Origin of the sequence: Bradyrhizobium sp. KB893862 SZCCT0404 (assembly GCF_018130885.1) — a bacterium.
Classification (GTDB): domain Bacteria; phylum Pseudomonadota; class Alphaproteobacteria; order Rhizobiales; family Xanthobacteraceae; genus Bradyrhizobium; species Bradyrhizobium stylosanthis.
On sequence record NZ_JAFCLT010000003.1, the window covers coordinates 341,908 to 399,578 of the forward strand.

Here is a 57,671-nt window from a genome sequence, read left to right on the forward strand (position 1 = left end):
GGCATCGCGACCTCGCGGCCGGCGCGTGCTGGCTGATCGATGCTGCACGACTGGCTGAAGATCTGGGGAGAGGCCATCGAGCCGGAGGACCTATCCGGCTCGATGGCGATCCGCTTCCGCGATTTTCCCGCCAACGAGGCCGAGGGGTTCGCGACAATCACCGGCGCTCGACGCAGCGGATCGAACGCGGAAGGCGAGTTGCTGATTATCCAAGTGCGGACCAACCGCCCGCAGCGACCGGCATATCCTCTTCGGCGCGAAGAGCCCGTCGGTATCCTGTTTACGACCGACGGCAGTTTCGCGCCTTCGGTGCTAGCCCTCCGGCCGGACTTCCCGGACACGCCGCATCAGAACTGGGTGCCAGAGGGAATTCCATCCTCGCTTTGCGTTGACGACCGGCCTTGGCAGGAGGCGCGCCCGCTCTACACGCCAGCCGAGCTCTTGCACCGCATCATCAAATGGTTTGAGCGCGCAGGCCGGGGCGGCCTCCACGACCTGAGTCAACCGCCTGATCCGTTCTTCATGCGCGAAGGCTACCACCTGATCATCCCGCGCAATGCCTTCGATGGGGGCACCAAGGAGCTGATTGCCTTCACTCACGATCCCCAGAACCCGGTCGTCGTGACGCTGCGCGAACCGCGCCCGCACGAGCTGCAACAGTTGCAGACCGGCACCTTCATGGTGATCGCGCTGGCTCTGGAACCACGCGCCATGAGCCGGATGCGCCGTGCGCCGGGAAATCTGCACTCGCTTATGCAAGAACTGACCGCTCGTGGCGTCGATCTCGCTGAAGTGCTGAAGGCGCGCATCTCCGCGTGGAGCACAGCCGGCAACCACACCAACTTCGAGACGCGAATTGGTCTGCTTCTGCGCATGCCAATCATCGGCGCGGACGGCAACCCGACGAGCGAGAGCGACGACGTCGCGTTCCTCACCGTGGCGACGCTAGGTGAGATCGGTGTCGCCCTTGGGCTCTTGGGGCGTTCGCCCGAAGGCCACGGGGCTCGTTATGCCCGGTTGTTTGCGCCGGCCGAACTCGATGAGCAGGCGCTGGCAGGGATGATCGTGCTCGTGACCGCGGGACACCTGGAGTTTGACCAACGCAGGGCCCTTGATCTTGCCGGAAGCTTCATCGACGCCCCGCGCCGCATCGTGCAGATCGGCGCTGGCGCGATCGGCTCAATGGTAGCGGATACCCTCGCGCGACAGGGTTTCGGCCTGCACTGGACCTTCATCGATCCTGATTACCTGCTGCCTCACAACCTGGCCCGCCATGAACTTACCATCACAGATATCGGGATGCCGAAAGCGCAGTCGCTTGCGCGACGATTGACGCAATTGCGGACCGATTTGCGAGCCGATGCCATCATCGCGAATGTGCTCAAGCCGGGCGACCGGGCGGACGACGTCGCCACCGTGCTGCAAGCCGCCGATTTGGTGATCGATGCCGCGGCGTCGGTCCCCGTGGCAAGATGGCTGTCTGACCAGACGACCTCGGCACGGCGTACCAGCGTCTTCTTCAACCCCGCCGGCACCGCCGTGGTGATGCTGATGGAAGGCCAGGATCGGGCGATCGATTTGCGGCACCTCGAAGCAAGCTATTACGGCGACGTCCTGAACGTTCCAGAATTGGACGATCACCTGTCGCAGTCGGTCGATGCGGTGCCCTATGCTGGCGCCTGCCGGGCCGTGACCAACCGTATCCCGGCTGCTCGCGCGCAGATCCTTGCCGGCCTCGCTTCGGCCGCAGTGATGGAGGCCGTGGGCAAGCCCGAAAGCGACCTTCAGGTCTGGTCGCTGTCGAAGGAGGGAAGCGTCGCCGTTCACCAAGGCCACGTCGGCGACGTGCGCACACAACCCATCCTGGGTTGGACCATCACGCTTCCCAGCAGCCTCGAGGCTAAAATCCTGAAAATGAGAACAGCAGGCCTCCCCGCAGAGACCGGCGGCGTTCTGTTCGGGGTCGTAGATCTGGTCGTCTCTCGTATCGACATCATCGACGCTTGGCCCGCCCCGCCTGACAGCGCGGCATCCGGGACCGAGTTCAAGCGGGGGACGAAAGGCCTGCGTCAGGGCGTCGAAGCTGCCATTGCACAGACCCTTGATCAGGTGCGCTACGTGGGCGAGTGGCATTCGCATCCGCGCCGAGCCCGTACTGATCCGAGCGGAAAGGATCTCTTACAGCTTGGTTGGCTTGCTGCAACACTCTCGATGGACGGCTGTCCGGGCGTCATGCTCATTGCAGGCGATGCCGGCATCCGGATTTGTCTTGGCGCCACTGTCGACGACGAAGGGGACAGCACGTGAGCGATGCGCCGCCTCACGGCGTACCGCTGGAGACCGCCGCCACGGCGTTGCCCGACTTTCTTGGTGGTCAAAAGCTTGAGAATGGTATCGGACTTTGCCTGTCCGGCGGCGGCTTCCGCGCGATGCTGTTTCATCTCGGAGCCTTCGTGCGCATGAATGAACTTGGCTTGTTGGCCAAGTTGGACCGAGTCGCCAGCGTGTCCGGAGGCTCCATCGCAGCAGGCGCGCTCGCCGTCGCGTGGAACCAACTGACTTTCGACCAGACTGGCGTCGCCACCAACCTTATCGAGCGTGTCGCCGATCCGATCTTGAATCTTTCGCGAAAGTACGTCGATGTTCCGGCTATTGCTCTCGGTCTGTTGCCCTTCGTCCACGCTTCGAAAGTCGCAGCCCTGGCCTATGATCACTGGCTGTTTCGTGGCAAGACGTTGCGGTATCTCCCGCAGACCCCTCGCTTTTCGTTCACAGCGACCAGCCTTCAAAGCGGCGTGCTGTGGCGGTTCGCCCGCGACTACGCAGCGGACTGGCGCGTGGGCATGTGGCGCAATCCCGATCTGCGGATTGCTTCGGTCGTTGCCGCTTCGGCTGCGTTTCCGCCTTACCTTTCACCCGCATACATCGACGTCCCGCCTGGTGCGGTTAAGCCGGAAAAAGGCGCTGACCTTCATCGCGAACCCTACACCAGACGGCTCTGCCTGACCGACGGCGGCGTGTACGACAACCTCGGGCTTGAGCCGATCTGGAAACGCTACAAGACCATTCTGGTGAGCGATGGAGGCGCGATAACACCGCCTGCCATCGCGCCCCGAACCAACTGGCTTTCGCTAGCTGTGCGCGCAAGCAGCATCGCCTTGCAGCAGGGCGTTAACATGCGTCGGCGCGTTCTGTTCGGGCTGGAACGCACGGGCGAGCGGCGGATCGCTTACTGGGGCATCGGAGAACCCGTTGGCTCCTATGGCGTCGGTGACGAGCTTGGCTTCACGGCCGAAAAGACAAAGCGGGCAGCCGAGATTCCGACCCGGTTGACGAGGTACCCACTCGATACGCGGGTGAACATCGTTCGTGCCGGCTACGCGCACGCCGACGCCGCCCTACGGGCAAGTCGGATTCCGCTGCCCAACGCCAGCAAGCCGGATTTTTCAGGGCTACCAATGATCCGGTAGCTCAGCCCCGATGGATTTGACCTAGTGCAGTAGCGCGAGCAGGAGAGAAGGAGTCAAAGAAGTGGGCAATTCGCAAAATCACGCGCAAAGAAATAGTCTCGGCTCAACGCTGTCATCGCGGCATTGATTTGCGCTAAGTTCTGCTCCGTGATCATTCCATCTAGAGAAGAATGAACGAGCGCCAGCCGCGGTGTGAGAGGCATGATTTGATGCCAAGGGACATCGGGCACAACGAATTCACCGGACTGCGCAACAATGACGCCCCACCGCTGCACATGAGTGGAGAGGTGGTGCGCGTACCAGTCCATCCGCATTTGTAGGACTACACCGTTGAGCTGGCGCGCCGGCATGGTCCCCCGCTCTCTGGTAAATATATAGCCATTTCTTTCGAGATTCTCTTCCTGCTCAAGCGTAAGATGGCTGCCGGTGATACCATTCAATTGGATTTCCTGGGCTTCGAGTTCTCTGTAGCGCGCGCGCATGTACCAAAGCGCATACATCCGATCGATCGAATGCTTGTCTTCCTCCAATACGACCGAGCTCCTTCCTTCAACGATCGGATCCACTACCCGCTGAAAATCGTCCTCGATTCTCTTCATATACCCAGTCTCGGCCCGATGATCCCAGGCACGGCTCGCGCAAAAGACTGCACCGTTTGGTCGCGCTTGGATCACTTTGTCCCGCGTCAGTAAGCGCACCGATACGCGTCCAGATTGGCCGACAAAACGCTTAATGCTTTTCAGCGGAAAGACATGCTGATCGATCGTCAGTCTGTTTGGATTCCGCGGGCGCGTTCTCTCCGCTTTTACGCGTTTACGCGGCCCAACGTTCGCTGGCTCGGGCTCCGTAGCCTTCGCAAGCGTGACAGCCATCGCCGCTGCGGCAGCGTAGCCCTGATTTGACGCCCCGGCCGTTTGGTCGAAGACTTTGATAATAGGCATGCCGGTTCCCCGAAACTGGTCAGAGCGCCGCGACTAAAGACAACCCGCTGTTTCTTCAACGTGCAATAGCGTTCCTTTGCAGCCTCGTATAAGAGGATCAAGGTTTTTGAAACGCTATGGAACACCTTGACATTAGCTTGGGGAATTTTTGAGGCCGACGGAGCGACGTTCGATCTCAGCCACCTTGATCAGGCAATCACCTCCATCGAGATCGGCGGCGAAGAGCATGCCATTTTGGTGGAGTTCTCAGACCATTGTTTTACCGAGGAAGCGGTTGCGGATGACCCGCGCCCGAAATTCACGCCTTCGACGAGGACCGACGGTCGATTTTGCGAGAAACGCTACCAAGCTTCCCTGGACATCTGGGAGCATATCGAGCGCGCCATGAAGGGCCCGGTATGGCTTGGCGAAGACGATCGGTGCCTTATTGTAAAGGTCGGCGAGGGAGAAAATCCCATGCACTACGTCATTCCCTTCACGCTCCAGCGCTGGAAGGGAGACGAGCGGGCAAAACTGAAAATGCGGGTTAGAAGCGCCTTTATCCGGGATTCAGGCGACCGTGTTGCGACCTTCGGCCAAGTCAGATTTGCGACGCTGGTTCAGCTCACGCTGAAGGGCAAATCACCGACCCGAAATTACGATCGCATCCGCAAGCGGCCATGGTAAAATAGAAACAGGCCCTTTCGGGCCTGTGCGACATCCGAAGATGTCTCGGGGCGAACCTCTTGACCCTTTGCGGGGCTGCCCATCTCATAGAGACGGCCCTGATGTCTCCATCAGGAGGGGCTGGTTGTGCACACGCCCTATGTCCAGCGATCTGCTACGGAATGTAGTATATCCGCAGTCCTTATGCAACGATCTTCGGCGGCCCCTGTTCCGTACGGGTACAGCAGCACCCGTACGGAGAGCCAAATTGGCCTATCTATGACCTTGAGATTCAAGCGATAATTCGCCCCACCTCAATGTCACACAAATTTAGCAACCCTGCCCGATGGAACCGTACGGCCGCGTAGACCGTCCGTAGAAATGCGGCAAAGTCTCTCAGACATGATTACGGCTCCCGATAAGGCGGGCAAGCGCAGGGGTTAACCGACCTTAACGGCGTGCGGTCGGAACCCTCGTCGAGCCAATATCAACGGCAAAAATTCGTATTTTCAGAACCGCACATCAATCAAAGCTAAAGCATCGATCAACCCTGCCAAACCAACTAATCACCATCCCTCCTCGATCAAGTAGGCACTTTTCAGTGCGCTAAGCCCTCACGACAATTCGGTCGTTGCTTGATTCTTCGCTATATCGCTGCCTTCATCCGTTTCGTTCTTGATCCTCTCCCCGAAGTCCGTTGCCTGGAAAGACCGAGCTAACTTCGTAGTCCTCCCCGCTGTCAAATGTCCGGGGGACCCGTCCCCGCACTTAGGCACTTCGATGGCAATCACGGGAGAACATCTGATGGCAACCAAGCCAAAGAAGCCGAGTCACGAAGCCTTCGTCTTCAGGCGAAGGTGACAACGCATTCAGGACGAAGATCGGTGGCGTCTGCCGCATACCGACGGCAGAGGATTCAACGTCGAACTCCTTAGTCCTTCCATTAGGGACCCATCACCCGTGTTAGGTGTTAGTCCGCAAAGCCAGGGTTTAGAGCTGAACGACGGCAATCGAATTTTCGTCGCCGTCACGCGCAAGTATTTTTACTCCGCTTGGCTTAGCAAATCTGCGCCCGCCTACGATCGCAATCGCACGAATGCGCTCACGCCCTATACGCATCATGAGATACTCGAAGAATCTCATTTTCATTCACCGCTTCTACAGTCAACATGAATGCACTTACAGCTACGCAGATCGCGACTTTCACGAGCGCACAAAAGGCAAACGTCATGTGTGGTCCTGCCGGGATTCTTGTCGGGTTGTGGTCACGTCCGAAGGGCACTGCAGCCGAAGGACGATCTGAATTCCACCAGTGCGGCGACGACCATTGTAGAACTACCGAGAAGACTTGGCCGGGGAGAACGCGATCTAACCACCGAACGGTGATAGCAAGCGCCGCAAGTGATCACTGCTGCCCGGCCGTAGCGTGGGGCGGAATTTTACGCTAACCTCTGCTGGCCAGCCTGCAATGCGTACCCGAATCCGATCGCGTCGGGGGCAAAACGCGATCATTCGACCGCTTGACCCTTCCCACCCTCAAAGTTGGGACAATCCCGCCAATGAGGAAGTTTGGCTTGAGCTGGCGCGTGCCATCGGACGCCAGATTGCGCGGGATGAAGAAGACGGTTTGAAGCCAGCCGACAGAGGAACCGCATGACGACAGCTTCACCCAAAAAGAGGGCCGTGGCATATGCTCGCTATTCCAGCGATATGCAAAAGGCCACGTCGATTGACGGTCAGCTATTGCTCTGTCGAAGGGTCGCCGCACGCAGTGATCTAGACGTTATCGGTGAATTTGTGGATGCCGCCAAGTCTGGTCTTACTGAAGATGCGCGGGAGGGCTATCAGCGATTGCTCCACGGGGTGCGAAACCATGACTTTGACGTGGTCATCGTTGAGCATTTCGACCGCTTGTCGCGCGATCCCGCGACTATACAGCGTCTCAAGCAGGTATTTGAGTTCAACGGCGTTGAGCTGATGGATCAGAAAGGCGTTTATGCGACCGCCACTGACATCAGTATCGCAAGTCTCTACAACACGATCTATAAGCCACAACTCGCTGACAAAGTTCGACGCGGCCATGATAACGCTGTCGCGAACGGAAGAATTCCTGGTTCATACGCTTATGGTTATCGGCCTACGCCGGGCGCGCCCGGCGCGCGCGTGATCGATGACAATGAAGCGAAGATCGTACTGCGCATCTTTATCGAATATGCGTCGGGCCGATCAACCCGAGAAATCGCTGCTGAGCTCACCCGCGAAGGCGTGCCCTCGCCCGGTGCCACCCGTCACAAGAATAAGGCTGGTCGTACCACCTGGAATCATCAGTGCATCACAGGCGGTCGCCACGGTCGCGGCATTATTGGGAACGAACTGTATATCGGAGAGATACATTGGAACGTTCGCTCAACAATTCTCAACCCGGAAACGCAGAAGAAACAGAAGCGTCGTAATCCGGAAGAACGCCACACCATCGTCAAGAAACCCGAGCTGCGGATCATTCCACAAGGGCTCTGGGATAGGGCGCAGAAGGTTCGCAGTGAACGCGCTATCCATATGTTCGGGCCGACCGGCAAGCCGCGGCGCCGGCCCGTGGTCCCGCGCAACAATGAACACCCGCTTGCGGGAGTTCTTCGGTGCGGCGTCTGTAACGGCCGTATGCGGATCGCTCAATCCTCCCGGAACGGCGGTCCGCGCGCCGCATGCGCCAACGCGCATCAACGAGGCACCTGCGAGCATACTCGCAGCTTTGATATGGATGTTCTGCTGAACGATCTTGCCGAAAAAATGGAAGTAAGATTGCTTTCGCCGAAAGCCATTGAAGAGGCAATGCGCGCATGGAAGGAGGAGCGGAAGAGCGATCAGCGGAAGGACAGCGAACGCTCTAACCTGGAGCGTCGACGCAGTGTGCTGAATGCCGAGATCGAACGCTTGTCATATGCGATCGCAAATAGCCGTCGCAAACCGGATGAGTTGGTCAAGCGGATAGATGAATGCGACGTGGAACGGGAAGCTGTCGAGGAGCGCTTGCGGTTACTCGGCAATGGCGGCGAAAACGTGATCCCGTTCGATCACCCGAAGTTCGGTGATCGATACCGTTCGGAGGCCAAGAGACTGGTCACCGGGCTCAAGATAAATCCGAAGGCGATCGAAACTCGCATCGCTTTTCGTAACTTGGTCGACTGCATTATCGTGCACCCGGTGCGCAAGCGGATGCCCTACGAATACACACCGTACCTGAACGCCGCTGCGCTTTTCAGCACGAAACTCTTCTCGGAAGGTCACGACAAAACAGGAACGATCAGCACTGCCTACTACGACAACGTCCAGTCAGGGAAATCCGTGTCCTCGTAATAGACGCGGACCTGCATGTGGTGGCGGCCGTCGCGGATCTCGCCGTCCAGATGGGCAGTCACGTCGTGAGCCTCTTCGCTTGTCGCTGTCGGCCCGTTTTGCGCAAAAACCGCGGCCCGCGCAAGCGTGTTAGGACACAACCGGTGCCCGCCCCAGCGTCACCTCGACGATCTCGGGCGGCACGCCGACGCGGATCGGCATGAGGCTGCAGCCGAGGCCGCCGGAGACGATGAGGTCGCATTTCAGCCGGAAGTGACCATAGGCGAGCCGGAGGCCATGCTGCCGCGAAACGGCCGGCGACCAGCCGAGCAGGCGAACCTGGCCGCCATGGGTGTGGCCGGACAATTGCAGCGCGACGCGCGCGGGCACGCGCGGCGCGATGTTGGGTTCATGCGCGAGCAGGATCACGGGCGCATCGTCGGTGACCTTGGCGAGCGTCGCGGTGAGATCGTCGGCGCCGAAGCGCCCCGCGCTGCGGAAGCGGCGCGCCGGCAGGAAAGCGAGCTGATCGCCGAGACCTGCGAGCCAGAAGGCGCGGCCATCCTTGGTAAGGCGCACGGCATCGTTCTCGTAGACGGGAATACCGGCCGTCTCCAGCGCGCGGTGCGCGACCGTCGGTCCATGTCCCGCCTGCTGCACGGCTTTGTCGACCCAGTAGTCGTGATTGCCCATGACGGCGTGAACACCGAGCGGCGCCTTCAGCCCCGCCAGCACCCTCGCCCATTCGCTCGACGGAATGAAGCGCGTGACGTGGTGAAGACCGGCGACATAGTCGCCGAGCAGCACGATGAGGTCGGGCTTGAGCGCGTTGGTGCGATCGACGATGTCTTCGATCCGCTCCAGCGACATCCAGGGATCGCAGGCATGGACGTCGGCGATCGCGGCGATCTTCAGCGGAAAATCCGCCGGCCATTGCCGCGGCGTCGGATGATAACGGGTGACGCGGAGCCGCAGCACCGGCTCGATGCCGACGCCGTAGGCCGCAGTCGAGACGCCGAGGGCGGACAGGCCGCCGACGGAACGGATGAAAAGACGCCGTGTGATCATGGAAGCCCGGTGGTCATGCAGCTTCTTGATGCGGTCCGATTGGAGCGGAATTGGGGTACGCTCGTGCAGGCCGTCTGCAGCTGCGTGCAGACACCTGCACAAACCTTACCAGCGGCCTTCACCGACCAGCGCGTCCAGCCGCGTTTTCAGCTCGTCGGACGCCCGATAGTACCAGACGCCGCCGAGCAGATCACGAAACCGTTGGTTGCTGCGCGCCTCGCGCTCGATGCGGTCGATCGTGCCCGCACTGATCACGTCCTCGAGGGGTCCCGCGGCCAGCAGCGCCAGCAGCACCGGATTGGACTCGATCTTCAGGATCGCCAGGATCAGGTCGATCATCCGGTCGGGATCGTCCTCACGCAGGTCGCGCTCGAAATCCATGATCGCGAACAGATTGTCGTCCTGGTCGCGCTCGGACCTGGAATATTGCTCGACCCAGGCGCGCGCGAGCGCGGCAACGGACATGCTGGCGCAATCGAGCGGCTCGCGCGGCGTGCGCTGCGCCAGATGATCGGCCTCCCACCTCTCGCTGTCGGCGATGAGCGCGATGCGCGCCGTCAGGGGGCCGTCGGGTGCCGCATGCACGCCGCCGAGCAGCCAGCGCAGCCGATCATTGTGCGCCGCTTCGCGCTCGATCCGCGCGATCACCTCCGGGCCGTGCGCATAGAGCAGCGAGAGCAGGAACTTGTCGTTGAGCTGCATCATTGTCGGCTTGTCGCCTTCCGTCCTCAGCACCTCCAGCACGAGATCGAGTGCGCCTTGCGGCAGGCGATGCGGCAGATGGTCGAAATAGAGCTTGATGGCCCAGATGCTGCCCACCTGGTCGCGCCGGCTGACACGCTGAAGCGCGCACCACATCGATGCCAGTTCGCCGAGCGGAAGGGAATCCAGGAATGCCTCGGTCTCGTCGGGCGTACGGAGTTGCGGTGCCGCCGCGACGGCCTCGAGCAATCCGGTATTGTCCGCTGGCGCCATTCCTTCCCACTCCGATCGATGAGCGGCGATCCCGCCGCGCGTTCGGATTAGTGATGGAAGGAAACCGTCGGGTTCATCCGCTGCGGCGATCAGTCGTCGCTTTCGTCGGTGCCGAACAGGCCGAACTGCGATGCGACATCGCGCGAGGGCTCGGCGAGGCCGAGATGGCGGAAGGCGTGCGAAGTCAGCAGGCGGCCGCGCGGGGTACGCTGGAGATAGCCGCACTGGATCAGATAGGGCTCGATGATGTCCTCGATCGCATCGCGCGGCTCGGAGAGCGCCGCGGCCATCGTCTCGACCCCGACGGGGCCGCCGCCATAGTTGAGCGCGATGGTCGAGAGATAACGGCGGTCCATGGCATCCAGTCCCGCGGCGTCGACCTCGAGCGCGCTGAGCGCATGGTCGGCGATCTTGCGATCAATCGTGTCGGCATTCGCCGCCGAGGCAAAATCGCGCACGCGCCGCAGCAGGCGCCCGGCGATGCGCGGGGTGCCGCGGGCGCGGCGAGCAATCTCGTTGGCGCCATCGGCACTCATGCCGACATTGAGCACGCGCGCGCCGCGGCTGACGATGCTTTCGAGCTCGTCGATCGTATAGAAGTTCAGCCGCACCGGAATGCCGAAGCGGTCGCGCAGGGGATTGGTGAGCAGGCCCGCGCGCGTGGTGGCGCCGACGAGGGTGAATTTCGACAGCTCGATCTTCACCGAGCGCGCCGCCGGGCCTTCGCCGATGATCAGGTCGAGCTGGAAGTCCTCCATCGCGGGATAGAGCACCTCTTCCACGGCCGGGCTGAGGCGATGAATCTCGTCGATGAAGAGCACGTCGCGCTCTTCGAGATTGGTCAGCAGCGCGGCGAGGTCGCCGGCCTTGGCGATGACAGGACCCGACGTGGCACGAAAGCCGACGCCGAGCTCCTTCGCGACGATCTGCGCCAGCGTGGTCTTGCCGAGGCCGGGGGGACCGACGAACAGCACGTGATCCAGCGCCTCGCCGCGCTTGCGCGCCGCCTCAATGAAGATCGACAGGTTCTTGCGCGCCTGCTGCTGGCCCACGAAATCGGACAGCGATTGCGGGCGCAGCGCGGTGTCGCCGACGTCATCGCTGCGGCGCTCGGGCGAGACCATGCGGTTGGCCTTGGGATCGCTCACTTCGAGAGCTCCTTCAGGCCGAGGCGAATGAGCTGCGCGGTCTCGGCACCCTCACCCGCGCTGCGCGAGGCCGATGCGATGGCCGCAGCCGCCTGCGGCTGGCCGTAGCCGAGATTGACCAGTGCGGAGATCGCGTCAGCGACGGGCCGCGGCGCGCGCTGGTCGTCGACGGCACCGGCGAGATGGACCACGGCGGGATCGACATTGGCGAAGGCCGGCGCCTTGTCCTTCAATTCGGTGACGATGCGCTCGGCGACCTTGGGGCCGACACCGGGCGTGCGCGACACCGCGGCCTTGTCGCGCAGCGCAATGGCGTTGGCGAGATCGGCCGGCGCCAGCGTGCCGAGCACGGCGAGCGCGACCTTGGCGCCGACGCCCTGCACGGTCTGCAACAGGCGAAACCATTCGCGCTCCTGATCGGTGCGGAAGCCGAACAGCTTTATCGCGTCCTCGCGGACATAGGTCTCGATCGACAGCACGGCCGCTTCACCGGGCGACGGCAGGTGTTGCAAGGTACGCGTGGAACAATGCACCTGGTAACCGACGCCGCCGACGTCGAGGATCACAAAATCCTCGCCGTAGGAATCGATCAGGCCCTTGAGCTTGCCGATCATCGTAGGACCTCGGTCGCGGCAGACTCTTCTCTTTCGTCATGGCCGGGCTTGTCCCGGCCATCCACGTCTTGGATTTCGGCAAGAAACAACGTGGATGTCCGGGACAAGCCCGGGCATGACGGCGGCGATACCTGCCGATTGATCATAGTCCCGCCACCTTCAGCCTGAGCGCCGTGCTCTGGCGGTGATGGGCGTGGGTGATGGCGATCGCGAGCGCGTCGGCGGCATCGGCTGACGGCGGATCGGCTTTCGGCAGCAGAATCTTCAGCATCATCGCGATCTGGGCCTTCTCGGCGTGGCCGGCGCCGACAACGGTCTTCTTGACCTGATTGGGCGCGTATTCGGCGACCGAGATACCGAACATCGCGGGCGCGAGCATGGCAACGCCGCGCGCCTGGCCGAGCTTGAGGGTCGCGACGCCGTCCTTGTTGACGAAGGTCTGCTCGACCGCGGCCTCGACCGGCTGATGGTTCGACAGCACGGCCGCAAGCCCTTCATGGATGGCCAGCAGCCGATTGGACAGCGGCAGATCGTTCGGCGGTTCCACCGAGCCGCAGGCGACGTAGATCAGGCGATTGCCCTCGGCCTCGATCACGCCCCAGCCGGTGCGGCGCAGGCCGGGGTCGATGCCGATGATGCGAACGGGGCCACGAATCGGGAGCGCAGTCATGGGCCAGTGATAGCGGCTGGCCGCGATGGGGGAAACAGAAACAGAACGGAAGTAACAAGGGAAAGAAGGTCTCGTGCCCCGGGCGCGACGCAGCGCGAAGCGGTGCGTCGCTGAACCGGGGCCCATTTTGCCAATGATGCGTCGAGAACGATGGGTCCCGGCTCCACGCAGCAGCGCTTCACGCTGCAGCGCGTCCGAGACACGAGAGCGGCTCAGCCGCCCATCTTCGCCATCAGCGCGTCCGACACCTCGAAATTGGCGTAGACATGCTGGACGTCGTCGTGCTCGTTGAGCAGATCCATCAGCTTGAGCAGCTTCTCGCCGGTCTCGTCGTCGACGGCGACCGTGTTCTGCGGCTTCCAGATCAGCGCGGCCTTGCGCGGCTCGCCGAACTTGGCTTCGAGTGCCTTGGCGACGTCGCGATAGCCTTCGGTCGAGGCGTAGATCTCGTGGCCGCCTTCGCCGGAGACCACGTCGTCGGCACCGGCCTCGATCGCGGCATCGAGCACTGAATCGTCATCGGCAACGCTGCGGTCATATTCGATGACGCCGGTGCGATCGAACATGAAGGAGACCGAGCCGGTTTCGCCGAGATTGCCGCCCGACTTGGTGAAGAAGGAGCGGATGTCGGAGGCGGCGCGGTTGCGGTTGTCGGTCAGCGCTTCGACGATGACGGCGACGCCGCCCGGGCCATAGCCCTCGTAGCGGATCTCGTCATAGTTCTCGCCCTCATTGCCGAGCGCCTTCTTGACGGCGCGCTCGATATTGTCCTTCGGCATGTTCTCCTGGCGCGCCGCGATGATGGCCGCGCGCAGGCGCGGGTTCATGTTGGGGTCGGGCGTGCCGAGCTTGGCTGCGACGGTGATTTCCCGCGCCAGCTTGCCGAACAGCTTCGACTTCTGCGCATCCTGCCGCCCCTTGCGGTGCATGATGTTCTTGAATTGGGAATGTCCGGCCATGCGTGGTCTCGTAAAGGAATCGTGCGCCAAGAGTGAGCGAGGGAAGCGCGGCCTTATAGGCCGTCCACCCCCAGGAATGAAAGAGGCTCTACGACTTTAAGGTAACACCGTACTGGCCCGTGCCTAGAGGTCAGGCATCGTTAACCCTGATTTCATTCCGGACTGCGAAAATAGCGACCGACCATTCCCCGACAAGAGAGACCCGATGGCGTTCGGACTATTTCGGAAGCCTCTGCCGGACACGGCCGGGCCTGCGGCCGCCCCGCAGGCTGCCCAGCCGGCGACCCATGCCGAGCCCGCCCCGGCCAGCGAGGGGGATTCGGCCCGGGAGATCCTGGAACTGCTGGAACTCGAGCTCGGGGCGATGATTCGCCAGCTCGAGCGCGCCGCCAATTCGGTCGCCGGCGGCGCCGAGGCGACCGCGACGACGCTGGCCGCCATCCGCGACCGGACCGACGCCCTGACCGGCCGCACCAACGCCGCCCAGTCGACCGCCTCCACCTTCGCCCATGCCGCCGACAAGTTCACCCAGTCCGCGCAAGGCATCGGCGCGCAGGTGCGCGAGGCCGGCAAGCTCGCCGACGCGGCCAGCGCCGCCGCGCAGGAGGCGCGCGCCAATGTCGACCGCCTGCGCGAGTCCTCCGCCGCGATCGGCAACGTCGTCAACCTGATCGCGCAGATCGCGCGGCAGACCACGCTGCTCGCGCTGAACTCGACCATCGAGGCCGCCCGCGCCGGCGCCGCCGGCAAGGGCTTTGCGGTCGTCGCCACCGAGGTCAAGGCGCTCGCGGTGCAGACCCAAGGCGCGACCGAGGAGATCACAAGGAAGATCGACGCGCTGCAGCGCGATGCCGCCGGCTCCGCCGATGCCGTGCATCGCATCTCGCAGGCGATCGAGGCGATCCGTCCGGTGTTCGACACAGTCAACGGCGCGGTGGCCGAGCAGAACGCCACTACCAGCGAAGTCTCGGGCAATGCCGCGAGCGCTTCCGAGTTCATCATCTCGGTCGGCGAAAGCGCGGCCGAGATCGATGCCGCGACCAAGGCGGCCGAAACCCATGGCGAGAGCGTCGCCAGCGCCGGCAAGGCCGTCACCACCTTTGCCCAGAAGCTGAAGTCGCGCTGCGCGGTGCTGCTGCGCCAGAGTGAGCACGACGACCGCCGCAAGACCGAGCGGCTGCCCTGCCACCTCAAATTCGAAACCGCGCGCGGCGTGATGCCAGTCTATGAGATTGCGATGGACGGCGTGCTGATCGGCGGCGTGGACGCAAGCCGGCTCGCGCCGCAGGCGATGGTCGAAGGCACGCTCGAAGGCGTCGGCAGCTGCCGCCTGCGCGTGGTCGAGCAGTCCAAGGCCGGCGCCCGCGCACAATTCGTCAGCCCCAATGCCGAGCTCTGCGAGAAGATCGAGGACCGACTGTGGTCGATCCACGAGGAGAACACGGAGTTCGTCACCCGCGCCATGGAAGCGGGCAATTCACTGACTGCGATCTTCGAAAAGGCGGTCGCGCGCGGCGAGGTCAAGATCGACGATCTCTTCGACACTGATTATGCGGAGATCGCGGGAACCAATCCGCAGCAATACCGCACCCGCTACCTCGACTGGGCCGATCGCGCGCTGCCGCCGTTCCAGGAGGCCTTCCTCGCCAAGGAACCGCGCATGGCGTTCTGTGCCATGGTCGACCGTAATGGCTTCCTGCCGGTGCACAACAAGATCTATTCGCACCCGCAGCGTCCGGGCGACGCCGCCTGGAACACCGCCAACAGCCGCAACCGCCGCATCTTCAACGATCCGGCGGGGTTGGCGGCCGCTCACAACTTGCGCTCGTACCTCGTCCAGAGCTATGCGCGCGACATGGGCAACGGAAACACGGTGATGATGCGCGAGATCGACGTCCCGATCCGCGTGCAGGGCCGGCACTGGGGTGGATTTCGCACAGCTTACAAGCTGTAATGCCCGCTCTCGTGCACTCCTGGGCAAGACGCCGGGCGCGAATCATCCTCTAAGGTCGAAACTGGAATGGGAATGCCGCCGAGAGCCGATCAACGGCTCTGACTGGAGAAAGCCCGTACATGTCTCTGGCACAACTTGCAGTTATGGACACCGGCTCCAACCGGACGCTGGCCGAACGCCTGATCGACCAGCTTGCCGACCGCATCGGCGGTCTCGGCGTCGAGCTCGCCGACATCGCCGGCAACGTCCAGGAGGTCGCCAACCGCGTCGCCAATCAGTCCGAACGGTTCCATCATCTCCAGGAGACGGCGGAGACGATGGTCTCGGCCAACCACGACATCGCCAACGCCTCGCAGGCGGTGCAGACGACGACATCCGCAGCAGTCGGCGAGATCGCGCAGTCACGCAGCGCGGTCGATACCGCCGTCAACCACATCTCCGAGCTGGTCGCGGCCGTGGAGCGGATCGAAGCGCGCCTGAGCGCCGTCGGCTCCGCGCTGGCGCAGGTGGCAAAGGTGTCCGGCTCGATCGAGGCGATCGCCAAGCAGACCAATCTGCTCGCGCTGAACGCAACCATCGAAGCCGCGCGCGCCGGCAATGCCGGCCGCGGCTTTGCGGTGGTCGCGAGCGAAGTGAAGAACCTCGCGGAAGCCACCCGCCAGGCCACGCACCAGATCTCCGACACCGTGCGCGATCTCGACGGCCAGATCGAAGGCCTGATCGGCGAGAGCAGCGACGCCTCACAGCGCGCCAAGACCGCGGGCGAAGGCGCCCAGCAGATCTCCGGCATCATCTCGCGCGTCCAGCAGGGTTTTGCTTCGGTCGAAGCGGAGATCGACAGCGTCACGCGCGCGGCGACCTCCAATCTCGGCCATTGCGACACCGTGATCAGCGAGCTGAACGAACTCGCCAAGGGCGTCGACCTGTCCTCGCGCGATCTCAAGAACGCCGACCAGCGCGTGACAAAACTGCTCGACACCTCCGAAGCGCTGATCGCGCTGATCGCCGACAGCGGCGTCGAGACATCCGACGCGCCGCTGATCCGAATCGTCGTCGAGACCGCCAAGCGGATCTCGGCCGAGTTCGAGGCCGCGATCGACCGCGGCGAGATCACGCTCGACCAGCTCATGGACGAGAACTACCGCGAAATCCCCGGCACCGATCCGAAGCAGTACAACACGGGCTATGTCGAGTTCACCGACCGCGTGCTGCCCGGGATCCAGGACCCGATCCAGAAGTCCGATCCCCGCATCGTGTTCTGCGTCGCCTGGGCCAAGGGCGGGTATCTTCCGACCCACAATCCGAACTACCGCCTGCCGCAGGGCAAGGACCCCGTCTGGAACAACGCCAACTGTCGCAACCGCCGCCTGTTCACCGACCGCGCGGTGAAGAAGGTCGCAGCCAACACAAAACCCTTCCTGCTCCAGACCTATCGGCGCGACATGGGCGGCGGGCAGTTCGTGCTGATGAAGGACCTGTCCTCCCCGATCGTGGTGCGCGGCAAGCACTGGGGCGCCTTCCGGATGGGCTTTCGCCAGAGCTGACGCCCGGCGCGGCGGCATTCCGACGCTCCCAAGACAAAAGTTCGAAAACAACCCCATGCACAGTAGCCGGGGTGTCCGAAATCAATGGCTTATGCGGGAAGGCCGCGGCGGGCTTTGACTTGTCGGGCAAAACAGGGGCATAATGCTATTATTCCGAAATAGCGATGACCTCCGCTCCCTTCTCCCCTTGCGGGAGAAGGTGGCGCGCAGCGCCGGATGAGGGGTTTGTCTCCGCGGATAGAACTCATCAACAGTGAGAGGCTCACTCGCGGAGAGAACCCCTCACCCTAGTGCGTCCGTGTTGACCGACGTCGACGCCCTCTCCCGCAAGGGGAGAGGGCACAGCAATGCGCCCTTGCGATTGATCCCGGAGGACGCCTTGGCGCGCCCCGCCTTTCCCAATCGCACGAATTTCGACATCGCACGCGTTTGCGCATTCGCACGGTCATCTGCGGCGTTTGGCGGTGCACACGACGGAAATGCGTCAAAACATGACGGTTATCATATCAATTAGCCCGGAATGCCTGCCGCAATCGCCGCACAAATTCGTGAACGTCATGGCCTAAGGCTTCGTTCGCGCAAATATGCATTGCCGGAATTTTCGATGCTTCATCGCTTCGCAGCGATATGATTATGGTCGCGCGCAAATCGCCGACGCCGTAAGCGCTCGTCGAGCAAGGGGATGCACATGGCAACAACACTCACCATCAACGGCGAGACCAAATCGTTCGACGCGCCACCGGAGATGCCGCTGCTGTGGGTGCTGCGCGACATCCTCGGCATGACCGGCACCAAGTTCGGCTGCGGCATCGCGCAATGCGGCGCCTGCACGGTGCATGTCGACGGCAAGGCCGTGCGCTCCTGCGTGCTGCCGGTGAGCGCGGTCGCGAACCGCGCCGTGACCACCATCGAGCATGTCGGCAGCACGCCCGCGGGCGCGAAGGTGCAGAAGGCCTGGCTGGATGCCGAAGTGATCCAGTGCGGCTATTGCCAGTCCGGCCAGATCATGGCGGCCGCGGCGCTGCTGGCATCGACGCCCAACCCCGACGATTCCGACATCGACGCCGCGATGGCCGGCAACATCTGCCGCTGCGGCACCTATGTGCGCATCCGCGAGGCCATCAAGCACGCGGCCAACGGCCGGCAGTCGTGAGGTCCGCCATGAACGCACCCAACAGCGTCTCCCGCCGCGCAGTTCTGACCGGCGGCCTCGCCACCGGCTTCCTGCTTGCTTTCCATCTGCCGCTGCGCGCCGCCGGTAACGAGCCGGTGCAACGCGACGTGACCGAAGGCAAGTTCGCGCCCAACGCCTTCATCCGGATCGACCAGACCGGCCGCACCGTGCTGATGATGCCGCAGGTCGAGATGGGCCAGGGCACCTACACCTCGATCTCGGCAATCATCGCCGAGGAGCTCGATGCCGACTGGAGCAAGGTCGAGGTCCAGCACGCCCCGCCCAACGACAAGCTCTACGGCAATCCGACCTTCGGTCTGCAGGTCACCGGCAACTCCAACTCGATCCGCGCCTGGTGGCTGCCCCTGCGCAAGGCCGGCGCCACCGCGCGCGCCATGCTGGTGCAGGCCGCGGCCAGCCAATGGGGCGTCGAGCCCGCAAGCTGCACGGCGTCGAAGGGCGAGGTGGTGCATGCCGCAAGCAGCCGCAAGCTCGGCTACGGCGAGCTGGCGCTTGTCGCGCAGGGCCAGACGCCGCCGAAGGACGTCGCCATCAAGAATCCCCGGGATTTCGTCCTGATCGGCCAGCCGCTGAAGCGGCTCGATACGCCTGACAAGGTCAACGGCAAGGCGCTCTACGGCATCGACGCGATCCTGCCCGGCATGAAGATCGCCGTGATCGCCAATTGCCCGGTGTTCGGCGGCAAGGTCGGCAAGGTCGACGACAGCGCGGCGACGAAGGTCGCCGGCGTGCGCAAGGTTGTCGTGCTCGACGACGCGGTCGCGGTGATCGGCGATCACATGTGGGCGGCCAAGAAAGGTCTCGAAGCGCTCAAGATCGAGTGGAACGAGGGGCCGAACGCCAAGATATCCACCAAGGACGTCTGGGACGATCTGCGCAAGGCCAGCCAGAAGGACGGCGCGGTCGCAAAATCCGACGGCGACATCGCGAAGGCGCTCGCCAGCGGCGACAAGTTCGAAGCCGCCTACGAGCTGCCGTTCCTCGCGCATGCCTCGATGGAGCCGATCAACGCCACCGTCCATGTCAGGCCGGATGCCTGCGAGATCTGGACCGGCACGCAGATCATGACGCGCGTGCAGTCCGAGGCGGCGAAGGCGGCGGGCGTTCCCGTCGACAAGGTGATCGTCAACCAGCATCTGCTCGGCGGCGGGTTCGGCCGCAAGCTCGAGCCGGACATGGTGGTCGCCGCGGTGAAAATCGCAAAACAGGTCGACTACCCCGTCAAGGTGATCTGGACCCGCGAGGAGGACATCCAGCACGACGTTTACCGCCCGGTCTATCGCGACCAGATCACGGCATCGCTGGTGGACGGCAAGGTCGCGGGCTGGAAATACAAGGTCGCCGGCTCCGCCGTGCTGGCGCGCTGGCTGCCACCGGCGTTCCAGAAGGGCATCGACATCGACGCGATCGATGCCGCGGTCGATGCGCCCTACGACTTCGCCAATTTCCACGTCGAATATGTCCGCGCCGAGCCGCTGTCGGTGCCGACAGGCTTCTGGCGCGGCGTCGGCCCGAACAACAACGTGTTCGCGGTCGAATGTGCGATGGACGAACTGGCGCGCAAGGCCGGCAAGGATCCGATCGAATTCCGGAAGTCCATGCTGACCAAGAACCCGCGCATGCTCGCGGTGCTCAACCAGGTCGCGGAGAAATCCGGCTGGGGCCAGCCCCTACCCGCGCGCGTCGGCCGTGGCGTCTGCGTGCAGCCGTCCTTCGCAAGCTTCATCGCGACCGTGGTGGAGGCCGAGATCGACGATTACGGCGAGATCGCGCTGCGCCGCATCACCTCGGTGGTGGACACCGGCATCGCGGTCAACCCCGACACGGTGAAGGCGCAGATCGAGGGCGGCCTGATCTTCGGCCTTACCGCTGCGCTCTATGGCGAGATCACCATCGACAAGGGCCGCGTGCAGCAGTCGAATTTCCACGACTACCGCATGATGCGCATCAACGAGACACCGAAGATCGAGGTCACGGTCGTCAAGAGCGGCGAAGCCCCCGGCGGCATCGGCGAGGCCGGCGTCAATGCCGGACCGCCAGCGCTGCGCAACGCAATCTACGCCGCAACCGGCGTGGCGCTGCGGCGCCTGCCGATCGATCGGAAACTGCTGGCTGCGGGGAAGAAGGCATGAGCGGCAAGATGCGTATCCTCACAAGCGTCGCTGCGATCGCCATCGTCGCGGCAGGGCTCGGCGTCGTCATCATCCGCGGGCCCGGCCCGCTCGATTTCGCCGGCGGCCCCAAGGTGGCGCTGGCGGATTACCGCGCCGGCAAGCCGACCGGCGTGCCTGCCAAGCTTGAGAAAGCGAGCCTGGTCGAGCGCGGCGAATATCTCGCCAAGGCCGCCGACTGCATGGTCTGCCACACCAAGCCGGGCGAGAAGGATTATGCCGGCGGCCTCGCCTTCAAGCTGCCGTTCGGCACGCTCTATTCGACCAACATCACTGCGGACAAGGACACCGGCATCGGCAATTACACCGACCAAGACTTCCTGAACGCGGTCCAGCACGGCAAGCGCCGCGACGGCGCCCGGCTCTACCCGGCGATGCCGTACACGTCCTACACGTTCATGACCGACGACGACGTGCTGGCGGTGAAGGCCTATCTGTTCAGCCTGCCGGCGGTGCGCACCAAGGCGCCCGACAACACGCTGGCGTTCCCGTTCAACCAGCGCTGGGCCATGATTGCCTGGTCGGCCGTGTTCAATCCGGACACGCGATATATGCCTGACACGTCGAAGAGCCCGGAGTGGAATCGTGGCGCATATCTCGCCGAAGCGCTGGCGCATTGCGGCGAGTGCCACACGCCGCGCAATCTCGGCTTCGCGCTGGACAACCGCAGGAAGTTCGCCGGCGCCATCACCGCGGGCTGGCGCGCCTTCAACATCTCCTCCGACAAGGCAACGGGTCTCGGCAACTGGAGCGATGCGGATCTGATCTCGTATCTGTCGCTCGGTCACGCGCCGGGGCACGGCTCGGCCTCGGGCCCGATGGGCGAAGCGGTCGACCACAGTTTCAGCCAGTTCGCGCCGGAGGACATCAGCAGCATCGTTGCGTACCTGCGGAGCGTGCCGCCGCAGCCGTCGCCGGACCTGCCCGCCACCACGGCGCCGGTCGCGCCCGCCTCGCACAAGGAAGGCTTCACCGCCGACGCGCGCGGCAAGAAGGTGTTCGCCAGCGCCTGCGCCAGCTGTCACGGCTGGAGCGGCGAGAGCCCGGTCTCGCCGATGGCGACGCTCACCGGCACCTGGGCCGTCAACGACCCCGCCGCCACCAACGTCGCGCAGATCGTGATCTCCGGCACCAAGCGCCACACGCCCGACGGCGCGCTGTCGATGCCCGCGTTCGGCAACGCCTATACCGACGACGAGATCGCGGCCGTCGCGAACTACGTCACGGCGCGGTTCGGGACCAAGGGCTCGAAGCTGACGGCGAAGGACGTCGCGGAGCTGCGGGAGCAGACGGCGGAGTAGGTGTTGCGCCAACCACCGCTGCACCCTCTCCCCTTGCGGGAGAGGGTCGCTTCGCGGAACGCGAAGCCGGGTGAGGGGTTCTCTCCGCGAGTCTCACTCTCGGTTGAGTGCGCTGATAGAACCCCTCATCCGGCGCTTCGCGCCACCTTCTCCCGCAAGGGGAGAAGGTGCAGCGGAGCTTTCCGCTCTCAGCTCAACCAGAATCTCGGCGTCGCCGGCTCCAGCCTTCCGCCGACGCGCACCGGCGCGATCTTCAGCGCGAGGCCCGTCGCGTCGTCCGTCTCCACCGCGACGCCGCTGAGCGTCGCTGCGCCTGCGGCCGGCTCGAAGCGGCCTGAGGGAATTCCCGACGTGAACCGGCGCAGCGGTTCTTCCTTCTGCATGCCGATGATGGAATCGTAGTCGCCGGTCATGCCGGCGTCAGTCATGTAGGCGGTGCCGCCACTGAGGATCTGGTGGTCGGCGGTCGGCACATGGGTATGCGTGCCGACGACGAGGCTGGCGCGGCCGTCGCAAAAGAAGCCGATGCCCTGCTTCTCGCTGCTCGCCTCGCAATGGAAATCGACGACGATGGCATCCGCGGCGACGCCGAGCGGACAGGCCCCGAGCTCGCGCTCGAGCGCGGCGAACGGATCGTCGAACGGGGTCATGAAGACGCGACCAAGTGCGTTGACGACGAGGGCGTGCTTGCCGTTCTTGGTCTCGACCAAAGCGGCACCGCGGCCGGGCGTGCCGCGCGGATAATTGGCCGGACGCACCAGGCGGTCGGCGCGCTCGATGAAGACGAGCGCCTCGCGCTGGTCCCAGGAGTGGTTGCCGAGCGTCACCGCGTCGGCGCCGGCCTCGATGAACTCCTGGTAGATCGCTTCCGTGATGCCGAAGCCGCCCGCCGAATTCTCGCCGTTGACCACGACGAAATCGAGCGACCAATCCTTGACCATGCCGGGGAGATATTCTGCGATGGCCTCGCGCCCGCTTCGGCCGACGACATCACCCACGAAGAGAATGCGCAACTTCAGAACTCCGGAAATCAAACACGTCGGATTCCGTTAGCACATAATCCAGCGCCACGTCGTGGGATAGTGCCGGAACCGCCTCGATCTCCTGCGCTGCAAACGCAAGCCCGATGCCGACGATCTGCTTGGCTTTCCGCAAATGCGCGAAGGTGAAATCGTAATGGCCCGCGCCATAGCCGATGCGATGGCCGAGGCGGTCGAAGGCCGCGAGCGGCGTCAGCATGACGTCGGGGATGACCTCGGCCGCCGCCGGCGACGGCTCGGGAATGCCGAGCGGACCGAGCATCAGGCGGTCGTTGGGATGGAAGAGGCGGAAGATCAGCGCCTTGCCGCGCGTGGTGACGCAAGGCAGCGCCAGCCTGGCGCCCTGTTCGGCGAGCTTCTTCAGAAGCGGCATCGGATCGATCTCGCTGCGGATCGGCGAATAGCCGGAGACGATGCTGCCGGGCAGCAGCTCGAACGGCAGCCCGCGCTTGGCGAGCTTAGCGGCGGCCGCAGTGCGCTTCTTCTCGCTCAGCGCATCGCGCTTGGCGAGGGCCTTGGCACGGAGCTCGGCTTTGGTGTTGGACATGCGCGTTGGTCCCCACGTCATCACCCCCTGGGCGCCCTTGCGCACTGCGGCGGGTGATCCAGTATTCCAGAGGCGGTCGTGATTCACACAAGGGCCGCGGCGTACTGGATGCCCCGGCCCTCCGTGCGCAATGGCGCACTCGGCGGAGCATGACACCTGTTGAATTGGCCGCAGTCATTTCGACAGGCACAAACCAAGCAGACAATAGTGCGAAGCCGCGTACGCCGTTGAAGCACTCGATCCCGGAGTTCCCTACGAAAGTAGGTGGGCACCATATGTCCGGGCCCACGGGCCCGGCCAGGGACAGTTCCCTAAAGGATCGATAAGGCCCCGGGGATATATGGCTCCTGACGCACGTCGCAGCCTCGCGGGGCCAATGTAACAACGATGCTGACGAATCGCCAGCCCGGCGAGCAGGTGCCCGCTTGCTCGCCAAGTTCACCGGTGAGCTCCCTCTCCCGCCTGCGGGAGAGGGTTGGGGTGAGGGCTCTCTCCTCTGGGGGAATGTCCCGTTGCGGAGATACCCTCTCCCCGCCCCTCCCCCGCAAGCGGGGGAGGGAGCGCACTGCCTGCGTGACCACTATCGAGCTTCGTCCCTACCCGATCGCAATCCCGTTGCCGACGGTCCGGTTCAGGACCTGGGTCGACTTCTCGATGCGTTCGGCGGCGGCGTTCAGGGCGTTCACCACCGCGGTCTGGGTCATGCGGGCGCGCTCGACCGCGGCGTTCCGGAAATCCCGAAGCTCGGTCAGCTCCTGCTCGAGGGTGCGGACACGGTTGGTGGTGTCGACCAGCTCGTCGCAGACGGTCAGCGCGGCCATCACGGTCAGCCGTGCATCGCCGATCTCGCCGAATTTTCCGCGCAGCGACTGGATGCGTGTCTCCAGGGTCTCGGCGAGCTTGAGCAGCCGCACCTCCTGCCCCTCCTCGCAGGCCATGCGGTACTGCCGGCCGTTGATGGTGACGTTGATGTGGCTCATCCGTCCTCTCCGGTATCGAGCACCGAGCGTATCGTGACGATCGCGGAATCCAGCCGATCGGAGATCTCGCGATTGGTACGCTCGAGCTTGCGCGCCTTCACCAGCGCACCGTCGAGCTCGTCGGCGAGCCGCGAACGATCCGCGCCAAGCGCCTGGATTCGCGCCGCAAGCTCGTTCTCGTCGCGATCGGCATCGCGCCGCCGCTCCACCGCGCTTTCGAGCGAGTCGAGCGCCGCCATGAGCCTGCGGGTCGCGATCTCGATCTCGACGGCGGAGGACTCCGTCATGGCAGAGCTGTTGGACACGCGATCGTTCATGCAGTCAGCGGCGGAACCTATGGGCCTATCCGGTGCCAGTTACCCCAGAGCTTGCCGTCCGGCAAAAGACTCGGTTCGGCAAGCGCTTAGAAGCAGAAATTTACGTGGCAAGCTAGCGGAGCGCAACGCCGCCTCGAAACTATGCACCGATCAATCGGAGGACCTCGTCCGGAGCCCTCAATTCCTCCCGGCGCAATCCCGGCGCAAAACGCTCTCCACAGAGGCAACTTTTACGGCCAAACCGGCGTTTGATTGCCTTGGACTCCCGGAACTGAGGTGCTATCCCAGCCCCGACCTTCAGCGGCCGAAAGGCTCCTTCCCGCGCGGGCGTGCACGCCAAGCGCCTCATTTCAGACGGATTTCAGACATGACGCAGGTCGACCACAACCGCATGGCCAACGCCATCCGCGGCCTTTCGATGGACGCTGTCGAGAAGGCGAAATCGGGCCATCCCGGCCTGCCGATGGGCGCCGCCGACATCGCCACGGTGCTGTTCACCCAGTTCCTGAAATTCGACGCCGCCGCCATCGACTGGCCCGACCGCGACCGCTTCGTGCTCTCGGCCGGCCACGGCTCGATGCTGCTCTATTCGCTGCTGTTCCTGACCGGCAACGCCGCGATGACGCTGGACCAGCTCAAGAACTTCCGCCAGCTCGGCTCGCTGACCCCGGGCCACCCCGAGAATTTCCACACCAAGGGCATCGAGACCACCACCGGCCCGCTCGGCCAGGGCATCTCGACCGCGGTCGGCATGGCGCTCGCCGAGAAGATGCTCGCCGCCGAGTTCGGCAAGAAGATCGTCGACCACCACACCTATGTGCTCGCCTCCGACGGCGACCTGATGGAAGGCGTGTCGCAGGAAGCGATCGCGATGGCCGGGCACTGGAAGCTCAACAAGCTGATCGTGCTGTACGACGACAACGGCATCTCGATCGACGGCCCGACCTCGATCTCCGACTCCGTCGACCAGGTGAAGCGTTTCAAGTCGGCGGGCTGGGCCGCCGAGAAGATCGACGGCCATGACCAGGCCGCGATCGCCGCCGCCATCACCCGCGCGAAGAAGTCGAACAAACCGACGATGATCGCCTGCCGCACCACCATCGGTTTCGGCGCGCCCCACAAGGCCGGCACCTCGAAGGTGCACGGCGAGGCGCTCGGCGCCGAGGAGCTGAAGGCCGCCAAGGAAAATCTCGGCATCTCGCTCGAGCCGTTCTCGGTGCCCGACGACGTGCTGAAGGCATGGCGCGCGGCCGGCAGCCGCGGCGCCTCCGCGCGGCAGGAATGGGAAGCACGGCTCGGCGAGCTCGGCAGCCGCAAGCGCGCCGAGTTCGAGCGCCGCCTGCGCCACGAGCGTCCGGCCTCGCTCGCCAAGGCAGTGCGCGCCTACAAGAAGGAGCTGCTTGAAAAGCCGATGACGGCGGCGACCCGCAAGTCCTCGGAAGCGGTGATCGAGGTGATCGCCGGCGCGATGCCGATGGAATTCCTCGCGGGCTCGGCCGACCTCACCGGCTCCAACAACAACAAGGCGAAGTCGGCGACCGCGTTCTCGGCGAAGACGCCGAAGGGCCGCTTCATCCATTACGGCATCCGCGAGCACGGCATGGCGGCTGCGATGAACGGCATCTTCCTGCATGGCGGTTTCGCGCCGAACGGCGCGACCTTCCTGGTGTTCACCGATTACGCGCGGCCCGCGATGCGCCTCGCCGCGCTGATGGGCACCGGCGTGGTCTACGTGATGACGCACGATTCCATCGGCCTCGGCGAAGACGGACCGACCCACCAGCCGGTCGAGCATCTCGCCGCGCTCCGCGCCATTCCGAACATGCGCGTGTTCCGTCCGTGCGATGCGATAGAGGTCGCCGAGTGCTGGGAGCTCGCGCTCAACCGCGTCGACGGCCCGACCGTGCTGGCGCTGACGCGGCAGAACCTGCCGCAGCTCCGCACCACCGCGCCGAACGACAGTCCCTGCCAGCACGGCGGCTACGAGCTGGTCGCAGCGCAGGGCGAAGCCAAGGCGACGCTGTTCGCGTCGGGTTCCGAAGTCGAGATCGCCGTTGCCGCCCAGAAGCAGCTCGCCGAGCGCGGCATTCCGACACGGGTGGTCTCGGTGCCGTCGCTCGAGCTCTTGTTAGCGCAACCAAAAGAACGCCGTGACGCGATCATCGGCAACGCGCCGGTGAAGGTCGCGATCGAGGCCGCGGTGCGCTGGGGCTGGGACGCCGTGATCGGACAAGATGGCGAATTCGTGGGCATGCATTCGTTCGGGGCCAGCGCGCCGGCCAAGGATCTCTACAAGCATTTCGGCATCACCGCCGAGGCTGCAGTTAACGCTGTGCTGAAGCGCGTTAGCTGAGAGTTGAGCTTGTCAAAAAAAAGGACTACGTAACGTCTCATATGATCAAGCACCCGCCCGGCCGAACCGGGCGTCCGCCCCTAAAAAACCCTCGCAGGCGCGCAAAGCGCGTTGTGCGGGATGACAACGGTCATTGAAGGAGACGAAACATGGCAGTCCGCGTGGCAATTAACGGTTTTGGCCGCATCGGTCGCAACGTGCTGCGGGCGATCGCAGAGTCCGGCCGCAAGGACATCGAGGTCGTCGGCATCAACGATCTCGGCCCGGTCGAGACCAACGCCCATCTGCTCCGCTTCGACTCCGTCCATGGCCGCTTCCCCGGCACCGTCACCGTCGACGGCGACTCGATCAACCTCGGCGGCGGCAAGATCAAGGTGAGCGCGGAGCGCGATCCTTCGAAGCTGCCCTGGAAGGATCTCGGCGTCGACATCGCGCTCGAGTGCACCGGCATCTTCACCTCGAAGGACAAGGCCAGCGCACATCTGACCGCCGGCGCCAAGCGCGTGCTGGTCTCCGCGCCCGCCGACGGCGCCGACGCCACCATCGTCTACGGCGTCAACCACGAGACGCTGACCAAGGATCACCTCGTCGTTTCCAACGGAAGCTGCACGACGAACTGCCTCGCGCCGGTCGCCAAGGTGCTGAACGACCTCGTCGGCATCGAGACCGGCTTCATGACCACGATCCATGCCTATACCGGCGACCAGCCGACGCTGGACACGCTGCACAAGGATCTCTACCGCGGCCGCGCGGCTGCGATGTCGATGATCCCGACCTCGACCGGCGCCGCCAAGGCCATCGGTCTCGTGCTGCCCGAGCTGAAGGGCAAGCTCGACGGCGTCGCGATCCGCGTGCCGACCCCGAACGTCTCGGTCGTCGACCTCAAGATCGTCGCCAAGCGCGCCACCGACGCCAAGGAAATCAACGCGGCGATGAAGCGCGCCTCAGAGCAGCAGCTCAAGGGCATCCTCGGCTACACCAGCGCGCCGAACGTCTCGATCGACTTCAATCACGACCCGCACTCCTCGACCTTCCACGAGGACCAGACCAAGGTGCAGAACGGCACGCTGGTGCGCGTGATGTCCTGGTACGACAACGAGTGGGGCTTCTCGAACCGCATGGCGGACACCGCCGTCGCGCTGGCGAAGGTGATCTAACGCCGCTCCCGTCCCGGACGCGATGCAGCGTGAAACGCTGCGTCGCAGATCCGGGATCCATTTCACCGCGGGACTCGCTGCAACGTGGGTCCCGGTTCTGCACAGCGGCGCCTTGCGCCGCAATGCGCCCGGGACAAGGAAGCGTCCGATGACCAACAAATTCCGCACCCTCGACGACGTCGACGTGAAGGGCAAGCGCGTGCTGCTGCGCGTCGACCTGAACGTGCCCATGGAGAACGGGCGCGTCACCGACGCCACCCGCCTCGAGCGCGTCGCGCCGACCATCACCGAAATCTCGGACAAGGGCGGCAAGGTCATCCTGCTCGCGCATTTCGGCCGGCCGAAGGGGCGCGACGCCAAGGACTCGCTGAAGCCGGTCGCCGAAGCGCTGTCCAAGGTCGTGAAGAAGCCGGTCGCGTTCGCCGACGACTGCATCGGCGAGCCCGCGGCCAAGGCCGTGGCGGCTCTCAGCGACGGCGACATCCTGTGTCTCGAAAACACCCGCTTCCACAAGGAAGAGGAAAAGAACGATCCCGCCTTCGTCGCGGAGCTGGCAAAGCTCGGCGACATCTGGGTCAGTGACGCGTTCTCGGCCGCGCACCGCGCCCATGCCTCGACCGAAGGCCTCGGCCACAAGCTGCCGGCCTATGCCGGCCGCACCATGCAGGCCGAGCTCGATGCGCTGGAGAAGGCGCTGGGCTCGCCGACCAAGCCGGTCATCGCCATCATCGGCGGCGCCAAGGTCTCGACCAAGATCGACCTGCTCGAAAATCTCGTGACCAAGGTCGACGCGCTCGTGATCGGCGGCGGCATGGCCAACACCTTCCTGCACGCCCAGGGCGTCGGCGTCGGCAAGTCGCTGGCCGAGAAGGACCTGGCGCCGACCGCGCTGCGCATCATGGAGAAGGCGGAGGCCGCCAATTGCGCGATCATCCTGCCCGTGGACGCCACCGTCGCCTATCACTTCGCGGCCAACGCGCCCTCGCATGCCTACGGTCTCGACGCGATCCCGGCCGACGGCATGATCCTCGACGTCGGCCCGCAATCGATCGCGCGCGTCCATGCCGCGATCGACGATGCCGCGACGCTGGTCTGGAACGGACCGCTCGGGGCCTTCGAGATGCAGCCGTTCGACCGCGGCACCGTCTCGGCGGCCAAGCACGCCGCCGAGCGCACCAAGGCGAAGAAGCTGATCTCGATTGCAGGCGGCGGCGACACCGTCGCGGCGCTCAACCAGGCCCATGTGGCCGGTGACTTCAGCTATGTCTCGACCGCCGGTGGCGCGTTCCTTGAATGGATGGAAGGCAAGCCCCTGCCCGGCGTCGAAGTGCTGCGCACCAAGTAATCGTCGGCGAGAAAGACACGGCCCAATCGGCCCAAACGGAGAGAAAGACACATGGCTCGGATCACGTTGCGTCAATTGCTCGACCATGCGGCTGAGAACGATTACGGCGTACCGGCCTTCAATATCAACAACATGGAGCAGGCGCTGGCGATCATGGACGCGGCCAACCAGGTCGACGCGCCCGTCATCATCCAGGCCTCGCGCGGTGCGCGCTCCTACGCCAACGATGTCATGCTCAAGCACATGATGGACGCGGTGACCGAAATCTATCCGCACATCCCGGTCTGCGTGCATCTCGACCACGGCAACGAAGCTGCCACCTGCATGACCGCGATCCAGGCCGGCTTCACCTCCGTCATGATGGACGGCTCGCTCAAGGCCGACGGCAAGACCCCCGGCGACTGGAACTACAATGTCGGCGTCACCAAGACCGTGACCGACATGGCCCATCTCGGCGGCATCTCGGTCGAGGGTGAGCTCGGCGTGCTCGGCTCGCTCGAAACCGGCATGGGCGACATGGAAGACGGCCACGGCGCCGAGGGCAAGCTCAGCCACGACCAGCTCCTGACCAATCCGGACGAGGCCGTGAAGTTCGTGCAGGAGACCAAGGTCGACGCGCTCGCGATCGCGATGGGCACTTCGCATGGAGCCTACAAGTTCACCCGCAAGCCCGACGGCGACATCCTCGCCATGAACGTGATCGAGGAGATCCACCGCAAGCTGCCGAACACGCATCTGGTGATGCACGGCTCCTCCTCGGTGCCGCAGGACCTGCAGGACATCATCAACGCCTATGGCGGCAAGATGAAGCCGACCTGGGGCGTGCCGGTGGCCGAGATCCAGCGCGGGATCAAGAACGGCGTGCGCAAGATCAACATCGACACCGACAACCGCATGGCCATGACCGGCCAGATCCGGAAGGTGCTGAAGGACAATCCGGAAGAGTTCGATCCGCGCAAGTACCTGAAGCCCGCGATGGAAGCGATGACCAAGCTGTGCAAGCAGCGGCTCCAGGAGTTCAATACCGCCGGCCAGGCCTCCAAGTTCAAGAAGATCCTGACCCCCGCCGACATGGCCAAGCGCTACGCCAAGGGCGAGCTCGATCCGAAGGTGGCGTAAAAGCCGACACCGCCCGAGCCCCACTTGCAAAGGGCTGTCATACCTTGAGATCCACGAGAGGTCGTCATGCCCGGGCTTGTCCCGGGCATCCACGTTTCTTGGGTGCCCGAGGCAAGGCGTGGATGGCCTGGACAAGCCCGGCCATGACGCCGTGGAAGCGGCGGTGCCCCCATGGCTCCGACCTCAGACGTGACTGCCTGCCGCCGGCGGGGAGTGCGCAGGCCCGCCCCCTCACCCTGCGACCAACGTTAACTCGGAATTTGCCCGAGAACGGTCTATTTTCACAGGCAAGGGCAGAATCGTTTTGGGAGGACCTCTCGATGAATCTGACTGAGCTCAACAAGGTCGCGACCGCCATGGTCGTGCCGGGCAAGGGCATCCTTGCCGCCGACGAATCCTCCGGCACCATCAAGAAGCGGTTCGACGCGATCGGCGTGGAATCGACCGAAACCAACCGCCGCGACTATCGCGAGATGCTGTTCCGATCGAAGGAGGCCATGAGCCAGCACATCTCCGGCGTGATCCTCTATGACGAGACGATCTGGCAGGATGCCAAGGACGGCACGCCGCTGGTGAAGCTGATCGAGCAGAGCGGCGCCATTCCAGGCATCAAGGTCGACGAGGGCACGCAGGCCCTGCCGATGTGCCCGGGTGAACTGGTCACGGTCGGGCTCGACAAGCTCGCCGAGCGGCTGAAGAAATATTACGAGCGCGGCGCGCGCTTCGCCAAATGGCGCGCGGTGATCGACATCGCCGGCGGCATCCCCTCGATGACCGCGATCAGCGTCAACGCCCATGCGCTGGCGCGCTATGCCGCGCTGTGCCAGGCCGCGCAGATCGTGCCGATCGTCGAGCCGGAGGTGCTGATGGACGGCGACCACGACATCGACCGCTGCTATGAGGTCACCCAGCGCGTGCTCAACAAGACGTTCCAGGAATTGCGCGTCCAGCGCGTCGCGCTCGAAGGCATGGTGCTGAAGCCGAACATGGCGATCTCAGGCAAGAAGTGTGCGAAGCAGGCCTCGGTCGAGGAAGTCGCTGAGAAGACGATCCGGCTGCTCAAGGCCTGCGTGCCCGCGGCCGTACCCGGCATCGCCTTCCTCTCCGGCGGACAGTCGGATGAAGAAGCGACCGCGCATCTCAACGCCATGCACAAGCTGGGGCCGCTGCCCTGGGGCCTGACCTTCTCCTACGGCCGCGCGCTGCAAGCCGCGCCGCAGAAGGCCTGGTCCGGCAAGGCCGAGAACGTCGCGGCCGGACAGCGCGCCTTCAGCCATCGCGCACGCATGAACGGCCTCGCCTCAAAGGGCGAATGGCAAAGCAGCCTGGAACAGAAGGCAGCCTAGATCTTGTCGAACAAACCGCTTCCGCCGCGCCCGGCGCCGCGCCTCTACCTCGCGACGCCCGTCGTCGATGATCCCGCTGCGCTTCAAGCCGACCTGCCGGGCCTGCTCGCCTCCGCCGATGTCGCGGCCGTGCTGCTGCGTCTGAAGGAGACCGACCAGCGCACCATGACGTCGCGCATCAAGGCCTTTGCGCCGCCGGTGCAAAAGGCGGGCGCCGCGCTGCTGGTCGAGGGGCATGCCGAGCTGGTCGCGCGCGGCGGCGCCGACGGCGCGCACCTGCCCGGCATCGCCGCGCTGAAAGAGGCGCTGCCATCGCTCAAGCCCGATCGTATCGCCGGCGTCGGCGGGCTGACGACGCGGCACCATTCCATGGATGCGGGCGAGATGGGCGCCGACTATGTGCTGTTCGGCGAGCCCGATGCGAAGGGGCAGCGGCCGTCGGCGCAGGCGATTGCCGAGCGGCTGGACTGGTGGGCCGAGCTGTTCGAGCCGCCTTGCGTCGGCTATGCGACCTCGCTGGAAGAGGCCCGCGATTTCGCCGCCAGCGGCGCCGATTTCGTGCTGGTCGGCGAGTTCATCTGGGCCGATCCGCGCGGCCCCAAGGCTGCGCTGATGGAGGCCGATGCCGCGATCAAGCAGGCGCATGCGACGGCGCTTGCCGGCCAGGATCCTGCCGGTCAGGGGCACGGCTAGCACCCGACATGAACCTTCCGCGCATCACCATTCTGGCCACGCTGCTGCTCACTGGGCCCGCGGCGGCGCAGCTCCAGATCACGCCGCCGGCCACGACGCCGAGCCCTCCGGCCGAGAAGCAAAAGCCCAAGGCGCCTCCACCCGCCAAGAAAAAGGAGGCCGCGCCGGCGCCGAAACCTTCGGCCTCACCCAAGCCGACCGCGTCTCCAAAACCTCAATTGCCCGCGACCGTCATCCCTGCACCGCCGGCCGACACGCCCGGTGTCGACCTGGTGTTCGGCGCCTATCAGCGCGGCCAGTACAAGACGGCGTTCGACCTCGCCACCGCCCGCGCGCAGGCCGGCGATCCCAAGGCGATGACCATGCTGGGCGAGCTCTACTCCAACGCCATGGGCATCCGCCGCGACTACGCCAAGGCGCTCGAATGGTACAAGCGTGCCGCCGACGCCGGCGACCGCGAAGCGATGTTCGCGCTTGCCATGCTCCGCATCTCAGGCCGCGGCGGCCCCGTGGACAAGGGCGACGCGGTCAAGCTGATGGCGTCCGCCGCAAAGCTCGGCGAGCCCAAGGCGGCCTATAACCTCGCGCTGCTCTATCTCGACGGCCAGACCCTGCCGCAGGACGTCAAGCGTGCCGCCGAGCTGCTGCGCCAGGCCGCCGACGCCGGCCTGCCCGAGGCGCAATACGCGCTCGCGACCTTCTACAAGGAAGGCACCGGGGTCCCGAAGGACCCCGAACGCGCGGTGCGCCTGCTCCAGGCCGCCTCACTCGCCGACAATGTCGATGCCGAGGTCGAATATGCCATCGCCATGTTCAACGGCACCGGCACGCCGAAGAACCAGCCGGCCGCTGTCGCGTTGCTCCGCAAGGCATCCCGCCAGGGCAGCGCGATCGCGCAGAACCGCCTCGCCTGGGTGCTGATCAACGGCATGGGCGTGCCCGCGGACAAGATCGAGGGCTTCAAATGGCACCTTGTGGCCAAAACCGCCGGCAAGGGCGATCCGGATCTCGACAAGCAATTGTCCGATCTGCCGGCCGAGGACCGGGCCAAGGTCGAGGCCGCCGCCCGGAAATGGCTCGGGACCAAATGACTTGACCTTGCGGCCCCCGCAGGGCACCCAATCTCCCAAACAGGCGCGATTTCGCGCCAATTCCCCCCGATCAAGCCCCAGAAGCCCATGCTGTATTCCGCAACTATCAACGTCATGGTCAAGGCCGCGCGCCGCGCCGGCCGCAGCCTCAAGCGCGATCTCGGAGAGATCGAGCACCTCCAGGTCTCGCTGAAGGGGCCGGCCAATTTCGTCTCGCTCGCCGACAAGCGCGCCGAGGAGATCCTCTACCAGGACCTCGCCAAGGCCCGTCCCGGCTACGGCTTCATCGGCGAGGAAGGCGGCATGCGCGAGGGCACCGACAAGAGCCACACCTGGATCGTCGATCCCCTGGACGGCACCACCAACTTCCTGCACGGCATCCCGCAATTCGCGATCTCGATCGGCCTCGCCCGCGAGGGCGTGGTGATCGCGGGCGTGATCTACAACCCCGCCAATGACGAGCTCTACATCGCCGAGCGCGGCAAGGGCGCCTTCCTCAACGACCAGCGCCTGCGCGTCGCCGGCCGCCGCCAGCTCAACGAATGCGTGGTGGCCTGCGGTCTGCCCCATATCGGCCGCGGCGACCACGAGGAATTCCGCCGCGAGATGATCGCGATCCAGGACCGCGTCGCGGGCCTGCGTCGCTTCGGCGCCGCCTCGCTCGACCTCGCCTTCGTCGCCGCCGGCCGTCTCGACGGCTACTGGGAGCGCAACCTGCAATCCTGGGACATCGCCGCCGGCATGCTGATGGTGCGCGAAGCGGGCGGCACGGTGTCGGGCGTCCTGGGCAATGACGATCCGCTGCTGACCGGGCACGTGGTGTGCGGCAACGAGTTCGTGCACGGCGAGCTGATCAAGATCTTGAAGCGGCCGGCGTAGCAATACGGCGGCTCGATCGGCCGCCGCTAAGAGTCTTCGTCGTCATCGTCGTCGCGATATTCACCGCCGGTGGTCAGGCCCTCGATCGTCGTGGCGCCTTTCGACTTGACGACCCGGCGAAGCGGGACCGAGCTCTCGCTTCGCCAAGCCTCCATCAACAGTTCCGAATGGGTGACGATCCAGATGTCGGCGCGGCGTGATGCCTTGGCGATCAGCCGAGCCAGTGGCGCCAGCAGCGACGGATGCAGGCTGGTCTCGGGTTCGTTCAGCGCGATGAACGGCGGAAGCCGGTAGCCCATGAACACCGCGAGCAGGCAAATGTATTTCAGCGTCCCGTCGGATAATTCGTGAGCCCTGAACGGCCGCGGCATATCGGTCAGTTGCAGATCAAATTCACACAAACCACCTTGTTCCCATGCGCGGAGCTCCGCGCCCGGAAACGCATCCTCGATTGCGTCCTGCAGGTCGTTGGCATCTTCCCGAATGGTGTAAAGTGTCGCCAGAGCCGCGGCCAAATCCGTCCCGTCGGCACTGAGTGATGGCGTCGTTATCGCCAGACAGGGCTTTCGTAGCGATGACACCGGGTCAGTGCGGAAGTCGTGATAGAAACGCCAACCCAGCATTGCGTTTCTGACCAAATCGATTTCCGGACATTCATTGCTATCGGAAAAGCCCGCGAGCGCCGTCTCGGACGGCAGCACCGCATCCTTGTGACTGCTCCATGCGCCGCTCTCGCCGCGCACGCTGACGAGCGCATTTTTCCGCTCCATCAGCTGGACCGTCCGCCTGCCCTGGGTCGCCTCGATGCTTTCGGACTTGATCATCGGCTCGCCGGCAAACGCCGCCTCGAGCGGCCCGGGAAATCCGATCTCGATGGAATATCTGATGCGGTCGAACCTGGCCGACAACCGCAGTCGCCCATCTTCGCCGCGCTTGCGCATGCCGGACCAGCAGACCGAATTCAATCCGCCTTCGTCGGCGATCGTGCGCGTGATCCGTCCGGTTGCCGCGTCGCGCAACAGCGACAAGGATTTGTAGAGATTGGATTTGCCGACACCATTCTCGCCCACAAACACGGACAGAGGGTGGATTGGTATGGTGAGCCGACGAATGGAGCGATAGTTCGAGATCGCAATTTCAGTCAGACGCATCACATACTCTCAAATCGGCAGGCCGTGCGCATTCGCGGTGCGGCGCGAAATGCACATCGCTTCAATCCAGCGATGCAGTCTGGATCGACACTTCCGATAAAGCAAGCGAACGCCCGTCCGACGTCGCGCGGCACGGCATCGGTCCTGAATCAATCAGGACCGATCCGCGGATCAGTGGCCGGCCCTTGCCGGCGCCGGCGGCCCATATGGCTCGGCCTTGTTCTCCGCCTTCTCCCGGTCCCCCGCCAGCACGCGCTGCACGGAGACGAAGAACACCGGCACCATCAAGAGCGCCAGGATCACCACGGCGATCATGCCGCCCATCACGATGCTGCCGAGCGCCTGCTGGCTGGCGCCGCCGGCGCCGTGGGCGATGGCCATCGGCAGCACGCCGCAGATGAAGGCAAGGCCCGTCATCAGGATCGGGCGGAAGCGCAGGCGGCAGGCTTCCATGGTGGCTTCCACCAGCGGCTTGCCCTCTTTCCGCAGATCCTTCGCGAACTCGATGATCAGGATCGCGTCTTTCGCCGCGAGGCCGATGATCGTGATCAGGCCAACGGTGAAATAAACGTCGTTCGGCAGGCCGCGCAGCATCGCCGCGGCAACCGCGCCGACGATGCCGAGCGGCACGGTGAGCAGCACCGCGAGCGGGATGGTCCAGCTCTCGTAGAGCGCGGCAAGGCACAGGAACACAACGAACACCGAGAGTGCCAGCAGGAACGGCGCCTGCGAGCCCGACAGCTTTTCCTGCAGCGACTGGCCGGTCCATTCGTAGCCGAAGCCGCGCGGCAGCTTGCCTGCGAGCCGTTCCATCTCGGCGATGGCATCGCCCGAGGTGAAGCCGGACCTTGCCTCGCCGGAGATGCGCACCGCCGGATAATAGTTGAAGCCGGCGATCTGCGTCGGGCCGCGCGCCCATTCCACCGTGGCGAAGGAGGAGAACGGCACGAGCTGGCCGCGGCTGTTCTTGACGTTGTAGTTGAGGATGTCCTCGGTCCGCATGCGGTCGCGCGCATCCGCCTGCACCACGACGCGCTGCATGCGGCCGCGGTTCGGGAAGTCGTTGATGTAGTTCGAGCCGAGATTGGTCGAGATCGTGTTGTTGATGTCCTCGAAGGTGACGCCGAAGGCGCCGGCCTTCTCGCGGTCGATCACGAGATTGACCACGCCGGCTTCAGGCAGGCCTTCGATGTAGACCTTCTGCAGCACCGGGCTCGCATTGGCTTCCGCGATCAGCTGGTCGGCGGCGCGCATCAGGGCCGGATAGCCCTTCTGGCCGCGGTCCTGCAGGCGGAACGAGAAGCCGGAGGAATTGCCGAGATTGTCGATCGGCGGCGGCTGCAGCGCCGAGATCTTGGCGTCGCGGATCGACGAGCCGAGATCGCGGTTGATGTCGTTGACGATCGCCGCGGCGGAATCCTTCGGCCCGCGCTCCGACCAGTCCTTCAAGGTGATGAAGGCCTGCGCGGTGTTCATGCCCTGGCCGGAGAAGCTGAAGCCGGTGAGGAAGGTGACGTTGTCGACGCCGGGCCGCTGCGCGAGGTATTTCTCGACCTTCTCGATCACGGCCTCGGTGCGGGCATAGGACGAATCCGACGGCGTCTGCACGTCGGTGGTGACGAAGCCCTGGTCGTCGATCGGAAGGAAGCCGCCGGGCAGGCTGACGAAGGCCCAGGACAGGCCCACCAGCAGCGCGACATAGACCATCATCAGGCGGCCGGTGCGCTTCAGCGAGAAGCCGACCGTGCGGGAATAGCTTTCCTTGCCGCCTTCCAGCATGCGGTTGAACCAGCCGAACACGCCGCGCTTGGCGTGGCCGTGACCAGCCGTGACGGGCTTGAGCAAGGTCGCGCACAGCGCCGGCGTCAGCGACAGCGCGAGGAAGGCGGAGAAGCCGATCGCGGCCACCATGGTCACCGAGAACTGGCGGTAGATGATGCCGACCGAGCCGGGGAAGAACGCCATCGGCACGAACACCGCCATCAGCACCAGCGTGATGCCGATGATGGCGCTCGAGATCTGCGACATCGCCTTGCGCGTCGCTTCCTTCGGCGGCAGGCCCTCCTCGCTCATGATGCGCTCGACGTTCTCGACCACGACGATGGCGTCGTCGACGAGGATGCCGACCGCCAGCACCATGCCGAACATCGAGAGCATGTTGATGGAGTAGCCGGCGAGCAGCAGCGTGGTACAGGCGCCCAAGAGCGCCACCGGCACCACAATGGTGGGAATGATGGTGTAGCGGATGTTCTGCAGGAACAGGAACATCACCACGAACACCAGCACCACGGCCTCGACCAGCGTCATCAGCACCTTCTTGATCGAGGCCTCGACCACGGGCGTGATGTTGTAGGGGATCTCGTAGGCGATGTTGGCCGGGAAGAAGCGCGACAGCTCCTTCATCTTTTCCTCGACCGCGCTCGCGGTCGCCAGCGCGTTGCCGGTCGGCGACATCAGTACCGACAGACCGGCGGTCGGCTTGCCGTCGAGGCGGGTGTTGAACTGGTAGCTGAGGCCGCCGACCTCGACGCGCGCGACGTCGCGCAGCCGCACGGTCGAACCGTCGGCATTGGCGCGCAGGATGATGGCGCCGAACTCGTCGGGCGAGGACAATTGGCCCTTGACCAGCACCAGCGCCGAGGTGCGCTGGCTCGAGGTCGAGGGCTCGGCGCCGATGCTGCCCGAGGCGACCTGCGCGTTCTGCGCGGCGATCGCCTTGTTGACGTCGTCGGCGGTGAGCCCATAGCCGACCAGCTTGGCCGGATCGACCCAGACGCGAAGCGAGCGCTCGGTCGAATAGAGCGTGGCGCGGCCGACGCCGGGAATGCGGCGGATTTCACCGAGCACGTTGCGGATCATGAAGTCGCCGAGGCCGACCTCGTCCAGGCTGCCGTCAGTCGAGTTCAGCGTGATGATCTGCAGCACCGCGCTGGAGGCTTCCTCGATCAGGATGCCCTGCTGGATCACCGCGCGCGGCAGGCGGGCCTCGACGCGCTTGATGCGGTTCTGCACCTCGACCGAGGCTGCGCTGGTATCGGTGCCCGGCTGGAAATTGGCGATGATCTCGACCTGGCCGAGCGAGTCGCTGGTCGATTCGAAATTGAGGATGCCGGAGGCGCCGTTGAGCTCCTCCTCGATCAGCCGCGTGACGCTGTTGTAGAGGTTTTCCGGCGAGGCGCCGGGATAGCTGGTCGAGATCGAGATCGAGGGCGGCGCGATGATCGGATATTGCGCGATCGGCAGCAGCGGCACGGAGATCGCGCCGATCAGACAGATGAACAGCGCGACCACCCAGGCGAAGATCGGCCTGTCGATGAAAAAGCTGGCCATGGCGCGTTACCGCGTCAGCTTCTGGGCGTGCCGGTTGTCCGCGGTCGCATCCGCTTCCGACCAGGATTGCGGCTTGACCCTGTCGCCGGCCGCGAACTTCTGGAAGCCTTCGACCACGACCTTGTCGCCGGCCTTGAGGCCTTCGGTGACGAACCAGAGTCCGTCCTGCACCGAACCGGTGCGCACCGGCTGCACCGCGATGTGATTGTCGTCCTTGACGACGAACACCTCGCTGCCGCCGCCGCCATTGCGCTGGATCGCCTGCTGCGGCACTGCGATCGCGTCGGAATCGAGACCCTGGTCGATGCGGACGCGCACATACATGCCCGGCAGCAGCTCGCGCTTGGGGTTGCGGAACTCGCCGCGCAGCGTCACCTGGCCGGTATGGGCGTCGACCTTGGCGTCGGAGAACAGCAGCTTGCCGTCGAGCGAATAGAGCGTGTTGTCGTCGAGCACGAGGCGCACCTTGGCGGCATCGGCCGCGATGCGCTCGAGGTCGCCGCTCTCGAAGGCGCGGCGAAGCTGGTTGAGCTCGGTCACCGACTGGGTGAAGTCGGCATAGATCGGATCGAGCTGCTGGATGGTGGCGAGATTGGTCTCGTTCTGGACCACGAGTGCGCCCTCACTGACGATCGCCGCACCGACGGTGCCGTCGATCGGCGCGCGTACGGTCGCGTAATCGAGGTTGAGCTTGGCACGCGCGAGCTCGGCCTTGCGGCCCTCGACCTCGGCATGGGCCTGGCGCTCGCCAGCCACTGCCTTCTCGTTCTCGGCCTCGGGCGCGGCGCGCTGGCTGGTCAGGGTCGCGATGCGGTGCGCCTGCTGCCTGGCCTGCATCAGCGCGGCCTCCGACTTGGCGAGCGCGGCCTCGTTGGCCATCACCTCGACCTCGAACGGACGCGGATCGATGCGATAGAGCGGATCGCCGGCCTTCACCTCGCTGCCCTGGCGGAACAGGCGCTCGACCACGATGCCTGATACGCGCGGCCGCACGTCGGAAACGCGCGTCGGCGCGATGCGGCCCGGCAGCTCGCGCACCACGGCGCGCGGCTGCGGCTTGACGACGACGACGCTGACGTCAGGGTCGGCCGGCGGGGCGGCGGAGATGGCCGAGTTCGATTCCTCGCAAGCGGCGAGCAGCGGCGCAAAGGCCGCGAGCATCATTGCAACGCATGCCGATCGCGCACGAAGTCCTGACATGTTGGTTAAGTGCCCCGATGTTGTTGAAACTGGTCACGCTGCGCCGGCCCGTTCTGGGCGATTTGCGCGCGGCTGATGCCGTCAAAATAGAGGGGACCTGCTGCGACGCAACGCATGCTGCGGGCGGCTCAATGTCACACGACCTATCGTGCTGACTTTTAGAGGCTTTTCGCGACTCACCGGATTGTGAGTCGGGTTCCATCGCGGCGTGCTGCGACGGAATATCGCAATCACTCGGCGGCCTTCATCCGGTACTGGCTGACGCCCCATTCGGTTCCGTCGGCATAGCCGAACAGGCCCGATGTCACCAAGAGCAGCCAGCGCCAGCGCCGCATCCACATTGCGGTCTCGTCACCATGGACCTCGCGCAAGGCGGCCTCGATGGCCTCGCGGCGCGCGTCGAAATTGGCGAGCCAGTCGTTGGCGGTGCGCTGATAATGCGTTCCGCTCCAGCACCATTCCTTCTCGACCGCGAAGATGTCGTCGAACTGCCTGACGAGGTGATGGCTCGGCATCAGCCCGCCGGTGAAGACGTGCTGCGCGATCCCGTCCTCGCGATCGGTGCGGTCGAACAGATGCGAGCCGGTGCGATGCGTGTCGATCTGCATGAAGAAGCGCCCCTCGGGCGCAAGCCACGACTGCAGGCGCGTCATCAGCTTGCGCCAGTTCATCACGTGCTCGAACGTCTCGACCGAGACGATGCGGTCGAACTGTCCCTCGGGCGCGAACACGTTCATGTCCGCAGTGACCGCGCGCAGGTTCGACAGCCCGCGCAGCCCCGCCTCCTCCTCGACATAAGCGCGCTGGGTCTGCGACATCGACACCGCGGTCACCGTCGCGCGCGGAAACTGCCGCGCCATCCACAGCGACAGCGAGCCCCAGCCGCAGCCGAGATCGAGGATGGTCTGGCCGTCGGCGAGAGCGGCATGTTCGACGGTCTGGCGCAGCGCCTCCTCCTCCGCCTCCTGCAGGGTGGTTGCGTCGGTCTTGTAGAAGCAGGACGAGTATTTGCGGTTGGGGCCGAGCAGCTGTGCAAAGAAGGAAGCGGGCACCGCGTCATGCCCGGCATCCGCCTCCCCGGCGATCTGCCGCAGTATCATCCGCCCGGCGATGGTGGCATCGTCAGGCGCGTCGTGCGCCGCCAGGCCGGTTGCGGTGCGGGAGCAGAGGCGCTGGATCGCGGTCCGGACCACCACGTCCGGCAGGGGCACACGTTCGGCAGTCCCGATGATCGCGGACACGACGCTCATGCGACCACTCCCTTGGTGAGGTTTCGTGGACGGTGGAGGGAAGTACACGGGCAGAAGAACGGAGAAGCGCCGGCGACAGGCCGGGGCAGCCACAGGGCGGCGACGGCCTGCGGAATGCCGAAGACTTGCAGATGACAATCTATCAAAGCGCAATTTCCGCTTCGGGTTCCGGGCGCTCTCCACGAAATCGGCGCATCCGGCGCTTTTTTTGGGCCGGGCCTGTGCCATAGTGCGGCCCGCAATCACGTTCGTAACGGATGATACCGGCCATGCCGTCTGGCGCCTCGCCCCGCTCCTCCATCGACATCGACTATACCAAGCTGTCCTCGCCCAGCGTCTTCCTGGTGCGGATGCTGGTCTTCCTGGTGCTGTGCACGCTGGTGGGCGTGGTGCTCTACAAGCAGATCATCCAGGCCTTCTTCGCCAATCCGGGCCTCAACGCCCTGATCGGGGCCGTGCTGTTCATCGGCATCGTGCTGGCCTTCCGCCAGGTCATCCGGCTCTATCCCGAGGTCTCCTGGGTCAACAATTTCCGCATCGCCGATCCCGGCCTCGCCCCGGCCCGCCACCCGAAGCTGCTGGCGCCGATGGCAATGATCCTCGGCGGCGAGCGCACCGGGCGGATGTCGATCACCCAGACCACGATGCGGCATCTGCTCGATTCGATCGCAACGCGCCTCGATGAAGCCCGCGACATCTCCCGCTACATGACCGGCCTGCTCGTCTTCCTCGGTCTGCTCGGCACCTTCTGGGGCCTGATCGAGACGGTCGGCTCGGTCGGCAAGGTGATCGACGGGCTCAAGGTCGGGGGCGATTCCGGCGCCCTGTTCGACACGCTGAAGGAAGGCCTCGCCGCCCCGCTCGGCGGCATGGGCATCTCGTTCTCGAGCTCGCTGTTCGGCCTCGCGGGATCGCTGATCCTCGGCTTCCTCGACCTGCAATCGAGCCAGGCGCAGAACCGCTTCTACACCGACCTCGAAGACTGGCTCGCCACCACCGTGCGCGAATATGGCCACGGCGACGTGCCCGTTGCCGCCGCCGTCGGCGGCGGCGGCGGGGTGGCCAGCGGCGAGCTTCAGGCCGCGGTCGAGCGCCTTCGCTCCGTGCTCGAGGAAGGTAGCGCCAGCCGCGGCACCACGGCCGCGATGGCAAGCCTTGCCGAAGCGATCCAGGCGCTGGTCTCGCACATGCGCACCGAGCAGCAGATGATCCGCGAATGGGCCGACGGCCAGGGCGAGCAGAACCGCGAGATAAGGCGCCTGCTGGAGCGGATCGCGCGCCAGCCCGAGAAGGGATGAACGAAGGTCTCGTGCCCCGGACGCAGCGCAGCACGAAGTGATGCGTTGCTGAGCCGGGGCCCAGCACCTTCCGAGTGACAATGGGTCCCGGCTCTGCGCAGCAGCGTTTGCACGCTGCACCGCGTCCGGGACACGAGAGTGGAGATCGACGACATGGCTCTAGCGCGCGGCCGCCGCAGCGAAGGCGCCTTCAACTACTGGCCCGGCTTCGTCGACGCGCTGTCGACGCTGGTGCTGTCGATCGTGTTCCTGCTGTCGGTGTTCCTGGTCGTGCAGTTCTTCCTGTCGCAGGAGGTGACCGGCAAGGACAAGGCGCTGGAGCTGCTCAACGCCAAGATCGCGCAGCTCAACGAGCTGCTGTCGCTGGAAAAGCTCGGCAAGCTCACGCTCGACGACCAGGTCTCGCAATTGAAGGCCGGTCTCGCCTCGGCCGAGACCGAGCGCGACCGCATCAAGGGCCTCTATGACGGCCTCGCCGCCGCCGGCAACGACGCGCAGGGCAAGACCACCGAGCTCGGCAAGGCGCTGGATTCCGAGAAGGCGGTCTCGGCGCGGGCGCTGGCGCAAATCGAGGTGCTGAACCAGCAGATCAGCGCGCTGCGCCGGCAACTGGCGGCCCTGGAGGAGGCGCTGGACGCCTCCGAGAAGCGCGACAAGGAATCGCAGAACAGGATCGCCGATCTGGGCTCGCGCTTGAACGTGGCACTGGCGCAGCGCGTGCAGGAATTGTCGCGCTACCGCTCCGAATTCTTCGGCCGGCTGCGTGCCATCCTCGGCAACCGCCCCGACATCCGCATCGTCGGCGACCGCTTCGTGTTCCAGTCCGAGGTGTTCTTCGACACCGGACAGGCGGTGCTGCTGCCCGAGGGCCGCGCCGAGCTCGACACGCTGGCGACCGCACTGATCGAGCTCGACAAGAAGATCCCGAGCGATATTCCCTGGGTGCTGCGCGTCGACGGCCACACCGACGTGCGGCCGGTGAGCGGCGCGAACTTCAAGTCGAACTGGGACCTGTCCGCGGCACGCTCGATCTCGGTGGTGCAATATCTGATCTCGCTCGGCGTGCCCGCCCAGCGCCTGGTCGCCGCCGGCTTCGGCGAGTTCCAGCCGCTCGACACCGGCAACACGGAAGAGGCCTTCAAGCGCAACCGCCGCATCGAGCTGAAGCTGACGGAGCGGTAGCGGTGAAGGATGCGCCGAAGCTCGTCATTGCCGGGCTTGACCCGGCAATCCATCAAGGAAGATCTTCTCGAAGTGGCTGGATGGCCGGGTCAAGCCCGGCCATGACAAGAATATCCTCATGATTCACCTCCGCCCCTACCGCGTCGAGGACGAGGCCGCCTCGATCGACCTCTGGCATCGCACCTGGCAGCAGGCCTATCCGCAGATCGACTTCGCCGCGCGGCTGGATTGGTGGCGCGAGCGCTGGCGCAAGGATCTGGTGCCGAAGGCCCGGATCGTGGTGTCCGAGCAGGACGGCGCGCTGACCGGCTTCGTCACCATCGACGGCGAGGGCTATCTCGACCAGCTCGTGGTCGATCCCGCGCATTGGGGCTCCGACGCGGCCAGGCTGCTGGTGGACGAGGCCAAGCGGCTGTCGCCATCAGGCGTCACACTGCTCGTCAACAAGGACAATTCCCGCGCCATCCGCTTCTACGAGCGCAACGGCTTCGCCCATGCCGGCGACGATGTGAACCCGGCCTCGGGCCGGCCGGTGCTGAAGATGATGTGGCGGGCGTGACGCCTGTCACTTGGGGATCCCGTAGCGCCCGTTATTCGTTGTCGTCGTGACGGCAGGCGGATGGAGAAGGTCAATGAAGCTGAGCGAGCTGACCAAGGGGTCCTCGGTGATGCTGGCCGTCATCGTCGCCGGATATGTGTCGACGAGCTATGTCGACCAAAATTTTGCCGAGCCCAAGATGTCCAAATGGGCGGAGCCGGCATCGACATCCACCTGCGTCGGCTCGGATGGGAGCTGGAAGAACTGGCCCTGGCCGAACGTGCCTGCGCTGTCGCCGAAGTGCAAATGACATCCGTGCGCGAAATTTTCGCCACTATCTCAGCTGTCATTCCCCGCGAAGGCGGGGAATCCAGCACGCCGCGGCTTCTCGATTGACCCCAACCGTCTCGGAGGACTGGTTCACCCGCCTGCGCGGGTGATGACACCGTGTGGCTGGGCCAGCAGCAGGGCCTCACGCTCCCTCGAACTGCAACCTCGCAAGCCGCGCATAGAGCCCGTTCGCGGCGACGAGCTCGGCATGCGTGCCCTGCTCGACGATCTTGCCGTGCTCCATCACCAGGATGCGGTCGCAGGACAGCACGGTGGCGAGGCGGTGCGCGATCACCAGCGTGGTGCGGTGGCGCATCAGCTCTTCAAGCGCGGTCTGCACCAGCGTCTCGCTTTCGGCATCGAGCGCGGAGGTGGCTTCATCGAGCAGCAGCAGCGGCGCATCGCGCAGGATGGCGCGAGCGATCGCGATGCGCTGGCGCTGGCCGCCCGACAGGGTCACGCCGCGCTCGCCGAGCGGAGTGTCGAAACCTTCGGGCAGGCGGCGGATGAATTCGGCGGCATGTGCGAGCTCGGCGGCGCGCTCGACCTCTGCATCGGTCGCATCCGGCCGGCCGAAGCGGATGTTCTCGCGGGCGCTCGCGGCGAACACGTTGGACTCCTGCGGCACCAGCGCGATGCGGGAGCGGAAGTCGCGCGGATCGGCGGACTTCACCGGCACGCCGTCGAGCGAGATCGCGCCGCTGCGCGGATCGTAGAAGCGCAGCAACAGATGGAAGATCGTGCTCTTTCCGGCGCCGGAGGGACCGACGATGGCGACCTTCTCGCCGGGGCGCACGGTGAACGACACGGCATCGAGCACGTTGACGTCGGGCCGCGCCGGATAGGAGAAACTGACGCGGTCGAAACCGACTTCGCCGCGTGCCGGCACCGGCAGCGCGCGCGGAGACACGGGCGCGGCGATCTCGGGCTTCACATGCAGGATCTCGAACAGGCGCTCGGCAGCGCCGGAGGCCGCCGAGACCTCGCCCCAGACCTCGCTGAGCTGGCCGAGGCCGGCGGCCGCGAACGCGGCATAGAGCACGAACTGGCCAAGCCGGCCCGGCGTGATGGCGCCGGTCAGGACGTCGTGCGAGCCGATCCAGAGGATCGCGACCACGCTCGCGAACACGATGAAGATGATGATCGCGGTGAGCACGGCGCGGGCCTGGGTCGAGGTGCGCGCGGCTTCATAGGCCTGCTCGACCTCGCCGCCGAAACGCTTCTCGGCGAAATTCTCGCTGGTATAGGCCTGCACGGTGCGGATCGCGCCGACCAGCTCGCCCGCATAGGCGGAGGCGTCGGCTAGCGTGTCCTGCGCGTTGCGCGACAGCCTCCGCACCCAGCGCCCGAAGGCGACCAGCGGCAGCACGATCAACGGTATCGCCAACAGCACGAAGCCCGACAGCTTCGGGCTGGTGATCACCATCATCGCGGCGGCGCCGAAGAACATCATCAGGTTGCGCAGCGCGATCGACACCGAGGCGCCGACGGCGGACTTGATCTGGGTGGTGTCGGCGGTGAGGCGCGAGATCAGCTCGCCGCTGCGCGCGGAGTCGAAGAAGGAGGGCGAGAGCGACAACAGATGCGCGAAGACGTCACGCCTGAGATCGGCGACGATGCGTTCGCCGATCGTCATCACGAGGTAGTAGCGCGCGGCGCTCGCCAGCGCGAGCACGGCGACGACCGCGATCATCACCGAGAAGTAGCTGTTGATCAGCTCGATGCCCTCGGGCGTCAGGCCGAAATCGATCATCCGGCGCACCGCCACGGGCACCAGCAGCGTGGTCAGCGCCGCGATCGTGAGCGCGACGAAGGCGAGCGCGGCCCGGCCGCGATAGCGGCTGACATAGGGCGCGAGCGCCACCAGCGGCCGCAGCTTGGCGCGGCCCTTGGCCGGCTGCTCGATCAGCTCGGCCTCGATCGAGGGGGCGTCCGCAGGCGCGGTGTCGCGGCCGTCGCGGTACTGGTCGTCAAGCCGTTCCACAGCGCTCATGATCGGACCCAAGGAGACAATTACCCCCACATAGGCCGGTGCAGGAGGAGTGGCAAATCCGGGATGTCCCTTAGGGGACGGCCCGGTTCTCAAGTGCCCGCAATGGCTTGTTTTAGAGGGCTTCGTGGGGTATAGACCCGGCCAAATCCGTCATTCGATAGTCACTCAAGCCGGGCGCCGGGCGCCGAGGAATTGCCATGAAAGCCGAAATTCATCCGAATTATCATACGATTACGGTCGTCATGACGGACGGAACCGAGTACCAGACCCGCTCCACCTGGGGCAAGGAAGGCGACAAGCTGCACCTCGACATCGATCCGAAGTCGCACCCGGCCTGGACCGGCGGCAACGCCCAGATGCTGGACCGCGGCGGCCGCGTCTCGCGCTTCCAGAAGAAGTTTTCGGGCTTTCTCAAAAAGGATTGATCCGGCCCGCAAGGCTGGAGACGAAAAACGCCCCCGGAGAGCCGGGGGCGTTTTTGTTTTGGGGGCACCTGATCAAGGCTGAGGTTTCGTAGGGTGGGCAAAGCGAAGCGTGCCCACGAAGCCGATATCTTGATCCGCAAGAGAGGAATGGTGGGCACGGCGCTGCGCGCCTTTGCCCAACCTACGAGAAGTATCGCTGTCATTCCGGGGCGGCTGGCAGAGCGGAACCCGGAATCTCGAGATTCCGGGTTCGCGCTTCGCGCGCCCCGGAATGACAGGAGGATAAGGCTTACCGCTCGAACGCGGCCTTCAGCGCGTTGAGGTGCGGCACCAGCGGGTTGCCGATCGCGACGTGCTCGGTCGGCCCGGTGTGGATCGAGGTGTCGAGGCGGCGGACGCGGGTCTGCAGGCTCATCGAGCGATGGATCAGCTCCTGAAGCTGCGAGGGCAGCTTCTCAATGGTGTCGGAGGGACCGGGATCGGCGGCGGTCAGCTTGACCTTGGTCTTCTCGCGGTTGGCCTGCACCAGCGTCATCTCGCCTTCCTTCACCGCACGATGCAGCAGCAGCCATGAGGCGAGCTGCATCAGGCGGGTGGTGAGACGCATGCTCTCGGTTGCGTAGGTGAGGCTGACGGCACGGTCGAGCACCTTGGCCTCGGCGCGACCGGCACCATCGAGATAGGCAGCGGTCTCTTCGACGAGGTCCATGCCCTCGCGGAACAGCGCGCCGAACGCCGCAGAATTGGTGAACCGCTCACTGAGTTGAACGAGAGCGCCTTCGGCCTGCAAACGTTCCATGGTTAACGCCCCTTACGCAACTGTTTACCCGTCCGGCTTTGGCGCCGGATTATGATGAACAAATCATTGCGCGGGCGAGGCGCCGAGTCCAGCGACAAGCGCGGATATGGTTTCCGCGGGTCATTCCTCGGAATTCAACCTGTGAGAGACGCTCGTTTCGGCGGGTTTTCCTGGCTCGAAAACGCCCTGGACCAAAAAAAGAGCCGCCGGAGACCGGCGGCTTTGAAAGTTGATAACAGGGAGGCGTCAAACAGAGTGGACAGGAGCCACTCGGTGTCCAAACGAGGACAGTTCCAGTCATAAACCCGAAAGCTTAATCGACGGTAAACGAGCAATTATTTTGAGAATTCGTTAGCCATGTCGGCCAACGGCCGAGCTGCCACCGTGCCCCGGACGCAGTGCAGCGCGGAGCGGTGCACTGCAGAGCCGGGGCCCAGAACTTGTCTGGCCGATGTGCTTGGAGAGCATGGGTCCCGGTTCTGCGCAGCAGCGCTTGCGCGCCGCAGCGCGCCCGGGACACGAGAGGGGGCCCTACGACTTGAAAAAGCTGTTCGCCGCATCGCGCGAGGCGCGCTTCTTGGTGGCGGCTTCTTCCAGTCTGGCGATCTCGGTCTTGAGGAGCGCGACGCGCTCGGTCAGCTCCTCCACCGACAAGAGTGAGAGATCCTGTCCGATTTCATGACTGATCTTCTTGCGCGGGCGGTCGTCGTCTTCAGTGGCCATGGATCCTCCCGGGCGCCTGTCCCGAACCACGCCGATGTGGCGCTGTCCGAGCCGAAATGGTATCGCTGCTACGCAAGGAGAATTTGCAGTGACTTTCGCGAGCGCGCAACACCTGACGCGAATGCCCCGGCCCGACCGCAAGGAGGATGACCGGACGGGATAAGTGCGCGTCCACGCGCGTGAGGCATGAGCCGACCCCAAGCCCTTCCGATCATGCGGGAGGGCTTTTGATTTTTCCGGTCGGCATCACCCAAACGCGAAAGACCGCAGTCATGACCAAAATTCTCATCACCAGCGCCCTTCCCTACGTGAACGGCGTCAAGCATCTCGGAAATCTCGTAGGCTCGCTGTTGCCTGCCGACGTCCATGCCCGCTTCAGGCGCCAGATCGGCGACGACGTGCTCTTCATCTGCGCCACCGACGAGCATGGCACGCCGGCCGAACTCGGGGCTGTGCAAGCCGGACAGGACATCCGGAACTTCTGCGACACGCAGCACGCCGTCCAGGCGGACATCTACCGCCGCTTCGGCCTCTCCTTCGACCATTTCGGGCGGACCAGCTCGCCGCAGAACCGCGCGCTGACGCAGCACTTCTATCGCAGGCTCGACGATGCCGGACTGATCGAGGAACGCGCGTTGCAACAGGTCTGGTCGCCCATTGACGGCCGCTTCCTGCCGGACCGCTACGTGCTCGGCACCTGCCCGCACTGTGGCGACACGTCCGCGCGCGGCGATCAATGCGACCATTGCGGCACGCTGCTCGATCCGCCCGAGCTGATCGATCCGCGATCTGCGCTGTCGGGCGACCGCGCGCTGGAAATCCACGAAAGCCGCCATCTGTTCCTGCGCCAGTCGCAGCTCGTCGGCGCATTGAGTGCCTGGATCGATGACCGCTCCGGATGGCCAGCCTTCGTGGTGTCGACCGCGAAGAGCTGGCTCACGGCCGATCTGCGCGATCGCTGCATCACACGGGATCTCGCCTGGGGCGTTCCCGTTCCGCGCGACGGCTTCGAGGACAAGGTGTTCTATGTCTGGTTCGACGCGCCGATCGGCTACATCGCCGCGACCCAGGAATGGGCCGCCGCCGCGCCGGATCGTGACTGGCGAACATGGTGGTGGCAGGCCGATGACGTCAGCTACATCCAGTTCCTCGGCAAGGACAACATCCCGTTCCACACCGTAAGCTTCCCGGCGACGCTGATCGGCTCGCACGAGCCCTGGAAGACCGTCGACGTCATCAAGGGATTCCACTGGCTCAATTACGAGGGCGGCAAGTTCTCGACCAGCCGCAACCGCGGCGTCTTCACCGACCGTGCGCTGGAGGAATTGCCCGCCGATCTCTGGCGCTGGTGGCTGATCGCCAACGCGCCCGAAAGCGCGGACACCGATTTCGTTGTCACGAAGTTCGTCGCCGACGTGAACAAGGATCTCGCCGACATCTTCGGCAACCTCGTCAATCGCATTGTCAGCTTCGCCCATCGCGCCTTCGATGGACGGTTTCCGGAAGGCGGCGCGCCTGGCGAAGCCGAGCACCTGCTCGCACGCGAACTTGAGCAGCGCATCGCGGCGCTGCGGCGGCATCACGAGGCGCTCGAGTTTCGTGCCGCGGCGGCTGCAACGCGCGCGATCTGGGATGTGGCGAACGCCTATTTGCAGCACGCCGCACCGTGGACGGCCCTCAAGTCGGATCCGGACCGCGCCGCGATCGTGACGCGGACCGGCCTCAATCTCGTCGGCATCTGCGCCGTGCTGGCATGGAGCATCGTCCCCGGCCTGTCGGAAAGCGTGCTGCGCACATTCGGCCGCAACGACGCCGTTCCGAAATGGCCCAACGGCCCGCTTGCGGACTTGCTCGATGGCGGTGCCGGAAAGGTGATCGCGCCGATCGGTCCGCTGGTCGAGAAGATCTCGCCGGAGCGAGCCGGCCATCTGGCGGCGCGGTTCGGGTCTTAATGTCGTTTCACTTCGGCGGAAAAAGGCGATATGCCATCCGCCGATCCCATTCGCTCAAGGACACATCATGGACAAGCTGCCCGCGCAAATGACCGTGGTCGCCATCTCGAAGCCCGGCGGACCGGAGGTGCTGGTGCCGGAACAACGGGCAGTGCCGCAGCCGGGTCCCGACGAGATCCTGGTCAAGGTCGAGGCCGCCGGCGTCAACCGGCCCGACGTGGCGCAGCGCTCCGGCGCCTATCCGCCGCCGCCCGGCGCCAGCGATCTGCCCGGGCTTGAGATCGCCGGTGAGGTGGTCGCCGTCGGCAGCAACGCCAAGCGGCACAAGGTCGGCGACAAGGTGATGTCGCTGGTCGCCGGTGGCGGCTATGCGCAGTACTGCATCGCCCAGGACGGCCAGGCCATGAGCGTGCCGCCGTCACTGTCGATCAAGGAAGCCGGCGCGCTGCCGGAAACCCTGATGACGGTCTGGCACAACGTGTTCGAGCGCGGCGGCCTCAAGGCCGGCGAGACGCTGCTGATCCATGGCGGCTCCTCCGGCATCGGCACCATGGCGATCCAGCTCGCCAAGGCGTTCGGCGCCAAGGTGTTCGTCACCGTGGGATCGCAGGACAAGGTCGATGCCTGCCTCAAGCTCGGGGCCGACCGCGCCATCAACTACAAGACCGAAGACTTCGTTGCCGTGGTCAAGGAAGAGACCAACAAGGCCGGCGTGAACCTGATCCTCGACATGGTCGCCGGCGACTATGTCGATCGCAACTATGACGCCGCCGCTGTCGATGGCCGCATCGTCCAGATCGCGACCCTCAACGGCCCCAAGATTACCGCCAACATCGCCAAGGTGATGGTGAAGCGCCTGACCCATACCGGCTCGACGCTGCGCCCCCGTAGTAATGCGGACAAGGCAGCTATGGTGGCCGCAATCGAGGCGAAAGTGATGCCGCTTTTGCGCGACGGCCGCGTCAAACCGCTGATGGACAGCTCTTTCCCGCTGGAAAAGGCCGCCGACGCCCACCGGCGCATGGAAACGAGCGCACATATTGGCAAAATTGTGTTGGAGGTCTAGGCCAGCGGCCCACAGGAGACGCCGGAAACCCTTTGATTTTCCTCGCTTTCGTGGCATCTATCGCGACGCACCGAACCAATTCTGTCCGGTGTGAAATCGTCTTGCACCGAAGAGTTGCGTCGAACGCGGAGAACTGGCCTTGCGTCTGATCAGGTGCCTCGCGCCCATCGCGCTGGGCCTCATGATTCTTGTCGCCGCGTATCCTGCGCGCGCGCTCGACGCCGTCAGCGTCCGCAGTGACGCGCCCGCGATCGACCTCACCGGCGTGCTCGAGCATCAGCGCAGCGATGCCGACCGCATCCAGGTCTCCACCGCGCCCGGCACCGACGGCATCGTTCGCCGCATCGAGGTGCGCGCCCGCGAAGGCGGCCAGAACTGGGTGGTGTTCGCGCTCGCCAACAACACCGACGACCAGCTCGACCGCCTGATCGTCGCTCCGCATTACCGCATCGTCTCGTCGGGCCTGCTGTGGCCCGACCTCGGCCTGTCGCGCATCGCCACCATCACGCCGTCGATCGGCGACCGGCCCGAGCGTCAGGAAAGCGCAACCGCCGACGTGTTCCGCATCACGCTCGATCCCGGCGCCGTCGTCACCTTCGTCGCCGAGCTGCGCACCGACAAGCTGCCGCAGCTCTATCTGTGGGAGCCGGAAGCCTACAAGGACAAGGTCAACTCGTTCACGCTGTACCAGGGCATCGTGATCGGTATCTCCGGACTTTTGGCCCTCGTTCTCACCATTCTGTTCGTGGTGAAAGGCAGCATCATGTTCCCGGCCGCCGCGGCGCTGGCCTGGGCGGTGCTCGTTTATATCGGCGTCGATTTCGGCTTCTGGGGCAAGGTGCTCGACATGTCGAACAACGCCGAGCGCATCTGGCGCGCGGCGGGTGAAGCGATATTGGCGGCGACGCTGCTGGTGTTCCTGTTCGCGTATCTGAACCTTAGTCGATGGCATGTGCGCTATTCGCACATCACGGTGGGCTGGCTGGCGTTCCTGGGATCTCTCGTCGCGCTTGCGCTGTTCGATCCCGCCGTCGCCTCCGGCATCGCGCGCATTTCGCTGGTGCTGATCGCCTTCGCCGGATTTGCGCTGATCGTCTATCTCTCCACCCACGGCTTCGACCGCGCGGTGCTGCTGATCCCGACCTGGTTCCTTCTGGTGGTCTGGGTGGTCGCGGCCGGCATGACGGTCGCAGGCTCCGTCACCAACGACATCGTCGGCCCGGCCCTGCTCGGCGGCCTCGTGCTGATCGTGATGCTGATCGGCTTCACGGTGATGCAGCACGCCTTCGCCGGCGGCGGCGCCACCACCGGCGTCGTCTCCGACATCGAGCGCCGCGCGCTGGCGCTGGCCGGTTCCGGTGATCTGATCTGGGACTGGGACGTCTCCGCCGACAAGGTTTTCACCAGCCCCGAGACCGAAGCGCTGCTCGGCCTCAAGCGCGGGACGCTGGAAGGCCCGGCGGCCTCGTGGCTGGAAGTGCTGCATCCGCTCGACCAGGACCGCTTCCGCGCCGCGCTCGATAGCGTGCTCGACCAGCGCCGCGGCCGCCTCGTGCAGGATTTCCGCCTGCGTACGCCGGACGGCCATTTCATGTGGTTCGCGCTGAAGGCGCGCCCGGTGGTCGGCTCGGACGGCGAGGTCTCGCGCGTCGTCGGCACGCTGACCGACGTCACCGAGCTGCGCAACGCCGAGGAACGCCTGCTGCACGATTCCGTGCACGACAATCTCACCGGCCTGCCCAACCGCAAGCTGTTCATGGACCGGCTCGGCGCGGTCGCGCATTTCGCCAAGACCATGCCGACGCTGCGGCCGACGCTGATGGTGATCGATCTCGACCGCTTCAAGCAGGTCAACGATTCCGTCGGGATCGCGGTCGGCGATTCCATCCTGCTGACGCTGGCCCGCCGCCTCACGCGCATCCTGAAGCCGCAGGACACGCTGGCGCGGCTCGCCGGCGACCAGTTCGGCCTGATCCTGCTGTCCGAGCAGGACCCGGCCCGCATCACCGCCTTCGCCGAGACCATCCGCAAGACCATCCGCGCGCCGATCGCGTTCAACGACCGCGAGATCTTCCTCACCGCATCGATCGGCCTTGCCCTGTCCGATCCGCAGGTTCAGCTCACGGACGAGATCATCAAGGACGCCGAGCTTGCGATGTATCATTCCAAGCGCATCGGCGGCGACCGCATCGACGTCTACAAGCCGGCGATGCGTGCGCGGAAGACCGACCGCCTGACGCTGGAGAGCGAGCTGCGCCGCGCCATCGAGCGGCAGGAGATCACGATCCTGTACCAGCCGATCGTGCGGCTGGAGGATCGCTCCGTCGCCGGGTTCGAAGCCCTGGCGCGCTGGGATCATCCGAAGCTCGGGCGCATGGCGCCGTCGGAATTCATCAGCATCGCGGAAGAGACCGGCCTGATCGTCGACCTCGGCATGTTCGTGCTCGACCAGACCGCAAAGCAGCTTTCGGTGTGGCAGCGCGCGATGCGTTCGCGCGAGCCGATCTTCGCAAGCGTCAACGTCTCCTCGCGGCAGCTGCTGCGCCACGATCTGATCCACGACATCCGCACCGTGCTGTCGCGCTCCTCGGTGGCGCGCGGCACGCTGAAGCTGGAGCTGACGGAATCGCTGGTGATGGAGAATCCGGAGCACGCAGCCCAGATGCTGACTCGCATCCGCGAGCTCGGCACCGGGCTCTCGCTCGACGATTTCGGCACCGGTCACTCGTCGCTGGCCTATCTGCAGCGTTTCCCGTTCGACACCATCAAGATCGACCAGTCCTTCGTGCGCACCACCAACCGCGGCACCCGCCCGGTGATCCTGAAGTCGATCATCGCGCTCGCGCACGATCTCGGCATGGACGTGGTGGCCGAAGGCGCCGAGACCGATTCCGACGCGGTCGAGCTCTACCAGATGGGCTGCGAATACGCGCAGGGCTTTGCTTTTGGCGAGCCGATGGACGCGGATGCCGCGATGCGCCTGCTGACGGAAGTGCGGCTGGAAGCGGCGAGCTGAGCGCCCTCTTCTTCCTTCTCTCCTTGCGGGAGAAGGGAAGAGGCAGTCTCGTAGCGTGGGTAAAGGCGCATTTTGCGCCGTGCCCACCATTCAGAGGTGGTGGGCACGCTTCGCTTTGCCCACCCTACGAGGCTTGATCCAGATCAACAGCCCCCCCCTCGACCGCCACGAAAGATGGCACGCAGCGTTCGATCCGGAACAGCGCGGTGATCGAGGTCACTGGGCTTGCCGCTGTCGTTCCCGGAACGGGCGAACCACGCGCGTCTCTCAGGGGAGCTACGGATGACCCGGCACCTGTTCTTCGCGATCACCCTCATCGGCACCGGACTGTTCCTTGCCGCATCGGCCGAAGCGGCCGGAGCACTGACAGGCGCGCGGTGCGAGGATCGAGGCGCAAATTGCCTCGGCTTCTGTGCCGACTACACCGGTGGGGCCGGTGACGTTCGGGGGCGCCAGAACACATGCGTGCGCACCTGCGACCGGCAGACGACCAGATGCCTGATACGGGCACATGTCGCCGACGACCGCTGGCCCCATAATCGCCAATGAAGGCCATGGTTTTGTGCGAAGGCCTACCGCTGCTTCTTGCGCGGTTTTACCGCGTCCGGCTGCCCTACCCTGGCCTTCGTCGCAGACCCATCGCCAGCCCAATCCCCGCCAGCAGCGCGATCGCCGCGAGGCTGCCCCAGACCAGTCCGGCCTGTTCGAGATAGACATCCTGCGAGACCGGATCGTAGCAGCGACCGAGCTCGTTGAAGCAGTCGCGCCAGCGCCAGTAGCGGGCCTCGAAGGCGAGCGCGAACAGGACACCGATCCCGATCAGCGCTGCGGCAAGAATCCCCCTCAGCCAGCGCAGGATCATGAAAGGCCTACCGGCGCTGGGATTTCTGCTTCCTGAACCGAACGCTCGCACCGTCGGGCATGCGCGTCGCCACGAAGCCCGCGGCGAGGCAGGCTTCGCGCTGCGGCATCTGGATGTCGGGGCTGCGCAGGCTGTCCCACCATGAGGCACGATTGGCCGCGCGCGGCAGCGCTGCCCCGATGATCTCCTCGATCTGCTCGAAGGTCAGCACCAGTTCCATCTGCTTCTGCCGCAGCAGATAGTCGCGCAGCGCGTCGTAGTCGTTCACACTCATCCTCTCGCCCGGAGCCCGGGTCTGTTCACGTCAGCCTGCCGAAAATCGCTAGCCACATACACCGATTCTTAACTCATTGCGGCAGCGCCGTCCTACCTTAAACACTACTCAAGCTTTCGGGCGCATCCACTAATGTCGGGAGCAAACGATGTTGTCTGGATGGCGCGAAGTCATGGCCCGGCGGCCGTGGCGGATTTCGGCGAAATTGCTGATCATCTCGTCGGTGGTGACGGTGATCGGCTTTTCCGCCATTTGCGTCAACGTCATGCTCGACATGCGCCGCGGCGAGGAGGCGCTGGCCCGCCAGACGCTGGCGAACCTCGCCACCACCATCGAGTCCGACATCAGCCGCAACATCGAGATCTACGACCTGTCGCTGAAGGCGGTCGCCAGCAACATGCTGCTGCCGGAGCTCACCACGGTTTCCAAGCCGATCCGCCACCTGATCCTGTTCGACCATGCGACGACGGCCAAGCATTTCGGCGCCATCCAGGTGTTCGACGCCGAGGGCCGGCTGACCATCGACGCCTCCACCCTCGATCCCGTGCCGGAGAACCGCGCCGACGAGGATTACTTCACGGTCCATCGCGACAATCCCGGCGCCGGGCTTTTCATCAGCCGCCCGATGCTGTTTCGCGGCGCCTATTCGATCGTGCTGAGCCGGCGCATCAGCGACACCGACGGCGGCTTCATGGGCGTCGTCACCGGCTCGATCCGCTTCAGCTATTTCCACGAATTGTTCGAGCGGCTCAATCTCGATCCTGAAGACACCATCACCGTGCTCCGGCGCGACCGCACCATCATGATGCGGCGGCCGTTCGACCTCGACGTGATCGGCAAGAACCTGAACGATCGCCAGAGCTGGAAGGCCGACAATCTCCGCATCGGCAGCTCCTATTCCGGCCAGGGCCCGGTCGATCCGACGCCGCGGCTCTATGCGCGCAGCGGCGACGGCGGACCGCTGTTCGTGGTCGCGGGCAAGCCGCTCGCCGCGGTGTTCGAGCTGTGGCGGAAGGAAGCCTATCGCATCGGCGCCGTGGTGCTGGCACTCATCGTGTTCATGCTGGCATCGACACTGGTGCTCGCGCGCGAGATCGGCCGGCGCGCCGAGGCCGAGCGCAAGCTCGAGGAGCTGGCGACGACCGACGCGCTCACCGGCCTGAAGAACCGCCGCAAGTTCGATAGCGTCATCGAGCTCGAATGGCGGCGGGCGATGCGCCAGAAGACGCCGGTCGCGCTGTTGATGATCGATGCCGATCACTTCAAGGCCTACAACGACACGTTCGGCCACCAGGCCGGCGACCAGGTTCTGGTCGGTATCGCCATCTGCATTTCCGATTCGGTGCGGCGCGCCGGCGACTGCGCCGCGCGCTATGGCGGCGAGGAATTCGCGGTGCTGCTGCCGGGCACCACGGTCACCGAGGCCT

At 64.9% G+C, this 57,671-nt stretch carries 48 protein-coding genes and 1 other RNA gene (2 of these 49 only partly in view); 28 read left to right on the forward strand and 21 right to left on the reverse strand.

The window, feature by feature from the left end:
- The 3 genes in view from mblB to JQ617_RS15590 are tightly spaced (at most 3 nt apart) and all read left to right on the forward strand, a layout consistent with a single transcriptional unit that may run on beyond the window.
- Nucleotides 1-36, forward strand: partial view of an anti-phage 6A-MBL system MBL-fold protein gene (gene mblB, locus JQ617_RS15580; protein WP_212027088.1) — the end only. Its footprint begins 1,092 nt before the window's first position; 36 of the gene's 1,128 nt are visible here — the last part of the coding sequence; the start codon falls outside the window, past its left edge; it ends in the stop codon at nucleotides 34-36.
- A 3-nt stretch (nucleotides 37-39) separates the two neighbouring features.
- Nucleotides 40-2,307 carry an anti-phage 6A-MBL system cap2_3 protein gene (cap2-3, locus tag JQ617_RS15585; protein ID WP_212027089.1) on the forward strand — a complete coding sequence of 756 codons (2,268 nt, stop codon included), beginning with the start codon at nucleotides 40-42 and terminating at the stop codon, nucleotides 2,305-2,307.
- Nucleotides 2,304-3,470 (forward strand): patatin-like phospholipase family protein, encoded by a 1,167-nt coding sequence (locus JQ617_RS15590; protein WP_212027090.1) that lies wholly within the window; start codon nucleotides 2,304-2,306, stop codon nucleotides 3,468-3,470. Before cap2-3 ends, JQ617_RS15590 begins: the two co-directional genes overlap by 4 nt.
- Before the next feature lie 53 nt (nucleotides 3,471-3,523).
- On the opposite strand, the gene JQ617_RS15595 is transcribed toward JQ617_RS15590, so the two are convergent.
- Nucleotides 3,524-4,411 (reverse strand): hypothetical protein, encoded by an 888-nt coding sequence (locus tag JQ617_RS15595; protein ID WP_212027091.1) that lies wholly within the window; start codon nucleotides 4,409-4,411, stop codon nucleotides 3,524-3,526.
- A gap of 126 nt (nucleotides 4,412-4,537) precedes the next feature.
- Here JQ617_RS15595 and JQ617_RS15600 point away from each other — a divergent pair, with 126 nt between their 5' ends.
- Both JQ617_RS15600 and JQ617_RS15605 read left to right on the forward strand, forming a co-directional pair.
- Nucleotides 4,538-5,077, forward strand: coding sequence for a YjaZ family protein (locus tag JQ617_RS15600; protein WP_212027092.1), 540 nt, complete (start codon nucleotides 4,538-4,540; stop codon nucleotides 5,075-5,077).
- A 1,632-nt stretch (nucleotides 5,078-6,709) separates the two neighbouring features.
- A complete protein-coding gene (locus tag JQ617_RS15605; RefSeq protein WP_212027093.1) occupies nucleotides 6,710-8,410 on the forward strand; it encodes a recombinase family protein in 1,701 nt (566 codons plus the stop codon).
- 129 nt (nucleotides 8,411-8,539) lie between these two features.
- On the opposite strand, the gene JQ617_RS15615 is transcribed toward JQ617_RS15605, so the two are convergent.
- From JQ617_RS15615 to JQ617_RS15640, 6 genes are all read right to left on the reverse strand, one after another.
- On the reverse strand, nucleotides 8,540-9,457 hold the full coding sequence (locus tag JQ617_RS15615; RefSeq protein WP_212027094.1) for a metallophosphoesterase: 918 nt from the start codon (nucleotides 9,455-9,457) through the stop codon (nucleotides 8,540-8,542).
- Between the two features lie 105 nt (nucleotides 9,458-9,562).
- Nucleotides 9,563-10,432, reverse strand: a complete 870-nt coding sequence (locus JQ617_RS15620; RefSeq protein WP_212027095.1) for a DUF6869 domain-containing protein — start codon at nucleotides 10,430-10,432, stop codon at nucleotides 9,563-9,565.
- An 89-nt stretch (nucleotides 10,433-10,521) separates the two neighbouring features.
- Nucleotides 10,522-11,556 carry a Holliday junction branch migration DNA helicase RuvB gene (gene ruvB, locus JQ617_RS15625; RefSeq protein ID WP_212027439.1) on the reverse strand — a complete coding sequence of 345 codons (1,035 nt, stop codon included), beginning with the start codon at nucleotides 11,554-11,556 and terminating at the stop codon, nucleotides 10,522-10,524.
- Nucleotides 11,557-11,576: 20 nt separating this feature from the next.
- Nucleotides 11,577-12,194, reverse strand: a complete 618-nt coding sequence (gene ruvA / locus JQ617_RS15630) for a Holliday junction branch migration protein RuvA (RefSeq protein WP_212027096.1) — start codon at nucleotides 12,192-12,194, stop codon at nucleotides 11,577-11,579.
- 142 nt (nucleotides 12,195-12,336) lie between these two features.
- Nucleotides 12,337-12,864 carry a crossover junction endodeoxyribonuclease RuvC gene (gene ruvC, locus JQ617_RS15635; protein WP_145668386.1) on the reverse strand — a complete coding sequence of 176 codons (528 nt, stop codon included), beginning with the start codon at nucleotides 12,862-12,864 and terminating at the stop codon, nucleotides 12,337-12,339.
- A 212-nt stretch (nucleotides 12,865-13,076) separates the two neighbouring features.
- Nucleotides 13,077-13,823 carry a YebC/PmpR family DNA-binding transcriptional regulator gene (locus JQ617_RS15640; protein WP_063694159.1) on the reverse strand — a complete coding sequence of 249 codons (747 nt, stop codon included), beginning with the start codon at nucleotides 13,821-13,823 and terminating at the stop codon, nucleotides 13,077-13,079.
- A gap of 205 nt (nucleotides 13,824-14,028) precedes the next feature.
- On the opposite strand from JQ617_RS15640, the gene JQ617_RS15645 reads away from it, so the two are divergent.
- The 5 genes from JQ617_RS15645 to JQ617_RS15665 all read left to right on the forward strand — a co-directional run bounded on the left by JQ617_RS15645 (nucleotide 14,029) and on the right by JQ617_RS15665 (nucleotide 21,988).
- A complete protein-coding gene (locus JQ617_RS15645) occupies nucleotides 14,029-15,777 on the forward strand; it encodes a methyl-accepting chemotaxis protein (protein ID WP_212027097.1) in 1,749 nt (582 codons plus the stop codon).
- A 119-nt stretch (nucleotides 15,778-15,896) separates the two neighbouring features.
- On the forward strand, nucleotides 15,897-17,321 hold the full coding sequence (locus JQ617_RS15650) for a methyl-accepting chemotaxis protein (protein WP_212027098.1): 1,425 nt from the start codon (nucleotides 15,897-15,899) through the stop codon (nucleotides 17,319-17,321).
- Nucleotides 17,322-18,009: 688 nt separating this feature from the next.
- A complete protein-coding gene (locus tag JQ617_RS15655) occupies nucleotides 18,010-18,474 on the forward strand; it encodes a (2Fe-2S)-binding protein (protein ID WP_212027099.1) in 465 nt (154 codons plus the stop codon).
- A gap of 8 nt (nucleotides 18,475-18,482) precedes the next feature.
- Complete coding sequence (locus tag JQ617_RS15660; protein WP_212027100.1) at nucleotides 18,483-20,648, forward strand: xanthine dehydrogenase family protein molybdopterin-binding subunit; 2,166 nt, start codon at nucleotides 18,483-18,485, stop codon at nucleotides 20,646-20,648.
- A complete protein-coding gene (locus tag JQ617_RS15665) occupies nucleotides 20,645-21,988 on the forward strand; it encodes a c-type cytochrome (protein WP_212027101.1) in 1,344 nt (447 codons plus the stop codon). The genes JQ617_RS15660 and JQ617_RS15665 overlap by 4 nt, the downstream gene beginning before the upstream one ends.
- Nucleotides 21,989-22,176: 188 nt before the next feature.
- Here JQ617_RS15665 and JQ617_RS15670 read toward each other — a convergent pair whose 3' ends face one another.
- The 5 genes from JQ617_RS15670 to JQ617_RS15690 all read right to left on the reverse strand — a co-directional run bounded on the left by JQ617_RS15670 (nucleotide 22,177) and on the right by JQ617_RS15690 (nucleotide 24,872).
- Nucleotides 22,177-23,001, reverse strand: coding sequence for a TIGR00282 family metallophosphoesterase (locus JQ617_RS15670; protein WP_212027102.1), 825 nt, complete (start codon nucleotides 22,999-23,001; stop codon nucleotides 22,177-22,179).
- Nucleotides 22,979-23,575: a 5-formyltetrahydrofolate cyclo-ligase gene (locus JQ617_RS15675; RefSeq protein ID WP_212027103.1), complete on the reverse strand. Its 597-nt coding sequence runs from the start codon at nucleotides 23,573-23,575 to the stop codon at nucleotides 22,979-22,981. Before JQ617_RS15675 ends, JQ617_RS15670 begins: the two co-directional genes overlap by 23 nt.
- A gap of 208 nt (nucleotides 23,576-23,783) precedes the next feature.
- A non-coding RNA gene (ssrS, locus tag JQ617_RS15680) (6S RNA) lies at nucleotides 23,784-23,944 on the reverse strand.
- A gap of 227 nt (nucleotides 23,945-24,171) precedes the next feature.
- Nucleotides 24,172-24,555 carry a cell division protein ZapA gene (locus JQ617_RS15685; protein ID WP_018646696.1) on the reverse strand — a complete coding sequence of 128 codons (384 nt, stop codon included), beginning with the start codon at nucleotides 24,553-24,555 and terminating at the stop codon, nucleotides 24,172-24,174.
- Entirely contained in the window at nucleotides 24,552-24,872 is a 321-nt protein-coding gene (locus JQ617_RS15690; RefSeq protein WP_063694167.1) for a DUF4164 domain-containing protein, read from the reverse strand. Before JQ617_RS15690 ends, JQ617_RS15685 begins: the two co-directional genes overlap by 4 nt.
- Nucleotides 24,873-25,239: 367 nt before the next feature.
- On the opposite strand from JQ617_RS15690, the gene tkt reads away from it, so the two are divergent.
- The 8 genes from tkt (at nucleotide 25,240) to JQ617_RS15730 (ending at nucleotide 34,855) form a co-directional block, all read left to right on the forward strand.
- On the forward strand, nucleotides 25,240-27,225 hold the full coding sequence (gene tkt, locus JQ617_RS15695) for a transketolase (RefSeq protein ID WP_212027104.1): 1,986 nt from the start codon (nucleotides 25,240-25,242) through the stop codon (nucleotides 27,223-27,225).
- Between the two features lie 149 nt (nucleotides 27,226-27,374).
- Nucleotides 27,375-28,382, forward strand: a complete 1,008-nt coding sequence (gap, locus tag JQ617_RS15700) for a type I glyceraldehyde-3-phosphate dehydrogenase (RefSeq protein ID WP_212027105.1) — start codon at nucleotides 27,375-27,377, stop codon at nucleotides 28,380-28,382.
- A 148-nt stretch (nucleotides 28,383-28,530) separates the two neighbouring features.
- A complete protein-coding gene (locus JQ617_RS15705) occupies nucleotides 28,531-29,727 on the forward strand; it encodes a phosphoglycerate kinase (RefSeq protein ID WP_063694170.1) in 1,197 nt (398 codons plus the stop codon).
- A gap of 51 nt (nucleotides 29,728-29,778) precedes the next feature.
- Nucleotides 29,779-30,846: a class II fructose-bisphosphate aldolase gene (gene fba, locus JQ617_RS15710; protein ID WP_212027106.1), complete on the forward strand. Its 1,068-nt coding sequence runs from the start codon at nucleotides 29,779-29,781 to the stop codon at nucleotides 30,844-30,846.
- Nucleotides 30,847-31,166: 320 nt separating this feature from the next.
- The gene (locus JQ617_RS15715; protein WP_212027107.1) at nucleotides 31,167-32,192 is read left to right on the forward strand and encodes a class I fructose-bisphosphate aldolase; all 1,026 of its coding nucleotides are present in this window, start codon (nucleotides 31,167-31,169) and stop codon (nucleotides 32,190-32,192) included.
- A 3-nt stretch (nucleotides 32,193-32,195) separates the two neighbouring features.
- Nucleotides 32,196-32,885 carry a thiamine phosphate synthase gene (locus JQ617_RS15720; protein WP_212027108.1) on the forward strand — a complete coding sequence of 230 codons (690 nt, stop codon included), beginning with the start codon at nucleotides 32,196-32,198 and terminating at the stop codon, nucleotides 32,883-32,885.
- Nucleotides 32,886-32,893: 8 nt separating this feature from the next.
- The gene (locus JQ617_RS15725; protein WP_212027109.1) at nucleotides 32,894-33,976 is read left to right on the forward strand and encodes a tetratricopeptide repeat protein; all 1,083 of its coding nucleotides are present in this window, start codon (nucleotides 32,894-32,896) and stop codon (nucleotides 33,974-33,976) included.
- An 87-nt stretch (nucleotides 33,977-34,063) separates the two neighbouring features.
- Nucleotides 34,064-34,855 carry an inositol monophosphatase family protein gene (locus JQ617_RS15730; RefSeq protein ID WP_212027110.1) on the forward strand — a complete coding sequence of 264 codons (792 nt, stop codon included), beginning with the start codon at nucleotides 34,064-34,066 and terminating at the stop codon, nucleotides 34,853-34,855.
- Nucleotides 34,856-34,881: 26 nt separating this feature from the next.
- On the opposite strand, the gene JQ617_RS15735 is transcribed toward JQ617_RS15730, so the two are convergent.
- The 4 genes from JQ617_RS15735 to JQ617_RS15750 form a co-directional block, all read right to left on the reverse strand.
- Nucleotides 34,882-36,006 carry an AAA family ATPase gene (locus tag JQ617_RS15735; RefSeq protein ID WP_212027111.1) on the reverse strand — a complete coding sequence of 375 codons (1,125 nt, stop codon included), beginning with the start codon at nucleotides 36,004-36,006 and terminating at the stop codon, nucleotides 34,882-34,884.
- 171 nt (nucleotides 36,007-36,177) lie between these two features.
- Complete coding sequence (locus JQ617_RS15740) at nucleotides 36,178-39,336, reverse strand: multidrug efflux RND transporter permease subunit (RefSeq protein ID WP_212027112.1); 3,159 nt, start codon at nucleotides 39,334-39,336, stop codon at nucleotides 36,178-36,180.
- 6 nt (nucleotides 39,337-39,342) lie between these two features.
- Nucleotides 39,343-40,536 (reverse strand): efflux RND transporter periplasmic adaptor subunit, encoded by a 1,194-nt coding sequence (locus tag JQ617_RS15745; protein ID WP_145668366.1) that lies wholly within the window; start codon nucleotides 40,534-40,536, stop codon nucleotides 39,343-39,345.
- A 230-nt stretch (nucleotides 40,537-40,766) separates the two neighbouring features.
- The gene (locus JQ617_RS15750) at nucleotides 40,767-41,786 is read right to left on the reverse strand and encodes an SAM-dependent methyltransferase (RefSeq protein WP_212027113.1); all 1,020 of its coding nucleotides are present in this window, start codon (nucleotides 41,784-41,786) and stop codon (nucleotides 40,767-40,769) included.
- Between the two features lie 269 nt (nucleotides 41,787-42,055).
- Between JQ617_RS15750 and JQ617_RS15755 the strand changes: the two genes are divergently transcribed.
- The 4 genes from JQ617_RS15755 to JQ617_RS15770 all read left to right on the forward strand — a co-directional run bounded on the left by JQ617_RS15755 (nucleotide 42,056) and on the right by JQ617_RS15770 (nucleotide 45,114).
- On the forward strand, nucleotides 42,056-43,084 hold the full coding sequence (locus JQ617_RS15755) for a flagellar motor protein MotA (protein ID WP_212027114.1): 1,029 nt from the start codon (nucleotides 42,056-42,058) through the stop codon (nucleotides 43,082-43,084).
- 153 nt (nucleotides 43,085-43,237) lie between these two features.
- Nucleotides 43,238-44,266 carry a peptidoglycan -binding protein gene (locus tag JQ617_RS15760; RefSeq protein WP_212027115.1) on the forward strand — a complete coding sequence of 343 codons (1,029 nt, stop codon included), beginning with the start codon at nucleotides 43,238-43,240 and terminating at the stop codon, nucleotides 44,264-44,266.
- A gap of 112 nt (nucleotides 44,267-44,378) precedes the next feature.
- On the forward strand, nucleotides 44,379-44,825 hold the full coding sequence (locus tag JQ617_RS15765; protein ID WP_212027440.1) for a GNAT family N-acetyltransferase: 447 nt from the start codon (nucleotides 44,379-44,381) through the stop codon (nucleotides 44,823-44,825).
- Nucleotides 44,826-44,898: 73 nt separating this feature from the next.
- Complete coding sequence (locus JQ617_RS15770; RefSeq protein ID WP_212027116.1) at nucleotides 44,899-45,114, forward strand: hypothetical protein; 216 nt, start codon at nucleotides 44,899-44,901, stop codon at nucleotides 45,112-45,114.
- Between the two features lie 162 nt (nucleotides 45,115-45,276).
- Here JQ617_RS15770 and JQ617_RS15775 read toward each other — a convergent pair whose 3' ends face one another.
- A complete protein-coding gene (locus JQ617_RS15775) occupies nucleotides 45,277-47,127 on the reverse strand; it encodes an ABC transporter ATP-binding protein/permease (RefSeq protein ID WP_063694304.1) in 1,851 nt (616 codons plus the stop codon).
- Nucleotides 47,128-47,324: 197 nt separating this feature from the next.
- Between JQ617_RS15775 and rpmE the strand changes: the two genes are divergently transcribed.
- A complete protein-coding gene (gene rpmE / locus JQ617_RS15780; protein ID WP_063694184.1) occupies nucleotides 47,325-47,552 on the forward strand; it encodes a 50S ribosomal protein L31 in 228 nt (75 codons plus the stop codon).
- 289 nt (nucleotides 47,553-47,841) lie between these two features.
- On the opposite strand, the gene rcdA is transcribed toward rpmE, so the two are convergent.
- Complete coding sequence (gene rcdA / locus JQ617_RS15785) at nucleotides 47,842-48,351, reverse strand: protease adaptor protein RcdA (protein WP_212027117.1); 510 nt, start codon at nucleotides 48,349-48,351, stop codon at nucleotides 47,842-47,844.
- A 531-nt stretch (nucleotides 48,352-48,882) separates the two neighbouring features.
- Entirely contained in the window at nucleotides 48,883-49,074 is a 192-nt protein-coding gene (locus tag JQ617_RS15790; protein WP_145668350.1) for a DUF1192 domain-containing protein, read from the reverse strand.
- A 272-nt stretch (nucleotides 49,075-49,346) separates the two neighbouring features.
- On the opposite strand from JQ617_RS15790, the gene metG reads away from it, so the two are divergent.
- The 4 genes from metG to JQ617_RS15810 all read left to right on the forward strand — a co-directional run bounded on the left by metG (nucleotide 49,347) and on the right by JQ617_RS15810 (nucleotide 55,657).
- A complete protein-coding gene (gene metG, locus JQ617_RS15795; protein ID WP_212027118.1) occupies nucleotides 49,347-51,026 on the forward strand; it encodes a methionine--tRNA ligase in 1,680 nt (559 codons plus the stop codon).
- Nucleotides 51,027-51,093: 67 nt separating this feature from the next.
- Nucleotides 51,094-52,092 carry an NAD(P)H-quinone oxidoreductase gene (locus JQ617_RS15800; protein WP_145668346.1) on the forward strand — a complete coding sequence of 333 codons (999 nt, stop codon included), beginning with the start codon at nucleotides 51,094-51,096 and terminating at the stop codon, nucleotides 52,090-52,092.
- Between the two features lie 139 nt (nucleotides 52,093-52,231).
- Nucleotides 52,232-55,108, forward strand: coding sequence for an EAL domain-containing protein (locus JQ617_RS15805; RefSeq protein WP_186467707.1), 2,877 nt, complete (start codon nucleotides 52,232-52,234; stop codon nucleotides 55,106-55,108).
- Nucleotides 55,109-55,390: 282 nt separating this feature from the next.
- Complete coding sequence (locus JQ617_RS15810) at nucleotides 55,391-55,657, forward strand: hypothetical protein (RefSeq protein ID WP_212027119.1); 267 nt, start codon at nucleotides 55,391-55,393, stop codon at nucleotides 55,655-55,657.
- Nucleotides 55,658-55,721: 64 nt separating this feature from the next.
- On the opposite strand, the gene JQ617_RS15815 is transcribed toward JQ617_RS15810, so the two are convergent.
- Together JQ617_RS15815 and JQ617_RS15820 are read right to left on the reverse strand one after the other, a co-directional pair.
- On the reverse strand, nucleotides 55,722-55,970 hold the full coding sequence (locus JQ617_RS15815) for a hypothetical protein (RefSeq protein WP_063694190.1): 249 nt from the start codon (nucleotides 55,968-55,970) through the stop codon (nucleotides 55,722-55,724).
- A 7-nt stretch (nucleotides 55,971-55,977) separates the two neighbouring features.
- Nucleotides 55,978-56,238 (reverse strand): DUF7662 domain-containing protein, encoded by a 261-nt coding sequence (locus tag JQ617_RS15820; protein WP_212027120.1) that lies wholly within the window; start codon nucleotides 56,236-56,238, stop codon nucleotides 55,978-55,980.
- Nucleotides 56,239-56,392: 154 nt separating this feature from the next.
- Here JQ617_RS15820 and JQ617_RS15825 point away from each other — a divergent pair, with 154 nt between their 5' ends.
- Nucleotides 56,393-57,671, forward strand: partial view of a sensor domain-containing diguanylate cyclase gene (locus tag JQ617_RS15825; protein ID WP_212027121.1) — the 5' portion only. It continues 218 nt past the right edge of the window; the window shows 1,279 of its 1,497 coding nt (coding positions 1-1,279); the start codon lies at nucleotides 56,393-56,395; its stop codon lies off the right edge, out of view.

Coding starts and splice junctions, on each gene's coding strand:
- cap2-3 (WP_212027089.1), top strand. CDS start 40: ATGCTGCACGACTGGCTGAAGATCTGGGGAGAGGCCATCGAGCCGGAG.
- JQ617_RS15595 (WP_212027091.1), bottom strand. CDS start 4,411: ATGCCTATTATCAAAGTCTTCGACCAAACGGCCGGGGCGTCAAATCAG.
- JQ617_RS15605 (WP_212027093.1), top strand. CDS start 6,710: ATGACGACAGCTTCACCCAAAAAGAGGGCCGTGGCATATGCTCGCTAT.
- JQ617_RS15615 (WP_212027094.1), bottom strand. CDS start 9,457: ATGATCACACGGCGTCTTTTCATCCGTTCCGTCGGCGGCCTGTCCGCC.
- JQ617_RS15620 (WP_212027095.1), bottom strand. CDS start 10,432: ATGGCGCCAGCGGACAATACCGGATTGCTCGAGGCCGTCGCGGCGGCA.
- ruvB (WP_212027439.1), bottom strand. CDS start 11,556: ATGGTCTCGCCCGAGCGCCGCAGCGATGACGTCGGCGACACCGCGCTG.
- ruvA (WP_212027096.1), bottom strand. CDS start 12,194: ATGATCGGCAAGCTCAAGGGCCTGATCGATTCCTACGGCGAGGATTTT.
- ruvC (WP_145668386.1), bottom strand. CDS start 12,864: ATGACTGCGCTCCCGATTCGTGGCCCCGTTCGCATCATCGGCATCGAC.
- JQ617_RS15640 (WP_063694159.1), bottom strand. CDS start 13,823: ATGGCCGGACATTCCCAATTCAAGAACATCATGCACCGCAAGGGGCGG.
- JQ617_RS15645 (WP_212027097.1), top strand. CDS start 14,029: ATGGCGTTCGGACTATTTCGGAAGCCTCTGCCGGACACGGCCGGGCCT.
- JQ617_RS15650 (WP_212027098.1), top strand. CDS start 15,897: ATGTCTCTGGCACAACTTGCAGTTATGGACACCGGCTCCAACCGGACG.
- JQ617_RS15655 (WP_212027099.1), top strand. CDS start 18,010: ATGGCAACAACACTCACCATCAACGGCGAGACCAAATCGTTCGACGCG.
- JQ617_RS15660 (WP_212027100.1), top strand. CDS start 18,483: ATGAACGCACCCAACAGCGTCTCCCGCCGCGCAGTTCTGACCGGCGGC.
- JQ617_RS15665 (WP_212027101.1), top strand. CDS start 20,645: ATGAGCGGCAAGATGCGTATCCTCACAAGCGTCGCTGCGATCGCCATC.
- JQ617_RS15675 (WP_212027103.1), bottom strand. CDS start 23,575: ATGTCCAACACCAAAGCCGAGCTCCGTGCCAAGGCCCTCGCCAAGCGC.
- JQ617_RS15685 (WP_018646696.1), bottom strand. CDS start 24,555: ATGAGCCACATCAACGTCACCATCAACGGCCGGCAGTACCGCATGGCC.
- JQ617_RS15690 (WP_063694167.1), bottom strand. CDS start 24,872: ATGAACGATCGCGTGTCCAACAGCTCTGCCATGACGGAGTCCTCCGCC.
- tkt (WP_212027104.1), top strand. CDS start 25,240: ATGACGCAGGTCGACCACAACCGCATGGCCAACGCCATCCGCGGCCTT.
- gap (WP_212027105.1), top strand. CDS start 27,375: ATGGCAGTCCGCGTGGCAATTAACGGTTTTGGCCGCATCGGTCGCAAC.
- JQ617_RS15705 (WP_063694170.1), top strand. CDS start 28,531: ATGACCAACAAATTCCGCACCCTCGACGACGTCGACGTGAAGGGCAAG.
- fba (WP_212027106.1), top strand. CDS start 29,779: ATGGCTCGGATCACGTTGCGTCAATTGCTCGACCATGCGGCTGAGAAC.
- JQ617_RS15715 (WP_212027107.1), top strand. CDS start 31,167: ATGAATCTGACTGAGCTCAACAAGGTCGCGACCGCCATGGTCGTGCCG.
- JQ617_RS15725 (WP_212027109.1), top strand. CDS start 32,894: ATGAACCTTCCGCGCATCACCATTCTGGCCACGCTGCTGCTCACTGGG.
- JQ617_RS15730 (WP_212027110.1), top strand. CDS start 34,064: ATGCTGTATTCCGCAACTATCAACGTCATGGTCAAGGCCGCGCGCCGC.
- JQ617_RS15735 (WP_212027111.1), bottom strand. CDS start 36,006: ATGCGTCTGACTGAAATTGCGATCTCGAACTATCGCTCCATTCGTCGG.
- JQ617_RS15740 (WP_212027112.1), bottom strand. CDS start 39,336: ATGGCCAGCTTTTTCATCGACAGGCCGATCTTCGCCTGGGTGGTCGCG.
- JQ617_RS15745 (WP_145668366.1), bottom strand. CDS start 40,536: ATGTCAGGACTTCGTGCGCGATCGGCATGCGTTGCAATGATGCTCGCG.
- JQ617_RS15750 (WP_212027113.1), bottom strand. CDS start 41,786: ATGAGCGTCGTGTCCGCGATCATCGGGACTGCCGAACGTGTGCCCCTG.
- JQ617_RS15755 (WP_212027114.1), top strand. CDS start 42,056: ATGCCGTCTGGCGCCTCGCCCCGCTCCTCCATCGACATCGACTATACC.
- JQ617_RS15760 (WP_212027115.1), top strand. CDS start 43,238: ATGGCTCTAGCGCGCGGCCGCCGCAGCGAAGGCGCCTTCAACTACTGG.
- JQ617_RS15770 (WP_212027116.1), top strand. CDS start 44,899: ATGAAGCTGAGCGAGCTGACCAAGGGGTCCTCGGTGATGCTGGCCGTC.
- JQ617_RS15775 (WP_063694304.1), bottom strand. CDS start 47,127: ATGAGCGCTGTGGAACGGCTTGACGACCAGTACCGCGACGGCCGCGAC.
- rpmE (WP_063694184.1), top strand. CDS start 47,325: ATGAAAGCCGAAATTCATCCGAATTATCATACGATTACGGTCGTCATG.
- rcdA (WP_212027117.1), bottom strand. CDS start 48,351: ATGGAACGTTTGCAGGCCGAAGGCGCTCTCGTTCAACTCAGTGAGCGG.
- JQ617_RS15790 (WP_145668350.1), bottom strand. CDS start 49,074: ATGGCCACTGAAGACGACGACCGCCCGCGCAAGAAGATCAGTCATGAA.
- metG (WP_212027118.1), top strand. CDS start 49,347: ATGACCAAAATTCTCATCACCAGCGCCCTTCCCTACGTGAACGGCGTC.
- JQ617_RS15800 (WP_145668346.1), top strand. CDS start 51,094: ATGGACAAGCTGCCCGCGCAAATGACCGTGGTCGCCATCTCGAAGCCC.
- JQ617_RS15810 (WP_212027119.1), top strand. CDS start 55,391: ATGACCCGGCACCTGTTCTTCGCGATCACCCTCATCGGCACCGGACTG.
- JQ617_RS15815 (WP_063694190.1), bottom strand. CDS start 55,970: ATGATCCTGCGCTGGCTGAGGGGGATTCTTGCCGCAGCGCTGATCGGG.